The sequence below is a fragment of the Micromonospora sp. NPDC002296 genome, from assembly GCF_040296145.1.
Taxonomy (GTDB): domain Bacteria; phylum Actinomycetota; class Actinomycetes; order Mycobacteriales; family Micromonosporaceae; genus Micromonospora.
On the sequence record NZ_JBEOWQ010000011.1, the window covers coordinates 101,464 to 156,831 of the forward strand.

At 72.7% G+C, this 55,368-nt stretch carries 55 protein-coding genes and 1 pseudogene (1 of these 56 only partly in view); 33 read left to right on the forward strand and 23 right to left on the reverse strand.

What is annotated here, in order from left to right; all coding sequences use genetic code 11:
* A pseudogene (locus ABT023_RS12225) lies at nt 1–497 on the reverse strand (hypothetical protein); the annotation flags it as partial.
* Between the two features lie 584 nt (nt 498–1,081).
* On the opposite strand from ABT023_RS12225, the gene ABT023_RS12230 reads away from it, so the two are divergent.
* Nucleotides 1,082–2,854, forward strand: a complete 1,773-nt coding sequence (locus ABT023_RS12230; protein ID WP_350884505.1) for a glycoside hydrolase family 6 protein — start codon at nt 1,082–1,084, stop codon at nt 2,852–2,854.
* A gap of 229 nt (nt 2,855–3,083) precedes the next feature.
* Here the strand turns inward: ABT023_RS12230 and ABT023_RS12235 are convergent, their stop codons facing one another.
* Together ABT023_RS12235 and ABT023_RS12240 are read right to left on the reverse strand one after the other, a co-directional pair.
* Nucleotides 3,084–3,452, reverse strand: a complete 369-nt coding sequence (locus tag ABT023_RS12235) for a hypothetical protein (RefSeq protein ID WP_350884507.1) — start codon at nt 3,450–3,452, stop codon at nt 3,084–3,086.
* Between the two features lie 356 nt (nt 3,453–3,808).
* Nucleotides 3,809–4,954, reverse strand: a complete 1,146-nt coding sequence (locus ABT023_RS12240) for an FAD-dependent oxidoreductase (RefSeq protein ID WP_350884509.1) — start codon at nt 4,952–4,954, stop codon at nt 3,809–3,811.
* A gap of 170 nt (nt 4,955–5,124) precedes the next feature.
* On the opposite strand from ABT023_RS12240, the gene ABT023_RS12245 reads away from it, so the two are divergent.
* From ABT023_RS12245 to ABT023_RS12260, 4 genes are all read left to right on the forward strand, one after another.
* Nucleotides 5,125–5,763 (forward strand): TetR/AcrR family transcriptional regulator, encoded by a 639-nt coding sequence (locus ABT023_RS12245; RefSeq protein WP_350884511.1) that lies wholly within the window; start codon nt 5,125–5,127, stop codon nt 5,761–5,763.
* Nucleotides 5,764–5,897: 134 nt separating this feature from the next.
* Nucleotides 5,898–6,656, forward strand: coding sequence for a methyltransferase domain-containing protein (locus tag ABT023_RS12250; protein ID WP_350884513.1), 759 nt, complete (start codon nt 5,898–5,900; stop codon nt 6,654–6,656).
* A 70-nt stretch (nt 6,657–6,726) separates the two neighbouring features.
* Nucleotides 6,727–7,314, forward strand: coding sequence for a DinB family protein (locus ABT023_RS12255; RefSeq protein WP_350884515.1), 588 nt, complete (start codon nt 6,727–6,729; stop codon nt 7,312–7,314).
* A 133-nt stretch (nt 7,315–7,447) separates the two neighbouring features.
* Nucleotides 7,448–8,014 (forward strand): sugar O-acetyltransferase, encoded by a 567-nt coding sequence (locus ABT023_RS12260; protein ID WP_350884517.1) that lies wholly within the window; start codon nt 7,448–7,450, stop codon nt 8,012–8,014.
* 165 nt (nt 8,015–8,179) lie between these two features.
* Here the strand turns inward: ABT023_RS12260 and ABT023_RS12265 are convergent, their stop codons facing one another.
* A complete protein-coding gene (locus ABT023_RS12265) occupies nt 8,180–9,214 on the reverse strand; it encodes a hypothetical protein (protein WP_350884519.1) in 1,035 nt (344 codons plus the stop codon).
* A gap of 11 nt (nt 9,215–9,225) precedes the next feature.
* Entirely contained in the window at nt 9,226–9,885 is a 660-nt protein-coding gene (locus ABT023_RS12270; protein ID WP_350884521.1) for a hypothetical protein, read from the reverse strand.
* Between the two features lie 219 nt (nt 9,886–10,104).
* On the opposite strand from ABT023_RS12270, the gene ABT023_RS12275 reads away from it, so the two are divergent.
* The 9 genes from ABT023_RS12275 to ABT023_RS12315 all read left to right on the forward strand — a co-directional run bounded on the left by ABT023_RS12275 (nt 10,105) and on the right by ABT023_RS12315 (nt 20,846).
* Nucleotides 10,105–10,542, forward strand: a complete 438-nt coding sequence (locus ABT023_RS12275) for a Fur family transcriptional regulator (RefSeq protein WP_350884523.1) — start codon at nt 10,105–10,107, stop codon at nt 10,540–10,542.
* Entirely contained in the window at nt 10,539–12,029 is a 1,491-nt protein-coding gene (locus tag ABT023_RS12280) for a catalase (RefSeq protein ID WP_350884525.1), read from the forward strand. The genes ABT023_RS12275 and ABT023_RS12280 overlap by 4 nt, the downstream gene beginning before the upstream one ends.
* A gap of 298 nt (nt 12,030–12,327) precedes the next feature.
* Nucleotides 12,328–14,670 carry a sensor histidine kinase gene (locus ABT023_RS12285; RefSeq protein ID WP_350884527.1) on the forward strand — a complete coding sequence of 781 codons (2,343 nt, stop codon included), beginning with the start codon at nt 12,328–12,330 and terminating at the stop codon, nt 14,668–14,670.
* On the forward strand, nt 14,670–15,092 hold the full coding sequence (locus ABT023_RS12290; RefSeq protein ID WP_350884529.1) for a roadblock/LC7 domain-containing protein: 423 nt from the start codon (nt 14,670–14,672) through the stop codon (nt 15,090–15,092). The genes ABT023_RS12285 and ABT023_RS12290 overlap by 1 nt, the downstream gene beginning before the upstream one ends.
* Nucleotides 15,082–15,468 (forward strand): DUF742 domain-containing protein, encoded by a 387-nt coding sequence (locus tag ABT023_RS12295; RefSeq protein ID WP_350884531.1) that lies wholly within the window; start codon nt 15,082–15,084, stop codon nt 15,466–15,468. The genes ABT023_RS12290 and ABT023_RS12295 overlap by 11 nt, the downstream gene beginning before the upstream one ends.
* Nucleotides 15,449–16,051: a GTP-binding protein gene (locus tag ABT023_RS12300; RefSeq protein WP_350884533.1), complete on the forward strand. Its 603-nt coding sequence runs from the start codon at nt 15,449–15,451 to the stop codon at nt 16,049–16,051. Before ABT023_RS12295 ends, ABT023_RS12300 begins: the two co-directional genes overlap by 20 nt.
* A 124-nt stretch (nt 16,052–16,175) precedes the next feature.
* Complete coding sequence (locus tag ABT023_RS12305) at nt 16,176–17,213, forward strand: lactonase family protein (protein ID WP_350884535.1); 1,038 nt, start codon at nt 16,176–16,178, stop codon at nt 17,211–17,213.
* A 187-nt stretch (nt 17,214–17,400) separates the two neighbouring features.
* Complete coding sequence (locus tag ABT023_RS12310) at nt 17,401–19,143, forward strand: substrate-binding domain-containing protein (RefSeq protein WP_350884537.1); 1,743 nt, start codon at nt 17,401–17,403, stop codon at nt 19,141–19,143.
* 218 nt (nt 19,144–19,361) lie between these two features.
* Complete coding sequence (locus ABT023_RS12315; protein ID WP_350884539.1) at nt 19,362–20,846, forward strand: sugar transferase; 1,485 nt, start codon at nt 19,362–19,364, stop codon at nt 20,844–20,846.
* 124 nt (nt 20,847–20,970) lie between these two features.
* On the opposite strand, the gene ABT023_RS12320 is transcribed toward ABT023_RS12315, so the two are convergent.
* The gene (locus ABT023_RS12320; protein WP_350884541.1) at nt 20,971–22,101 is read right to left on the reverse strand and encodes a PP2C family protein-serine/threonine phosphatase; all 1,131 of its coding nucleotides are present in this window, start codon (nt 22,099–22,101) and stop codon (nt 20,971–20,973) included.
* A 98-nt stretch (nt 22,102–22,199) separates the two neighbouring features.
* Here ABT023_RS12320 and ABT023_RS12325 point away from each other — a divergent pair, with 98 nt between their 5' ends.
* Complete coding sequence (locus ABT023_RS12325; RefSeq protein WP_350884543.1) at nt 22,200–22,829, forward strand: MarR family winged helix-turn-helix transcriptional regulator; 630 nt, start codon at nt 22,200–22,202, stop codon at nt 22,827–22,829.
* A 92-nt stretch (nt 22,830–22,921) separates the two neighbouring features.
* Here the strand turns inward: ABT023_RS12325 and ABT023_RS12330 are convergent, their stop codons facing one another.
* Nucleotides 22,922–24,178: an ROK family protein gene (locus ABT023_RS12330; protein WP_350884545.1), complete on the reverse strand. Its 1,257-nt coding sequence runs from the start codon at nt 24,176–24,178 to the stop codon at nt 22,922–22,924.
* Between the two features lie 49 nt (nt 24,179–24,227).
* Here ABT023_RS12330 and xylA point away from each other — a divergent pair, with 49 nt between their 5' ends.
* From xylA to ABT023_RS12350, 4 genes are all read left to right on the forward strand, one after another.
* Nucleotides 24,228–25,415: a xylose isomerase gene (gene xylA / locus ABT023_RS12335; RefSeq protein ID WP_350884547.1), complete on the forward strand. Its 1,188-nt coding sequence runs from the start codon at nt 24,228–24,230 to the stop codon at nt 25,413–25,415.
* A gap of 10 nt (nt 25,416–25,425) precedes the next feature.
* Nucleotides 25,426–26,889 carry a xylulokinase gene (gene xylB, locus ABT023_RS12340; RefSeq protein ID WP_350884549.1) on the forward strand — a complete coding sequence of 488 codons (1,464 nt, stop codon included), beginning with the start codon at nt 25,426–25,428 and terminating at the stop codon, nt 26,887–26,889.
* Between the two features lie 41 nt (nt 26,890–26,930).
* Nucleotides 26,931–28,031: a DUF5925 domain-containing protein gene (locus ABT023_RS12345; RefSeq protein ID WP_350884551.1), complete on the forward strand. Its 1,101-nt coding sequence runs from the start codon at nt 26,931–26,933 to the stop codon at nt 28,029–28,031.
* A 78-nt stretch (nt 28,032–28,109) separates the two neighbouring features.
* Nucleotides 28,110–29,534, forward strand: coding sequence for an MFS transporter (locus ABT023_RS12350; protein ID WP_350884553.1), 1,425 nt, complete (start codon nt 28,110–28,112; stop codon nt 29,532–29,534).
* Nucleotides 29,535–29,574: 40 nt separating this feature from the next.
* Here ABT023_RS12350 and ABT023_RS12355 read toward each other — a convergent pair whose 3' ends face one another.
* The 5 genes from ABT023_RS12355 to ABT023_RS12375 all read right to left on the reverse strand — a co-directional run bounded on the left by ABT023_RS12355 (nt 29,575) and on the right by ABT023_RS12375 (nt 35,900).
* Nucleotides 29,575–31,251, reverse strand: a complete 1,677-nt coding sequence (locus tag ABT023_RS12355; RefSeq protein ID WP_350884647.1) for a glycoside hydrolase family 13 protein — start codon at nt 31,249–31,251, stop codon at nt 29,575–29,577.
* An 80-nt stretch (nt 31,252–31,331) separates the two neighbouring features.
* Nucleotides 31,332–32,405, reverse strand: a complete 1,074-nt coding sequence (locus ABT023_RS12360; RefSeq protein WP_350884555.1) for a LacI family DNA-binding transcriptional regulator — start codon at nt 32,403–32,405, stop codon at nt 31,332–31,334.
* Between the two features lie 61 nt (nt 32,406–32,466).
* The gene (locus tag ABT023_RS12365; protein ID WP_350884557.1) at nt 32,467–33,432 is read right to left on the reverse strand and encodes a carbohydrate ABC transporter permease; all 966 of its coding nucleotides are present in this window, start codon (nt 33,430–33,432) and stop codon (nt 32,467–32,469) included.
* 1 nt (nt 33,433) lies between these two features.
* Entirely contained in the window at nt 33,434–34,483 is a 1,050-nt protein-coding gene (locus ABT023_RS12370; protein ID WP_350884559.1) for a carbohydrate ABC transporter permease, read from the reverse strand.
* 70 nt (nt 34,484–34,553) lie between these two features.
* Nucleotides 34,554–35,900, reverse strand: a complete 1,347-nt coding sequence (locus ABT023_RS12375) for an ABC transporter substrate-binding protein (protein WP_350884561.1) — start codon at nt 35,898–35,900, stop codon at nt 34,554–34,556.
* Nucleotides 35,901–36,181: 281 nt separating this feature from the next.
* Between ABT023_RS12375 and ABT023_RS12380 the strand changes: the two genes are divergently transcribed.
* On the forward strand, nt 36,182–36,955 hold the full coding sequence (locus ABT023_RS12380; RefSeq protein ID WP_350884563.1) for a peptidoglycan DD-metalloendopeptidase family protein: 774 nt from the start codon (nt 36,182–36,184) through the stop codon (nt 36,953–36,955).
* 54 nt (nt 36,956–37,009) lie between these two features.
* On the opposite strand, the gene ABT023_RS12385 is transcribed toward ABT023_RS12380, so the two are convergent.
* The 5 genes from ABT023_RS12385 to ABT023_RS12405 all read right to left on the reverse strand — a co-directional run bounded on the left by ABT023_RS12385 (nt 37,010) and on the right by ABT023_RS12405 (nt 39,683).
* Nucleotides 37,010–37,501, reverse strand: a complete 492-nt coding sequence (locus ABT023_RS12385) for a TspO/MBR family protein (protein ID WP_350884565.1) — start codon at nt 37,499–37,501, stop codon at nt 37,010–37,012.
* Between the two features lie 164 nt (nt 37,502–37,665).
* Entirely contained in the window at nt 37,666–37,809 is a 144-nt protein-coding gene (locus tag ABT023_RS12390) for a GPGG-motif small membrane protein (RefSeq protein WP_350884567.1), read from the reverse strand.
* Nucleotides 37,800–38,573: a metallophosphoesterase family protein gene (locus ABT023_RS12395; protein WP_350884569.1), complete on the reverse strand. Its 774-nt coding sequence runs from the start codon at nt 38,571–38,573 to the stop codon at nt 37,800–37,802. The genes ABT023_RS12390 and ABT023_RS12395 overlap by 10 nt, the downstream gene beginning before the upstream one ends.
* 13 nt (nt 38,574–38,586) lie before the next feature.
* Nucleotides 38,587–38,883: a hypothetical protein gene (locus tag ABT023_RS12400; RefSeq protein WP_350884571.1), complete on the reverse strand. Its 297-nt coding sequence runs from the start codon at nt 38,881–38,883 to the stop codon at nt 38,587–38,589.
* Nucleotides 38,880–39,683, reverse strand: coding sequence for a nucleotidyltransferase family protein (locus tag ABT023_RS12405; protein WP_350884573.1), 804 nt, complete (start codon nt 39,681–39,683; stop codon nt 38,880–38,882). Before ABT023_RS12405 ends, ABT023_RS12400 begins: the two co-directional genes overlap by 4 nt.
* On the opposite strand from ABT023_RS12405, the gene ABT023_RS12410 reads away from it, so the two are divergent.
* The 4 genes from ABT023_RS12410 to ABT023_RS12425 all read left to right on the forward strand — a co-directional run bounded on the left by ABT023_RS12410 (nt 39,619) and on the right by ABT023_RS12425 (nt 43,936).
* Nucleotides 39,619–40,392 (forward strand): dTMP kinase, encoded by a 774-nt coding sequence (locus tag ABT023_RS12410; RefSeq protein WP_350884575.1) that lies wholly within the window; start codon nt 39,619–39,621, stop codon nt 40,390–40,392. The genes ABT023_RS12405 and ABT023_RS12410 overlap by 65 nt on opposite strands.
* Before the next feature lie 231 nt (nt 40,393–40,623).
* Nucleotides 40,624–41,538, forward strand: coding sequence for a MurR/RpiR family transcriptional regulator (locus tag ABT023_RS12415; protein WP_350884577.1), 915 nt, complete (start codon nt 40,624–40,626; stop codon nt 41,536–41,538).
* Nucleotides 41,535–42,488, forward strand: coding sequence for an N-acetylmuramic acid 6-phosphate etherase (locus ABT023_RS12420; protein WP_350884579.1), 954 nt, complete (start codon nt 41,535–41,537; stop codon nt 42,486–42,488). The genes ABT023_RS12415 and ABT023_RS12420 overlap by 4 nt, the downstream gene beginning before the upstream one ends.
* A 458-nt stretch (nt 42,489–42,946) precedes the next feature.
* Nucleotides 42,947–43,936, forward strand: coding sequence for a sigma-70 family RNA polymerase sigma factor (locus ABT023_RS12425; protein WP_350884649.1), 990 nt, complete (start codon nt 42,947–42,949; stop codon nt 43,934–43,936).
* A 73-nt stretch (nt 43,937–44,009) separates the two neighbouring features.
* Here ABT023_RS12425 and ABT023_RS12430 read toward each other — a convergent pair whose 3' ends face one another.
* On the reverse strand, nt 44,010–45,005 hold the full coding sequence (locus ABT023_RS12430; protein WP_350884581.1) for a C40 family peptidase: 996 nt from the start codon (nt 45,003–45,005) through the stop codon (nt 44,010–44,012).
* A gap of 537 nt (nt 45,006–45,542) precedes the next feature.
* Between ABT023_RS12430 and ABT023_RS12435 the strand changes: the two genes are divergently transcribed.
* Nucleotides 45,543–46,028 (forward strand): DUF6232 family protein, encoded by a 486-nt coding sequence (locus tag ABT023_RS12435; RefSeq protein ID WP_350884583.1) that lies wholly within the window; start codon nt 45,543–45,545, stop codon nt 46,026–46,028.
* A 16-nt stretch (nt 46,029–46,044) separates the two neighbouring features.
* Here ABT023_RS12435 and ABT023_RS12440 read toward each other — a convergent pair whose 3' ends face one another.
* Both ABT023_RS12440 and ABT023_RS12445 read right to left on the reverse strand, forming a co-directional pair.
* On the reverse strand, nt 46,045–46,371 hold the full coding sequence (locus ABT023_RS12440) for a DUF3817 domain-containing protein (protein ID WP_350884585.1): 327 nt from the start codon (nt 46,369–46,371) through the stop codon (nt 46,045–46,047).
* Nucleotides 46,372–46,421: 50 nt separating this feature from the next.
* Nucleotides 46,422–46,883 carry a hypothetical protein gene (locus tag ABT023_RS12445; RefSeq protein ID WP_350884587.1) on the reverse strand — a complete coding sequence of 154 codons (462 nt, stop codon included), beginning with the start codon at nt 46,881–46,883 and terminating at the stop codon, nt 46,422–46,424.
* 120 nt (nt 46,884–47,003) lie between these two features.
* Here ABT023_RS12445 and ABT023_RS12450 point away from each other — a divergent pair, with 120 nt between their 5' ends.
* From ABT023_RS12450 to ABT023_RS12460, 3 genes are all read left to right on the forward strand, one after another.
* Nucleotides 47,004–47,330: a DUF6158 family protein gene (locus tag ABT023_RS12450; protein ID WP_350884589.1), complete on the forward strand. Its 327-nt coding sequence runs from the start codon at nt 47,004–47,006 to the stop codon at nt 47,328–47,330.
* Nucleotides 47,330–47,665: a hypothetical protein gene (locus ABT023_RS12455; protein ID WP_350884591.1), complete on the forward strand. Its 336-nt coding sequence runs from the start codon at nt 47,330–47,332 to the stop codon at nt 47,663–47,665. The genes ABT023_RS12450 and ABT023_RS12455 overlap by 1 nt, the downstream gene beginning before the upstream one ends.
* A 65-nt stretch (nt 47,666–47,730) precedes the next feature.
* Nucleotides 47,731–48,288, forward strand: a complete 558-nt coding sequence (locus ABT023_RS12460) for a DUF1360 domain-containing protein (protein WP_350884593.1) — start codon at nt 47,731–47,733, stop codon at nt 48,286–48,288.
* Nucleotides 48,289–48,342: 54 nt separating this feature from the next.
* On the opposite strand, the gene ABT023_RS12465 is transcribed toward ABT023_RS12460, so the two are convergent.
* The 3 genes from ABT023_RS12465 to ABT023_RS12475 all read right to left on the reverse strand — a co-directional run bounded on the left by ABT023_RS12465 (nt 48,343) and on the right by ABT023_RS12475 (nt 50,230).
* Nucleotides 48,343–48,543 (reverse strand): hypothetical protein, encoded by a 201-nt coding sequence (locus ABT023_RS12465; protein WP_350884594.1) that lies wholly within the window; start codon nt 48,541–48,543, stop codon nt 48,343–48,345.
* Nucleotides 48,544–48,645: 102 nt separating this feature from the next.
* Nucleotides 48,646–48,888 carry a hypothetical protein gene (locus tag ABT023_RS12470; RefSeq protein ID WP_502890658.1) on the reverse strand — a complete coding sequence of 81 codons (243 nt, stop codon included), beginning with the start codon at nt 48,886–48,888 and terminating at the stop codon, nt 48,646–48,648.
* 247 nt (nt 48,889–49,135) lie between these two features.
* Nucleotides 49,136–50,230, reverse strand: a complete 1,095-nt coding sequence (locus ABT023_RS12475) for a 3-deoxy-7-phosphoheptulonate synthase (RefSeq protein ID WP_350884596.1) — start codon at nt 50,228–50,230, stop codon at nt 49,136–49,138.
* Between the two features lie 269 nt (nt 50,231–50,499).
* On the opposite strand from ABT023_RS12475, the gene ABT023_RS12480 reads away from it, so the two are divergent.
* The 5 genes from ABT023_RS12480 to ABT023_RS12500 all read left to right on the forward strand — a co-directional run.
* A complete protein-coding gene (locus ABT023_RS12480; protein WP_350884598.1) occupies nt 50,500–50,715 on the forward strand; it encodes a hypothetical protein in 216 nt (71 codons plus the stop codon).
* 176 nt (nt 50,716–50,891) lie between these two features.
* Nucleotides 50,892–52,184 carry a M16 family metallopeptidase gene (locus tag ABT023_RS12485; protein WP_350884599.1) on the forward strand — a complete coding sequence of 431 codons (1,293 nt, stop codon included), beginning with the start codon at nt 50,892–50,894 and terminating at the stop codon, nt 52,182–52,184.
* Between the two features lie 85 nt (nt 52,185–52,269).
* Nucleotides 52,270–53,616, forward strand: coding sequence for a M16 family metallopeptidase (locus ABT023_RS12490; protein WP_350884601.1), 1,347 nt, complete (start codon nt 52,270–52,272; stop codon nt 53,614–53,616).
* Between the two features lie 288 nt (nt 53,617–53,904).
* Nucleotides 53,905–54,930, forward strand: coding sequence for an aspartate-semialdehyde dehydrogenase (locus ABT023_RS12495; protein WP_350884603.1), 1,026 nt, complete (start codon nt 53,905–53,907; stop codon nt 54,928–54,930).
* A 97-nt stretch (nt 54,931–55,027) separates the two neighbouring features.
* A protein-coding gene (locus tag ABT023_RS12500; protein ID WP_350884605.1) for a PPOX class F420-dependent oxidoreductase crosses the window boundary here: on the forward strand, nt 55,028–55,368 show its 5' portion. The gene runs 100 nt beyond the window's last position; 341 of the gene's 441 nt are visible here — the first part of the coding sequence; the start codon lies at nt 55,028–55,030; its stop codon lies beyond the right edge, outside the window.

A 55,368-nucleotide genomic window follows, 5' to 3' on the forward strand; every position in this document is an offset into this window, starting at 1 on the left:
TGCTCGTCGCCGGGCTTGCCGTGCTCTCCGTTGTCCTTGCCGTTGTCCTTGCCCTGCTCGTCGCCGGGCTTGCCGTGCTCTCCGTTGTCCTTGCCGTTGTCCTTGCCCTGCTCGTCGCCGGGCTTGCCGTGCTCTCCGTTGTCCTTGCCGTCGTCCTTGCCCTGCTCCCCGCCGGGCCTGCCGTGCTCCCCGTTGTCCTTGCCGTGGTCCTCGCCCGGCTTGCCCCCGTGCTGGCCGCGGTCGTCGTCGGCCGAGTGCAGCTTGACCTTGCCGGTGACCTTGGACCAGACGAAGGCGTTCCGCTGCGGCTCCGAGCAGATCTCCAGGAGCTCGACCTTGTCGCCCGCCTTGACGACGTGCGGCTTGACGTAGACCTTGCCGTCGCGGGACTCGCCGTCGTGGCCATCCGCGAACGCGATTCCTGGCGTGAACACCAGCAGGGAGGCCCCCCCGAGGGCGGCACCCGCAACGACCTTCCCGAGCATCTTGTTTGCCATGACCTGCGTCACTCCATCCCTGTTCGTCCTGAGCCCGACGTCAGCCGAGCTACTCAAGACGTTAGACCGGTTCGCGAGCTATAAGAGGAAAGATTCATCTTTTGCAGTTTCCTGGCATTCGGGCGGAAGGTCCGTCAAGCGCACCTCGGCGGCCCCCGTCGGGCGTTGCCGACCGGGGGGAGGGTTGCGGCCCGGCTGTGCGCGCCGCACCCTTTCGGGGGACGGGGGTTTCCTCGCCCCGGGCCGTCTCCGGCGGTGTCATCACGCCGTACTGCTCCGGACGTCCTGTTCGGCCCGGCGAACAAGCATCGAACCATTGCCATGGAAGCGCTCCCATGTAAGAATTTCGTCAGCGGTACGGGGAGCCACACCGCACAAGGCAGACGTCGAGGGCACCGGCACCACCGGACGCCGTCCGCCGCCCGACCGGCCGTTTCTCGTGCCGGTCGCGCACCACCACCAAACCGCCCGTCCGGGTCGGGCACCCCGAAAATCCCCCCGTGGCGCCGCCGATCGTCCGTGCAGGACGTCGGGCGCCGTTCCGCCGGGCCGCGAGTCCGGTCACGCCCAAGGAGATCTGTGCCATGAGTATGAGGAAGAGACTGTCCGGCCACCGCCGGGCGCTCGCACTGTCCGGTGCGGGTGTCCTGGTCGCCGCCGGCCTGGTGACCCTCCCGGTCACCGCGGCCCAGGCCGCGACCCAGTGCAGCGTCGACTACACCACCAACGACTGGGCCGGCGGATTCACCGCCAACGTCACCATCAAGAACCTGGGTGACGCGGTCAGCTCCTGGAACCTCGGGTTCACCTTCCCGAACAGCAGCCAGCGGGTGCAGCAGGGCTGGTCGGCCAAGTGGAGCCAGGCCGGGCAGAACGTGACCGCCGCGAACGAGTCGTACAACGGCTCGATCGCCAGTGGTGGCAGCGTGAGCATCGGTTTCAACGGCGCGTGGAGCGGCAGCAACCCGAAGCCCACCTCGTTCACCCTGAACGGCGTGGTCTGCAACGGCAGCACTCCCCCCACCACGCCGCCCCCCACCACGCCGCCCCCCACCACGCCTCCGCCGACCACGCCTCCGCCGACGACGCCCCCGCCGGGGGAGAAGGTGGACAACCCCTACCTGAACGCCAAGGGGTACGTGAACCCGGAGTGGAAGGCCAAGGCCGAGTCGGTGGCCGGCGGCAACCGGGTGTCCAACAACCCGACCGCCGTCTGGATCGACCGGATCGCCGCGATCAACGGCACCCCGGACAGCAGCTCCAACGGTGCGATGGGCGTTCGTGCCCACCTGGACGAGGCGCTGAGGCAGGGTGCCAAGTACATCCAGTTCGTGGTCTACAACCTGCCCGGCCGGGACTGCGCCGCGCTCGCCTCCAACGGTGAGCTGGGCCCGAACGACCTGCCCCGCTACAAGGCCGAGTACATCGACCCGATCGCCGCGATCCAGGGCGACGCGAAGTACGCCAGCCTGCGGATCATCAACATCATCGAGATCGACTCGCTGCCGAACCTGGTGACCAACACCTCCGGCAACCCGGGCGGCACGGCCATGTGCGACACCGTCAAGGCCAACGGCGCCTACGTCAACGGCGTCGGGTACGCCCTGGCGAAGCTGGGCGCGCTCGGCAACGTCTACAACTACATCGACGCCGCGCACCACGGCTGGATCGGCTGGGACAGCAACTTCGGCCCGACCGCCGACCAGCTCAAGGCCGCCGCCGTCGCCTCGGGCAGCACCGTGAACAACGTGCACGGCTTCATCGTCAACACGGCCAACTACTCGGCGCTGCGTGAGCCGTACGTCAAGATCACCGACAACGTGAACGGCACGTCCGTCCGCCAGTCGAAGTGGATCGACTGGAACTTCTACACCGACGAGCTTTCGTTCGCCCAGGCGTTCCGCACCAAGCTGGTCTCGGTCGGCTTCAACAGCAACATCGGCATGCTGATCGACACCTCCCGCAACGGCTGGGGCGGCACCGCCCGGCCGACCGGCCCGGGCGCACTGACCAGCGTCGACACCTACGTCAACGGTGGCCGGGTCGACCGGCGGATCCACGCCGGCAACTGGTGCAACCAGTCCGGCGCGGGCCTCGGCGAGCGTCCCACGGCCGCTCCGGAGCCGGGCATCGACGCCTACGTCTGGGTGAAGCCCCCGGGTGAGTCGGACGGCTCCAGCAAGGCGATCCCGAACAACGAGGGCAAGGGCTTCGACCGGATGTGCGACCCGACCTACACCGGTAACGCCCGCAACGGCAACAGCATGAGCGGCGCCCTGCCGGACGCCCCGATCTCGGGCGCCTGGTTCTCGGCGCAGTTCGCCCAGCTCATGCAGAACGCCTACCCGGCGCTCTGACGCTCCACCAGGCACGCCTGCCCGCCGCTGGCGAGGAGTGAGGCACTCTCAGCGGCAGGTTCCCCGGCCCCTGGTCCGACCGTTCACCGGTCGGGCCAGGGGCCCCCGCCCGTACCGGCTCCCGTGATCGTCTGCGCCTGACCGGCACGACACGCCGGGGCGCGTGCCGGTACGCAGCAGACGATCACGGCAACTCAGGGCCAGCCGGCGGTCATCCGGTCACGGAGGCTCAGGGCACGGTCTTCTCCACCGCCGCCTGGCCCTGCTCGGCCAGGTCGCGGCGGGCCCGCTCGACGTTCTTCGGCGTCAGGTCCTGGCCCCGGGCCCGCACCAGGTCCTCCGGCTCCCACTGCTGCTCCGCGCCGGTGCGGATGTTGTCCCCGCCGGCCCCCGTGCCCGCGCCGTGCGGGTCGCCGAGCAGGTCCTCGGTCGAGCCGGCGCCCTCCGGGACGTCCCCCGGCCCGCCGAAAGACGGGGTGTCCCGGTCGGCCCCGCCACCGGTCGCCAACTGCCGCACTGTGCTCTCGTCGTCCACCGCCGCGGCCACCTCGGGGCTCTCCTCCAGCGGTCGCCCGGCGTTCCGGTCGCGCTTCGTCATCCTGCTGCCCTCCTGTCCCCAGGTGTTGCCTGATCCCCCCGGCGTACCCCGCAGGGTCCCGGACATGCCGACGGCGCGGACCGGGGCCGGCGCGGGGGAAGGGTCCGCCATCCCCGTCCGTGGTCCCGGGTCGGCTCGGTCGGCATGGCGGGCGAGTGGATCGGATCGGGTGCCGTCCGAGATCATCCGGCCTGCTGAGGGCCGCCCGGGTCGCGTGGGGCCGGCGGGGCTGCCGGGCCTCGCCGCCGGAGATCCTCGGCTGCGCGCAGGCGGCGAAGGTGACCATGCTCCGGTTGAGAACCGATGCTCTCGCAGGAACCGCGCGTCGGGACGCCGGTCAGCGGCCGAGTAGGTGGTCAGGGCTGGCCGTCGTCGTCGCCGAACTCGGGCGGGAGGTCGCCGGAAAGCAGGTCCTCGGCGTGGCCTTCGAGCATCTTGGCGGTCTCGACGGAGCGCGGAAGCATGATGCTCTCGTAGCCGCAAACGGCTTCGTCGACGGTGGCGGAGCCGGCGAGCGCGAGCGCGAGTTCGCCGGCGTCGAGCATGGCGAGGTTGACGCCGACGCCGAGCGGCGGCATGAGGTGGGCGGCGTCGCCGAGCAGTGTCACGGTGGGGTTGTGCTCCCACGTGTGCGGGACCGGGAGCGCGAAGATCGGCCGGTCGACGTAGGCACCGTCGTTGTCGGTGATCATATGCTTCATCCGCGGTCCCCAGGCGGCGAACTCGTCGAGCAGGTGAGCGCGGATCGCGGCGGTGTCGTCGCGTTGGAGGCCCGCACGGGTGATCCAGTCGACCGGGACCTTGCGCATGATGTAGACACGAATGTGGTTGCCGCTGTTGCGCTGGCCCCACAGGGCGCGTTCGCCGTCGGCAGCTGAGGCGCTACCCTGGCCGACCAGCGCGGAGAGCTCCGGGTGCTGGTTCTCCACGTCATGGAACCAGGCTTCGGCGAAGCTGACGCCGACGTACTGGGGAACGGCCGGTGAGACGGCCGGGCGAACTCGGGAGAACGCGCCGTCGGCACCGATGACCAGGTCCGTCTCGACGGTCGTGCCGTCGGCGAAGTGCAGGGTACGGGGGCCGTCGGCGGGTCCACTGAGGCCGGTCAGTCCGTGGCCCCACCGTACGGTGTCGGGCGTCAGGGAATCGAGCAGCAGGTCGCGCAGTTGGCCACGGTCGATCTCGGGCTTGAAGAGCTCACCATCGTCGGGAACGAGGTGTGCCCGCAGTTCGCCGTCGATGTGCAGGATGCGGTTCTCCTGGCCTTCGGGGCGGCAGAGCCGGAAGAAGTCGTCGAGCAGGCCGGCCTCGCGAAGAGCGATCTGACCGTTGTCGGCGTGCAGGTCGAGGGTGCCGCCCTGATTACGCGCGTCGCGGTCGGGATCTCGGTCGTAGACGGTGACCGCGATGCCTTGCCGCTGCAGGATGCGAGCGCAGGTGAGCCCGCCGGGCCCCGCGCCGATGATGCTGATCCTGGCTTGCCGGGGAGTTGGTGCGGTCATGATCTGTCCTTCTGTGGGTTGGACGTCGTCACTCGACGGGGACGGCCGGAGAAATCTGACAAGGCGCCGGGATCGGCTCGGGTGTCTTGCCAGCCCAGAAAACCAGATCGAATGCAAAAGTGCAATGAGTCAACTTAGTGCTCGATGCCACTATCGATTACACTCAGCTCATGACTCAGACTCCCGTCGGCCGTCGCGAACGCAAGAAGGCGGCCACTCGGCAGGCGATCGCCGACGAGGCTCTGCGCCTCTTCCTGGAGCGGGGCTACGACGAGGTCAGCGTTCGTGACATCGCCGATGCGGCCGATGTGTCGACCACGACGCTGTTCAAGCACTTCACGGGCAAGGAGGCTCTGGTCTTCGACCAGGACCAGGAGAACGAGGCGCAACTGATCGCCGCGGTGAGGCGGCGAGCCGACGGACAGGGCATCGTTGACGCCCTACGTGAGTACGCTCTTGGCGCGTACCTGCCGACCGCGCTTCATCCGCAAGCGGCGGAGTTCAACGACCTGGTGGAGTCCACCCCGGCGCTGCGCGACTACGCGGAACGCATGTGGACCCGGCACACCGACAGCCTCAGCGCGGCTGTCGCCGATGAGCTCGGCGTTGAGCAGGATGACATCGCGTGCGTCGCCTTGGCCCGGTTCGTGCTCCAGATCCCGAGCCTCATCCGCGGTCAATCGGATCGCCGTGCCGCTGTCGAGCGGGTCTTCGATGTCATCGCCCACGGTTGGAGGTCACCGGAGTCGCCCCCGCCCGGCAGGGAGGGCAGTGGGTCGGCGCCGGCCAGATCGACGACGTCCGCTTGAAGCGACTGAGTTCCCACGCGGGGGCGTTCGCGGCGCGCCGACGCCGCTTCAACTTCCGGTACGACGCCGCATATCGGTCCGATGTATCGTCTCGATACATCGGACAGTTGGTCCCGACTCGCGAGGGAGTGGCGATGAGGCTGGTCGACTACGACAGGGAGCAGTACCAGAACTACACGCGCGGACGCGCGCTCACCGAGCAGCAGTTGGGGGCATGGACGAACGCCTTCGCAGCCGGGTTACCCGAGCGGCGTCCGCTGGTGGGGCTGGACGTCGGGTCAGGGACCGGCAGGTTCACCCCTGCGCTGGCGCGAGCGTTCGGGCCGGTGACCGGGATCGAGCCGTCGGCCCGCATGCGCGAGGTGGCGCAGGCGCAGTCCCAACATCCCGGCGTGCAATACCTGGCAGGCTCCGCCGAGGACATGCCGGTGCCGTCCGGCAGCGCCGACTACGCGCTCATGTTCTTGTCCTGGCACCATGTTCAGGACAAGCCCCGAGCGGCCCGGGAACTGGCCAGGGTGCTCAGGCCGGCCGGGCGGCTGCTACTGCGCGGAAACTTCAGCGACCATCATCCCGAGCCGTGGTGGCTGGACCACTTCCCTCGCGGTCTTGAGGTGGACACCGCGCTGTTCCAGCCGCTGCACGAGGTCATCGCGATGTTCACGGCGGCCGGTTGGCGCGTTGCCGGATTCGGCATGGTCACCCCGGCGTCCGATGGCACCCGCGCCGAGGTGCTCGAACGGCTGCGCCTGCGTACTCTCTCGTTCTTCGCCCGGCTCAGCCCCGACGAGGCGGAGGCCGGCCTCCGCAGCATCGAGGAGGCCGTGTCCGCCGATCCCGGCGCGCCGTCGCCCGCGCTGTCCGAACCGCTGCTCACACTCGAACGGCGCTAGCGCGGCCGGGCGTTGATCTCGTAGACGACACCCCGCATGACGGCTCCGCACATGCGGAAGACTGGCGGGCATGGCTGACTCGGACGATGCGAAGGCTGTGCTGCACCACTACCTCCAGGCGACTCGCGAAGACCTGGTCTGGAAGCTCGACGGCCTGAGCGAACGCGAAGCCAGGCTGCCCCGCACCGCGACCGGCAACAACCTGCTGGGAATCCTCAAGCACTGCCTCAATGTCGAAGCCGGCTACTTCGGGCCCACCTTCGGGCGCGAGTTCCCGACGCCTGAGGAACTGGTCCCCATGCAGGCGTACGACGAGGATCCGCAGGCGGACTGGTACGCGCGGGAGGACGAGACGAAGGATGGGCTGATCGACCTGTACCGCCGCGTCGGGGTGTTCGCGGATCAGACGATCGAACGGCTACCGCTCGACGCGCCGGGGCGGGTGTCATGGTGGCGGCCAGGACAGACCGTGACGCTGCAAAAGATCATCGTCCACGTGACCTGCGACCTCGCTCGTCACGCCGGGCACGCCGACATCATGCGTGAGCAGCACGACACCGCGATCGGCCTGCGGCGGGAGAGCACCAACATCCCCGACGACCATGACTGGCCGGCGTACGTCACCAAGCTGACGAAGCTGGCTGACCGCTTCGGATAACCGCCCGTTCCCGTCCGCACAGTTGGTGAGTTCAGCATCCGCTCATTCGATGAGAACTCCACGATCACGAAGCGCGCTCACTGCCGGGGAGGGGGGTCACCGGGTCCCTGAGTCGCCGTGCCAGCATCGCCCTGTGCGCAACGAGCAACGCCTACGAACACGGACGCCCGAGTCACGAGCCTTCGCGGAACGCGTACAGCTCGTCATGAACCTGACCTCGCGACTCAACGGGCTGCCGTTCGGCGACCTCGACGCGCGCAGGACGGTGCTCACCGAGATTTTCGGCCGACCGGTCCCCGACTCTCTGTCCATCCTGCCCCCGTTCCATTGCGACTACGGGCTTGGCGCATCGTTCGGCGAGCGCGTGTTCATCAACCAGGGATGCTTCTTCCTCGACTACGGGGGCATCACCATCGGTGACCGCGTCCTGATCGGACCCCGAGTGACCCTGAGCACGGCTGGACACCCCGTCGAGCTCGACGAGCGGTACGACTTCATCACGCACGCGCCCATCGTCATCGAGGATGACGTGTGGATCGGCGCCGCAGCCACGGTCACCCCCGGAGTCACGATCGGTCACGGCTCGGTCGTCGGCGCAGGCGCCGTTGTAGCGAAGGACGTGCCGCCGCTGAGTGTGGTGACGGCAACAAGCGTTGTCGAGCGGAAGCGTCTGAAGCCGGCATCTGCTGCAACCGCCTGAGGCCTGCGGGCTCCACCCGCGCACGGCGGCAGATCCGTGCGTCCAGGCTCCGCCCGCCCACCGCCAGATCCTGCGCCACCTGCCGCACATCAGGTTCTCCGGACGCGCCGCACGCCCCGGCCGTCGTGGCCGGGGCGTGCGGCGGGGTGACGTCGGAAGTGCGGGTCAGCGGCCGAGCACCCGGTCCAGGAAGTCGCGGTACCGGCGTACCGCGATCCGCAGCTGCTCGGTGTCGTCGCCGGTCTGCTGCCAGTCGCCCAGCTTGTTCTTCTGCTCGGCGAGCGCGGCGGCGAGCGCCTGGATGGCCTCGTCCACCAGCGACTGGGCCTGCCCGGCGGCGGCCTTCGGGTCGTCGACGAAGCGGAGCTGGACGTCGCGCCAGCGGTCCCGGAAGGCCTGGGCGGCGTCCGGCTCGAAGAGGGCGGTGGCGTCCTCGTGCACCGCGCCGGTGCTCGGCCGGGCCGTGGCCGCGCCGAGAGCTGCGTCCGGGGCGGTGGCGTCCGGGTCGATCATGCCCGGCTCGGGCCGGCCGTACCCGGCGGCGCCGGCGACCACCGCGTCCTCGCGGCTGCGGTCCGCCCCGTGGTGCTCGTCGGCCCGGTCGGCCTCGACGTCGCCCGCGTGCCGGTCGGCCGGGTGCCGCGCGTCGGCGGGCCCGTCGGCCGCCGCCCAACGGTTCCGGTCGTGCAGCCGGTCCCCGGCGGTCGGGTCGGCGCGCTCGGCGTCGAACGCGTCGGTACGCCCCGGTGCGCCGTCGCCCGGCTGGGCGGTGTCCTCGCCACGCGGGTCCCGCTCGTCTTCCGGACGGCCGCTGGCCATGGCCGAGGCGGCCACCGCGTCGCCCACCGTGGTCGCCCCGAACGCGGTGGGCAGGGGTGCCGGCTCGTGGAACTCGGGTGCCCGGTCGGGGTCGGCGTCCCGCACGTCGTACGGGCGGGTGTCGTCCAGGTCGTCGGTGTCCCGGCGGCGCTCGTCCTGCCGGTCCGTCCCGTGCTCGCCGTCCCGTTTCCCGGCCACGGCCGGGTCGTCGAAGGTGCCCCGGTCGTCGAGTACGTCCTCGGGCAGGTCGACCCGGCCGTCGGCGTCGCGGTCCCGGTGGTGGCCGGCCTCGGCGGGCCGGTCGCCCGGGGGCGGGACCGCCACGGGCGCGGACCGGACGGCCTCCGGGTGGTCGCTGCTGGCCTGCTGCTCCTGGCGCATCGTGGCTCTCCTCAACGGCTCGTGGCGTCGTGCGGACGGTCGGCGGGCGTGGCATCGGCCCGCTGCTCGGGCGTGGCGACGGGCTGGTGCCCGCGCACGTGTTCCGGCTGGCCCTGCTGCGGCGCCCGGCTGCCCACCGGGTCCTCGCCGAGCAGGTCGGCGAAGAGCGCCCGGTAGTGGACGACGGCCTGCCGCAGTTCCTCGGTGCCCGCCTCGCCGCGCTCGTTGCGCAACCGGATCTCGTGCGCGTCCCGGTAGTGCGACAGCGTCCGGGCGTGCTCGACCGACAGGTGGGCGGCCTGGTCGTCGAACTCGCCGGTCGGGTAGCCGCGCTCGGCGACGAGCCGGCCGACCAGTTCGTCGGCGTCGCTCACCGTCTCGGCGGGGGAGTCGATGAAGCGGACCTGGAGCTCCTCCCACGCGGCGGCGTACCGGGCCCGGGACTCGGGGGTGAGCGGGGTGAGGGTCAGCTCGGCGTGCCGGCGTTCCCGGTCCCGCAGCTCCCGCTCGGCGGCCGACCGGCTGTCCTGCTCCGCGACCACCCGGTCGTACTCGGGCCCGAACCGGGATCGCAGCGCGCGGCGGCGGGCGACCTGCCGGAGCACGACGGCCAGCGCCGCGACGACCACCAGCACGACGAGAACTATGACGATTACCTGCGTGGGCGACATGGCTCCTCCTTCGTCCCTCCGGTATTCCCTCTGGCCACTGATCGCCAATCCCGATCCGGGGGAATTTCCTGGGTGATCACGGGTATCGGGACGCGGCACGGGCGGTTCCGGGCGCGCTGCGCCTCGGCGTCCGGTTCCCAGGCGGCGGAATGACCCGGCCCACAGGACCGACCCCGGCAAAAACTTGACTGGTTCCAGAAAGCGCGCCAGGGTGGGGTGATGCCGGTCGAGTCAGACGCCGAACGCCTCCGGGCGGCCGGGCTGCGCGTCACGCAGCCCCGCCTCGCGGTGCTCGCGACGGTGCGCGGTCGGCCCCACCTGGACGCCGACACGATCACCCGCCTCGCCCGGGGCCGCCTCGGGCGGCTCTCCGGTCAGGCGGTCTACGACGTCCTGCACGCCCTGACCGGGGCGGGCCTGCTGCGCCGGTTCGTCCCGGCCGGCGGCCCCGCGCGGTACGAGGTGCGCGGGCCGGACCACGACCACCTGATCTGCCGGGAGTGCGGCGTGATCAGCGACACCGGCCGGAGCCCCGCACCGGGGCCCTGCCTCGACCCCTCGACGGCGGCCACCTTCGCGGTGGAGTTCGCCGAGGTCACGTACTGGGGGCGCTGCCCCGACTGCCAGCAGCGACACCTATCCGGAGGAGACCGATGAGCGACCCGCAGGCCAGCAAGCCGATCCTGACGACCCGCCAGGGCCACCCCGTGCACAACAACCAGCAGCAGCGGACGGTCGGCTCGCGCGGCCCGGCGACCCTGGAGAACTACCACTTCCTGGAGAAGATCAGCCACTTCGACCGGGAGCGCATCCCGGAGCGGGTGGTGCACGCCCGCGGCTTCGTCGCGCACGGCGAGTTCGAGGCGTACGGGACCGTCGGCGACGAGCCGGCGTCGAAGTACACCCGCGCCAAGCTGTTCCAGACCAGGGGCAAGAAGACCCCGCTCACCATCCGGTTCTCCACGGTCATCGGCGGCCGGGACTCCTCCGAGGCGGCCCGCGACCCGCGCGGCTTCGCGGTGAAGTTCCGCACCGAGGACGGCAACTGGGACATGGTGGGCAACAACCTCCAGGTCTTCTTCATCCGGGACGCGATCAAGTTCCCCGACGTGATCCACTCGCTGAAGCCGGACCCGGTGACCTTCCGCCAGGAGCCGAACCGGATCTTCGACTTCATGTCGAACACGCCCGAGTCGATGCACATGCTGACCTGGCTCTTCTCGCCGTACGGCATCCCGAAGAACTACCGGACCATGCGCGGCTCCGGGGTCAACACGTACCGCCTCGTCAACGCCGAGGGGGACGGCGTGCTGGTCAAGTTCCACTGGATGACCCAGCAGGGCGAGCACAACCTGACCGAGGCGCAGGCCGCCGAGATCCAGGCCGGCGAGCTGGGCCACGCCTCGAAGGACCTCTACGAGGCCATCGAGCGAGGCGAGTACCCGCAGTGGGAGCTCAACGTCCAGGTCATGAGCGACGACGAGCACCCCGAGCTGGACTTCGACCCGCTGGACGACACCAAGATCTGGCCGGAGGAGGACTTCCCGTACCTCCCGGTCGGGATGATGACCCTCAACCGCAACATCACCGACCACCACAACGAGAACGAGCAGATCGCCTTCGGCACCGGCGTACTGGTCGACGGGATCGACTTCTCCGACGACAAGATGCTGATCGGCCGGACGTTCTCCTACTCGGACACCCAGCGCTACCGGGTCGGCCCGAACTACCTCCAGCTGCCGGTCAACCGGCCGCGCGAGGACGTTCAGGTCAGCACCAACCAGGGTGGTGGCCAGATGTCGTACGGGGTGGACAACCGGGGCGGCAACCCGCACATCAACTTCGAGCCGTCCTCGGTGGCGGGTCTCGACGAGGCCGACGAGTCCTACCGGGAGTACCGTCCGTTCGTCTCGGGCCAGATCATGCGGGCCCCGATCGAGCGGCAGAACAACTACTCCCAGGCCGGCCGACGCTACCGCGAGATGGCCGACTGGGAGCGCGACGACCTGGTCCTCAACCTCACCAACCTGCTGGCCCAGTGCGACAAGCACATCCAGGAGAAGATGGTGTGGCACTTCAGCCAGTGCGACGAGAACTACGGCCGGCGGATCGCCGAAGGGCTCGGCATCTCCGTCAACGCCTGACCCGCGCGGGCTGAGCCCGGCAGGTCGGACCGGCCGGGCGGGCACCGACAACCGCACTACCCACCGGCCGCGCAGCGCCGGACCGAGCGCCCCGCCCGTTTTCGGGCGGGGCGCTCGCGTGTGCACCGACCACAGCGGAGCGTGCCTGGGTCGAAGCGTGGGGCGATAGGCCGGTATCGCAACGGCCGACGATTACGTATCCTGCCCAAGGCGCCGTGCCGGTGCCTCGGCGCCGCGGCGGGCGAAGCCCGCGTCGGCGTCGGCGCCACCCGCTGCCACACCTTCCGGGCGAGGTCTGATGAACACCCGCGACTGGCCGATCCGCTCGAAGCTGACGGCGCTGGTCATCGCGCCGGTGAGCGCGCTGGTGGTGCTCTGGATCTTCGCGACCACCCTCACCTTCGGTCCGGCCCGGGACCTGCTCTCCGCCAGTACCCTCCTGTCCGACCTCGGCCGGCCGGGCGAGACGGTCGTCGCCGAGCTGCAACGGGAGCGCCGGCTCAGCGTGGTGCAGCTCGCCGGCGACGCCGCGCTGCCGGCGCTGGCCGAACAGCGGCGGCGCACCGACGTCGCGGTCGCCGAGCTGCGCGGCCGGGCCTCCGGGGAACGCCTGCGCGACGCCGCCGACGACCTGCTGGACGCCCGCGTCGACCGCCTGCTCGGCGCGCTGGACGGGCTGCCCACCGGCCGGGGCTTCATCGACCGCCGGGAGGTCGACAGGGCCGGCGCGATCGGGCTCTACAGCGGCATGGTCGGCGCGGCGTTCCAGGCGTTCTCGGCGCTGGCCACGCTCCCCGACGACGACCTGAACCGGCAGGCCCTGGCGCTGACCGCACTCGGCCGTTCCCGGGAGCTGCTCGGGCAGGCCGACGCGCTGCTCGCCGGGGTGCTGGTCAGCGGGCGCTTCGCCGGGGGCGAGCACGCCCAGCTCGTGCAGACCATCGGCAACCAGCGCTTCCTGATCGAGTCGGCGGTGGCCGACCTGCCGGCCGACGACCGGGCCGCATACCAGCGGCTGGCCGAGAGCGACGCCTTCGCCCGGCTGCGGGCCCTCCAGGACGCCCTGGTCCGGGCCGACCCCGTCCGGGTGCCCGCAGTGGACCTCCGGGCCTGGCAGACCAGCCAGGACGCCGTCCAGCAGAGCCTGCGCGACTTCGAGCTGACCCAGGCCGACGGATTGGCCGAGCGGACGATTCCGGTGGCGGTCGGCATCCTCGCCCGCCTCGGGGGGGCCGGCGTGCTCGGGCTCGCCGCCGTGGTGGTGTCGGTGCTGGTGTCCCTGCGGGTGGGCCGGTCGCTGGCGCAGCGGCTCTCCGGGGTGCACACCGCCGCGCTGGAGATGGCCGAACACCGGCTGCCGGACGTGGTGGCCCGACTGCGCCGCGGCGAGGACGTGGACGTGGCCCGGGAGACACCCGCGCTGGAGTACGGCCGCGACGAGATCGGCCAGGTCGGCCACGCCTTCAACGAGGTGGGCCGCACAGCCGTGCGCGCTGCCGTCGACGAGGTCAGCCTGCGCCGAGGGCTCAACGACGTCTTCCTCAACATCGCCCGGCGCAGCCAGGGACTGGTGCACCGGCAGCTCGCCCTGCTGGACCGGATGGAGCGCCGCGTCGAGGACCCGGACGAGCTGGCCGAGCTGTTCCGGGTGGACCACCTGGCCACCCGGCTCCGCCGGCACGCCGAGGACCTGGTCATCCTGGCCGGTGCCGCGCCCGGCCGGGGCTGGCGCAACCCGGTCGCGATGGTCGACCTGGTCCGGGGAGCCATCTCCGAGGTCGAGTCGTACGACCGGGTCGACATCGTCGACGTGCAGCCCGCCGCCGCGGTGGGTCGCGCGGTGGGCGACGTCACCCACCTGCTCGCCGAGTTGGTGGAGAACGCCACCGCGTTCTCCCCGCCGGGCACCCACGTGTCGGTGCGCGGGCAGAGCCTGCCCAACGGGTACGCCCTGGAGATCACCGACCAGGGCCTGGGCATGTCCGTCCCGGCGATGGAGGAGGCCAACCGGCGGCTGGCGAAGCCACCGGAGTTCGATCCGGCCGACAGCGCCCGGCTCGGGTTGTTCGTGGTGGCCCGGCTCGCCGCCCGGCACGGGATCCGGGTGCGGCTCCGCCGGGCCGCCCAGGGCGGGGTCACCTCCGTGGTGCTGATCCCGCCGGACCTGGTGACCACCGAGCCGCCGCCCGATCCGCCGCCCGCCGCGCCGGACGGCTCGGTCGACGACCGGCGGATGGCCAAGGTGACCCGGCTCAAGACCCTGCCCCGGACGCGTCCGACCCGGATCACCCGCGAACGAACGGACTCGCAGACCGCCGTGGTGCCGCTGGTCCCCAGCCGTGCCGTGCCGGTCGACCCGTCCGGTGAGGGCGACGGCCTGCCCCGCCGGGTGCGCCGGCGGGGCCCTGCCGCCCGTCCCCGGCCGGCCGCCCTGGACGCGCCGGCCCCACGCGCCCCGGAGGAGGCCCGCCGGCTGATGTCCGCCCTCCAGGCCGGCACCGCCCGGGGCCGCCGGGACGGTGCCGCCGCCGAGGGCTCCGGGCCGCCCGTCCCCACCACCTCCGCCGCCGACGCGTCACCGGATCCGGACACCCCGGCGGTGCCTGCGCAACCCCCGACCGCAACTGAGAGGGATGCCTAGTGGTGCACACGACGAAGCCGAACGTCGATCTCGACTGGTTGCTCGACGACCTGGTGGAACGGGTGCCGGCCAGCCGCCAGGCGGTGGTGCTGTCGGCGGACGGGCTGCTGCTCGGCGCCTCGGCCGACTCCGACCGCAGCGACGCCGAACACCTATGCGCCCTGGCCTCCGGCTTCTCCAGCCTGGCCAAGGGCGCCAGCCGGCACCTCGACGCCGGGGGAGTCCGGCAGACCGTGGTGGAGATGGAGTCGGCATATCTCTTCGTCACCGCCGCCGGCCAGGGCGCGTGTCTGGCGGTGGTCGCCGAGGCCGACGCGGACATCGGCCTGGTGGCGTACGAGATGGCGATGCTGGTGATCCGGGTGGGCGAGAACCTCACCGCGCCGGCCCGGGCCGGGTCGGGTGCCGCCGATGCGGGCTGAGTCTCCCGGGCCGCAGCACGAGTGGCTGGACGCCGACGCCGGTCCGGTCGTCCGCCCGTACACCCTGACCGGCGGCCGGGTCCGGCCGCCGGCCGGTCTCGACCTGGTGGCCTTCGTGCTCACCGCCCGGACCGTCGACCCCGCCACCCACTCACGACTGCACCCGGAGCACCGTCGACTGGTCGAGCTGGCCCGCCGGCCGGTGCCGGTCGCCGAGCTCGCCGCCGAGCTGGACCTCGCGGTCGTCGTGGTCCGGGTGCTGGTCGGCGACCTGCTCGCCCGCGGCCTGGTCTCCGTGCACGCGCCGGCCGGCACCGCGTTCCTACCCGACGACAACATCCTCAAGGCGGTGGTCAATGGACTCCGTGCGCTATGACCGTGACGGAACAAGGGTGCGGATCCCGCTGGCCCTGAAGATCCTCATCGCCGGTGGCTTCGGCGCCGGCAAGACGACGCTGGTGAGCGCGTTGAGCGAGGTCCGGCCGTTGCAGACCGAGGAGGTCCTCACCGGGGCCGGGGTCGGCGTCGACGACATCTCCGGCGTGGAGGGCAAGTCGACCACCACGGTGGCGATGGACTTCGGCCGGATCACCATCAACGAGGACCTCCAGGTCTACCTGTTCGGCACGCCCGGGCAGGACCGGTTCTGGTTCCTCTGGGACGAGTTGGCCTTCGGGGCCCTCGGCGCGGTGGTGCTCGCCGACACCCGCCGGCTGGCCGACTGCTTCCCCTCGATCGACTACTTCGAGCAGCGGAACATCCCGTTCGTGGTCGGGGTGAACTGCTTCGACGACGGCCGCCGGTTCAGCCTGGACTCCGTACGGCAGGCCCTGGACCTGGACCCGGGGGTGCCGCTGGTGTTCTGCGACGCCCGGGACCGGCAGTCCGGCAAGGAGGTGTTGATCTCGCTGGTCGAGCACGTCGCCCGGCAGCGCGGCGAGCCGGTGCCGGTGGCCTGACCCGGCCCGCGGCGGCCCGCGGCGCGACGGCGATCTGATCGATTCGCGGAAATCAGGGCTGACGCGGTGGGTGGCGGGGAAAGCTCTGGTGGGATCGACACGACAACGGCGGAAGGCGGATCGGGTGACCGGGCAGCAGACGATCGTCCATCTCGGTGGTTACACGGCGGCCAGCGGCGGCCGGGGCGACGGGATCGTCGCCGCCCGGCGGGACCCGGGAACCGGCGCGCTGACCCCGCTCGGCACCGTCGCGGTCACCCCGTCGCCGTCCTTTCTCGTCCGGCATCCCGTCCTGCCGGTGCTCTACGCCGTGAACGAGCTGGCCGAGGGGGAGGTCAGTGCGTTCCGCACCGGCCCGGACGGCGAACTGACCCCGCTGGGTGTGCGGGGCACCGGCGGCGCGGAGCCCTGTCACCTGGCGGTCACCCCGGACGGCGGACACCTGGTCGTCGCCAACTACGGCGGCGGCAGCGTCGCCGTCCTCCCGCTCGACCCGCAGGGCGTTCCGGGCGAGCGCAGCGACCTGGTGGTGCACTCCGGGCACGGGCCGGACCCGCAGCGCCAGGAGAAGGCGCACTGCCACATGGTGTCCCCCGCACCGGACGCCGGGCCGCTGCTCGCCGTCGACCTCGGCACCGACTCCGTCTACCGGTACGACCTCGACGCCACCTCCGGCCGGTTGGTGCCCCGGGGCCCCCGGGTGCACATGGCGGCCGGCACGGGCCCCCGGCACCTGGCCCGGCACCCGGACGGCCGGCGCTGCTGGCTGGCGGGGGAGCTGGACGGCACGGTGACCGCGTACGAGCTGGCCCCCGACGGGGCGCTGCACCAGCGCGGCCGGGTGGACGCCAGCACCCGCGCCGGCCATGTCCAGCCCTCCGAGATCACGGTCGGCGCGGACGGTCGCTTCCTCTACGTCGGCAACCGGGGCGTCGGCACGGTGTCGGTCTTCGCGCTGGCCGGGGAGCTGCCCGAACTGGCCGCCGAGGTGGAGACCGGCGGGGAGTGGCCCCGGCACCTCGCGCTGGCCGGTGGGCACCTCTACGTCGCCGACGAGCGCGCCGACATGGTCCGGGTGTTCCGGGTGGACCCGGCGACGGGGGTGCCGACGCCCGTCGGCGAGCCCGTGCCGGTGCCCAGCCCGACCTGCGTCCTGCCCTGACCGAGCGGCGACCGGCAACGCGCTCCGCCCCTGCTCAGGGGCGGTCCTGTCACACCGGGAACCGGGCTGGCGACTCAGGGTCACGAAACGGCCGGGAGCTGTGTCTGCTGGGGAACTTTCGTCCGAACGGCCGTGGCAGCGCCCGCAGCGGTTACGCAAGATGGTCACCGTGCCAGGCCGCCATCGCATGCGTTCAAGTCTCCGCGGAGCAGGTGCCGTCGCCTCCGCGACCGCGCTGGTCGTCGTCGTCGCGGGCTCCTGGTTCGGGTACCGCCAACTGGTGCAGCCGGCCTGCTCGGGGCAGGTCCGGCTCACCGTCGCGGCCTCCCCCGAGCTCGCGCCCGCGGTGCGGGCCGAGGCCGCCGGGTGGGTGGCCGACGGCGCGGCGGTCGATGGCACCTGCATCACGGTCGACGTCTCGGCCGTCGCCTCCGTGGACGTCGCCGCGGCCGTGGCCAGCAAGCACGGCGTACAGCTTCCCGGTGTGGGTCAGGTCAGCGGCACCGCGGTCACCCCGGACGTGTGGGTGCCGGACTCCTCGACCTGGCTGCTGCGGCTGAAGAGCGCCGGGGCCACCGCGTTCGCCCCGAGCAACGGCAGGTCCATCGCCCGCAGCCCCGTCGTGGTGGCGGTGCCCGAGCCCGTGGCCTCCTCCCGGCTCGGCTGGCCGGAGAAGAAGCTGACCTGGGCCGACCTGCTGCGGCAGGTGAGCAGCAGCAAGCCGCTGCGGACCGGGATCGTGGAGCCGACCCGGGACGCGGCCGGCCTGTCCGGGCTGCTGTCGCTGACCGCGACGGCCGGCGCCTCCGGCGGCGACGCGCAGGAGGCGACCACCGGCACGCTGCGGGCGCTGGCCACCGGCCGGTCCGCGTTGCGCGAGGACCTGCTCGCCCGGTTCCCGCGCTCGTCCGACCCGACGGCGATCGCCGGCGCCCTCGGTGCCGCGGCGCTGTCGGAGGAGGCCGTGATGGCGTACAACGAGGGGAAGCCGCCGATCCCGCTGGCGGCGCTCTACCTCGAACCGTCACCGGTGCCGCTGGACTACCCGTACGCGGTGCTGCCCGGTGTCGAGCCGGCGAAGCAGTCCGCCGCCCGGGTCCTGTTCGGGGCGCTCACCACGCCCGGCTTCCGTGACCGGCTGGCCGAGCGGTCGCTGCGCGCTCCGGACGGCGCCTGGGGCGAGGGCTTCAAGGCGCCGCGGGGCGCGCCGAGCCCGGGCGGTGGCGCGGGCGGCTCGCCCGCTCCGGCCGGCAACGGTGCCGTCGGCCTGGACCCGGCGGCGATGGAGCGCGCCGTCTCCGGCTGGTCGATCGCCACCCAGTCCGGCCGTATGCTGTGCGTGATCGACGTCTCCGGTTCGATGAAGCAGCCGGTGCCGAGCGCCGACAATGCCACCCGCGAGCAGGTCACGGTGGCGGCGGCCAGCCGGGGCCTGCACCTCTTCGACGACTCCTGGTCGATCGGGCTGTGGACCTTCTCCACGAAGCTGGCGGGCGCCCGGGACTACCGCGAGCTGGTGCCGATCAACCCACTGTCGGGCAACCGCGCCCGGCTGGAGCAGGGGCTGGCCACGATCCGGCCCTCGAACGGCGACACCGGCCTGTACGACACGTTGCTGGCCGCGTACCAGGAGGTCCAGGACGACTGGGAACCGGGCCGGGTCAACTCGGTGGTGTTGTTCACCGACGGCAAGAACGAGGACGACGACGGCATTTCCCAGCAGAAGCTGCTCTCCGAGCTGAAGCGGATCGCCGACCCCGAGCGGCCGGTCCAGGTCGTCATCATCGGCATCGGTGCCGACGTCAGCAAGGCCGAGTTGGAGTCGATCACCAAGGTCACCGGCGGGGGGAACTTCGTCACCGAGGACCCGACCAGGATCGGTGACATCTTCCTGAAGGCGATCGCGCTCCGCCCGAACGCTCCACGCTGAGTAACCAATCAGTGCAGATTGGACCGTCGCGCCGCTGGACCCGGTGCGACGGAACGTCTTCCTGTGAAAGCTTCTCCGAAGCAAATGACGGCAATACGTCCGAGGCGATCGGTGGCCATGGTTTTGAGGCAAGATGTCGGGGTGCTCCGGCGTCGCTGGCCCTGTGAAGAGGACCGCCCGTCGACCGGGGTCGGCCTCAGCAGAAGTGGGGAGGGCCGGTGACGTCGACGACGCTTTTGACCCCCACCAGGACACCGTCGCGTCCTGGTGACCACCGGGCCGGGCCGGTGGCCCGCGTCGACGAGCGGGCGTACGTCCGCATGCTGGTGGTGCTGGACACCGCCGTGCTGGCCGTCGCCGTGCTGGTCGGCTACGTCACCCGATTCGGTGACGAGGAGCCGGTGGGCTCGAAGATCCCGTACGTCGTGGTCGCGCCCGCGCTCGTGCTCACCTGGCTGGTCTCGCTCAAGGTGCTGCGCTGCTACGACGACCGGGTGCTGGGCTACGGCGCCGACGAGTACCGCCGGGTGAGCACGGCCAGCCTGCGGCTCGCCGGGGGCACCGCGATCGCCGGCTACATCGCCGACGTCGGCGTGTCCCGGGGCTTCCTGGCGATCTCGTTCGCGGTGGGCATGCTGGGCCTGGAGGCGGCCCGGTTCGCCGCCCGCAAGCGGCTGCACCGGGCCCGCTCCCAGGGCCGGGGCTGGTCGCGCAAGGTGCTGGTGGTCGGCGACACCGCGCACGTGCTGGAGCTGGTGCACCAACTGCGCCGGGAGCCGTACGCCGGCTACCAGGTGGTCGGCGCCTGCATCCCGGACGCGCTGCTGGCCCCGGTGCCGCAGCGGCTCGGCGACGTCCCGGTGGTCGGCTCTTTCCGGGGCATCCCGCAGGCGGCCACCGCGATCGGCGCCGACACCGTGGCGGTCACCGCCTCCGGCGAGCTGACCGCGACCCGGCTGCGGCGGCTCGGCTGGCAGTTGGAGGGGACCGGGGTGGACCTGGTCGTCGCGCCCGCGCTGACCGACGTGGCCGGTCCCCGCATCCACACCCGGCCGGTCGCCGGCCTGCCCCTGATCCACGTCGAGGCCCCCGAGTTCCGGGGGGCCCGCAAGCTGGTCAAGGGCTTCGTCGACAGGTCCGCCGCCACCGTGGCGCTGGCGCTGCTCCTGCCGCTGGTGGCGGTGATCGCGCTGGCCATCAAGCTCGACAGCCGGGGGCCGGTGCTGTTCCGGCAGACCCGGGTCGGCCAGGGCGGCCAGGAGTTCGGGGTGTTCAAGTTCCGCACCATGGTGGTCAACGCCGACGCCCTGCTCGCCGAGCTGGCCGCCCGCAACGAGACCGATGGTCTGATGTTCAAGATGCGCGACGACCCCCGGGTGACCCGGGTCGGCCGGGTGCTGCGCAAGTGGTCGCTGGACGAGCTGCCCCAGTTGATGAACGTGCTGCTCGGCCAGATGAGCCTGGTCGGCCCGCGTCCGCCGCTGCCCTCCGAGGTGGCCCGCTACGACGGCGACGTGGCCCGGCGGCTGCTGGTCAAGCCCGGCATGACCGGCCTCTGGCAGGTCAGCGGCCGGTCCGACCTGAGCTGGGAGGACGGCATCCGGCTCGACCTCTACTACGTGGAGAACTGGTCGCTGGCCGCCGACCTGACCATCATGTGGAAGACCTTCGGCGCGGTGATGCGCAGCCGGGGGGCCTATTGACCACCCGGCGGCGGGGCGGCGCCGGCAGCGACCCCGCCCCGGCTGAGGCCCCGGAAACGGCTGAGGCCCCGGAAACGGCTGAGGCCCCGGAAACGGCTGAGACACCGGAAACGGCTGGCCCCGGTCACGGCTGAGGGCCGGTCCAGTCCAGGCAGACCACCACCGCGTCGTCGACGAGGTCGCCGGCGACGAACGCCCGCAGGTCGCCGAGCAGCGACCGGACCGCCTCCAGCGGCTCCATCGGGCCGGTCCGGCGCAGGAACCGGTCCAGCGCCGTCCCGCCGTACCGGACCTCCTGGCCGGTCGCCTCGATGACGCCGTCGCTGAGGACGAAGAGCCGGTCCCCGCGGTGCAGCGTGAACTGCTGCTCCCGGTAGTCGGTCCCGTCGAACATGCCCAGCGGGAACTGCGCCTCCAGGGGCAGCTCGACCACCTCGCCGTCGCGCAGTAGCACCAGCCGGGGCGAGCCGGCGTCGACCACCGTCATCAACCCGGCGGCGAGGTCCAGCTCCAGCAGCAGCGCCGAGACGTGCTGCTCGCCCCGGTGCAGGGCGTACACCGCCTGGTCGGCCAGCGCCGCCTGGTCGGCCAGGCAGAGCCCGCCCCGTCGGGCGTTGCGCAGGGCGTGGGTGGCCAGCGCGGTCAGCACGGACGCGGTGACCCCCTCACCCATCCCGTTGATCGTCGACAGCCACAGCCGCTGCCCGTCGTCGGACCAGTCGAAGCTGTCGCCGCGCACCGCGTACGCCGGTTCGAGCTGTCCGGCCAGGCTGAACGAGGGGCGGATCCGGCTCCGGCCGGGCAGCAGCTCCCACTGCATCTCGGCGGCCAGCGTGAGCCGGCGGCTGCGGCGGGTGATCCGGTACACGTCGGTGCCGTCGTTCACCGCCAGCAGTTCGTGGCCGAGGGCGGTGGCGATCCCGACCAGCTCGTCGCGGGCGGCCCGACCCTCGGGGAGCGGGGTGACCCGCAGGACGCCGCGCCGTTCCCCCCGCATGCTCACCGGGAGGTAGCCGGTCCGGTCGGCCACGATCGGCTCCTGGTGGTCGAAGCACCGCCAGGCCGGATGTCCCGGCCCGGTCACCGGCTCGCCTCCTGTGAGCGGAAGCAGCGCCGAGAGCCGGTAGTCGACCTGGAGCAGTTCGACGTCCGTGATCCCGTACGACCGTTCGAGTTCCGTGGCTAGTCGGTCGACCAGCAGGTCAGCCGGCGCTTCGGTCAGCGTCCGGCGGGCCCGGTCTTCCGCACCGATCATCGTCGCTCCTCTGTTCGGAGGGCCGGCGACCAGGGACGCCGGGTAGTCTCGTGCCCACCATGTCCGAAGAACACGGTCCACGCGGACCAGAAGCGAGTATGGCCGCCGCCCTCGATGCGGCCGCCGGCACCCTGCTCACGGTCTTCGAGGCGGCGCGCGAGCGGACCACCAGCCGGCTCTCGGGGGCGCAACTGCGCGCGGTGATGGTGGTCGAGCAGCACGACGGGATCAACCTGCGTCGGCTGGCGACGCTGCTCGACATGCTGCTCTCCTCGGCGAGCAGGCTCTGCGACCGGTTGGTGGCCGCGGGCATGCTGGAACGCGAGCCCGGCCGGTCCGACCGCCGGGAGATCTCCCTGCACCTCACCGCGGAGGCCGAATGGCTCCTCGCCGAGCTGCGGGCCGACCGCCGGCAGCGGCTTGCCGTGGTCCTGGCCGGGATGACCCCCGAGGGGCGGCGGGCGCTGCTCGCCGGCCTCCAGGAGTTCGACGAGGTGGCCCGGCACCGGCACCCGCCGGAGCCGCCGGTGGCGGAGCCGTCCGCCGAGACCCGGTCGGGGGAGCGGGCGACGGCGACCGGGCCGGGTGACTGGCCCTCGGGGGAGCCGGAGGCCGGCTGGTCGAGCGGGAACCGGCCCGGCGGAATACCGCGCGGCCGGTCGACCGGCGACGCCCCGAGCGGGTGGTCCGGCGAGGCCGCCGCGGGCGGCTGGTCGCGTACGGCCTGACCCTGGTCCGCATCCCGGGTAGCAGCAGTCGCGGGTCGGCGATCCGGATCAACCGCGGCGAGGGCGTCCGCCGTGCATCGACGAAGAGCAGGTCAGCCGGTGCGGTTCAGCCATCCGACCGGGTCGGCGACGATCCGCCGGACGACGGAGCCGGCCGCGCCGACCACGGCGGCCTCCGGGCCGAGCGCCGAGGAACGCACGGTCACCGGCGACCAGCCGGCGGTGAGCACCCGCCGGGACACCTCGGCCAGCACCGGTGGCCGCAGCCAGGGCGCGAGCAGGGCGTATCCGCCGCCGAGTACCACGGTGTCGAGGTCCAGCAGGTTCACCACGCCGGCCACCGCGACCCCGAGCGCCTGCCCCGCCTCGGCCAGGGCCGCCCGGGTCGCGGGGTGGTCGGCGGCCGCGAGTTCGGCCAGCCGGGTCGCGGCGGTGTCGGCCGGGAGGTCCGCCCGGTCCAGCCCGGCGGCGGCGAGGATGGCCTCCTGTCCGGCGTACCGTTCGAGGCAGCCCCGGCCGCCGCACCGGCAGGAACGGCCCTCCGGCTGGACGGACATGTGACCGATCTCGCCGCTCCAGCCGCGTACGCCCCGGAAGAGGGCGCCGTCGAGGACGATCCCGGCGCCGATGCCGACCTCGCCGGAGACGTGCAGGAAGCTGACCGGCCCGTCCGGGTCGGCGTGCAGCTCGCCCAGCGCGGCCAGGTTGGCCTCGTTCTCCACCACCAGCGCCGGGATGCCGGGGACCGGCTCGACCAGCGGCGGATGGCCGGAGAGCAGTTCGGGGACGGGCACGTCCCGCCAGCCGAGGTTCGGGGCTAGCCGGACCAGCCCGGCCGCGTCGACCAGCCCGGGCACCGCGAGGGCGACCCCGGCCAGGGTGAGCCCCTGCCGCTCGGCGTCGGCCCGGGCGGCGGCGGCCAGCCCGACGAGCCGGGCCAGCGCGTCGGCGGGGGAGACCGGGCGCAGGTCGGCCCGGTGCACGGTGTGGTGCCGGACCTCGCCGGCCAGGTCGACCACGCAGGCGGCCAGGTAGTCGACGTTGATCTCCAGGCCCAGCCCGGCCGGGCCGTCGCCGGCCAGCACCAGGCCCCGGGCCGGGCGTCCGGCGCCGGTGCGGGGGGCCGGCTCCGACTCGCCCACCAGCCGGCCGGCGACGAGGTCGTCGACAACGGCGGAGACGGTGGCCCGGGTCAGGCCGGTCGCGGCGGCCACGGCGGCCCGCGACGGTGGGCGGGGCGCGGCGGCGATCCGGCCGAGCACCACGGCGAGGTTCAGCTCGCGCAGGCTGCCCTGGCGGACCGCCGAGGCCGGAGCGGCGGGACGGGTCACCCCTTGACACTGCCACATGCCCGTCAAATAATTCAACCACTGAACAAATAGCTGCCGGAGGTCCGCCATGGCGTCCCGTCCCACCCCCGCCGACAAGTTCTCCTTCGGCCTCTGGACAGTGGGCTGGCAGGCCCGCGACCCGTTCGGCGACGCCACCCGCCCGGAGCTGGACGCCGTCGAGGCCGTGCACAGGCTCGCCGAGCTGGGCGCGTACGGGATCACCTTCCACGACGACGACCTGATCCCCTTCGGCGCGGACCCGGCCACCCGCGACGGCCGCATCACCCGGTTCCGCAAGGCGCTCGACGCGACCGGGCTGGTCGTCCCGATGGTCACCACCAACCTCTTCACCCATCCGGTGTTCAAGGACGGCGGATTCACCAGCAACGACCGCGACGTGCGGCGGTACGCGCTGCGCAAGGTGCTGCGCAACGTCGACCTCGCCGCCGAGCTGGGCGCGCGCACCTTCGTCATGTGGGGCGGCCGGGAGGGCGCCGAGTACGACCTGGCCAAGGACGTCCGTTCCGCGCTGGACCGCTACCGCGAGGCAGTCGACCTGCTCTGCCAGTACGTCGTCGACCAGGGATACGACCTGCGCTTCGCCATCGAGCCGAAGCCGAACGAGCCGCGCGGCGACATCCTGCTGCCGACCATCGGGCACGCGCTGGCGTTCATCTCGACCCTGGCCCGCCCGGACCTGGTCGGGCTCAACCCCGAGGTGGGCCACGAGCAGATGGCCGGGCTGAACTACGTCCACGGCATCGCCCAGGCGCTCTGGCAGGGCAAGCTGTTCCACCTCGACCTCAACGGCCAGCGCGGCATCAAGTACGACCAGGACCTGGTCTTCGGCCACGGCGACCTGCTCAACGCGTTCGCCCTGGTCGACCTGCTGGAGCACGGCGGCCCCGACGGCGGCCCGGCCTACGACGGCCCTCGGCACTTCGACTACAAGCCGTCGCGCACCGAGGACATGACCGGGGTGTGGGCCTCGGCGGCGGCGAACATGCGCACCTACCTGCTGCTCAAGGAGCGGGCCGCGGCGTTCCGGGCCGATCCGGAGGTGGCCGAGGCGCTGGCCGCCAGCCGGGTCGCCGACCTGGCCGCCCCGACCCTCGCCCCCGGCGAGGGCTACGCCGACCTGCTCGCCGACCGCTCCGCCTTCGAGGAGTACGACGTGGACGCCGCCGCCGCGCGGGGCTTCGGCTTCGTCCGGCTCAACCAGCTCGCCGTCGAGCACCTGCTCGGCGCCCGCTGAGGTCGCCGCCATGCCCCTGGTCGCCGGGTTCGACTCGTCCACCCAGTCCTGCAAGCTGGTGGTCCGCGACGCGGAGACCGGCGCGCCGGTCCGCTCCGGCCGCGCCCGGCACCCCGACGGCACCGAGGTCGACCCCCAGGCCTGGTGGGATGCCCTGGAGGCGGCGGTCGAGGCGGCCGGCGGGCTGGGCGACGTCGCCGCGGTCTCCGTCGCCGGGCAGCAGCACGGCATGGTGTGCCTCGACGAGGCGGGCCGGGTCGTCCGGCCGGCACTGCTGTGGAACGACACCCGGTCGGCCGGGGCCGCCGCCGAGCTGATCGAGGAGGCCGGCGGCGGCGAGGCCGGCCGGCGGTTCTGGGCCGACGCGGTGGGCTCGGTGCCGGTGGCCAGCTTCACCGCCACCAAGCTGCGCTGGCTGGCCCGGCACGAGCCGGCCGCCGCCGCCCGGGTGGCCGCCGTCTGCCTGCCGCACGACTGGCTGACCTGGCGGCTGGCGGGGGTGCCCGGCCTGGCCGCCCTGCGCACCGACCGCAGCGACGCCAGCGGCACCGGCTACTGGTCCCCGGCCACCGGGCAGTACCGCCTAGACCTGCTGGAGCGCGCCTTCGGCCGCCGGCCGGCGGTCCCCGTCGTGCTCGGCCCGGCCGAGGCCGCCGGCACCCTGGACCCGACGGCCCTGGCCGGCCCGTCGTCGTCGGCCGGCCCGTCGTCCGGCGGGGTGCCGCTCGGACCGGGGGCCGGGGACAACGCCGCCGCGGCGCTCGGCGTCGGTGCCCGGCCCGGTGACGTGGTCGTCTCCATCGGCACCTCCGGCACGGTGTTCAGCGTCGCCGACGCCCCGGCCGCCGACCCGAGCGGTGCGGTGGCCGGGTTCGCCGACGCCACCGGCCGGTACCTGCCGCTGGTCTGCACGCTCAACGCGGCCCGGGTGCTCGACGCCACCGCCGGTCTGCTCCGGGTGGGCCTGGACGAGCTGTCCGACCTGGCGCTGTCCGCGCCGCCCGGCGCGGGAGGGCTGGTCGTGGTCCCCTACCTGGAGGGCGAGCGGACCCCGGACCGGCCGTCCGCCACCGGCGCGGTGCACGGGCTGACCCTGACCACCTCGACCCCCGCCCACCTGGCTCGGGCGGCCGTCGAGGGGATGCTCTGCGCGCTCGCCGACGGCCTCGACGCGCTGGTGGCCCAGGGGGCCCGGGTCGAGCGGGTGATCCTGGTCGGCGGCGGTGCCCGGTCGGCGGCGGTTCGCCGCATCGCGCCGCAGGTCTTCGGCCGCCCGGTCGTCGTCCCACCGCCCGGGGAGTACGTCGCCGACGGCGCGGCCCGCCAGGCCGCCTGGCTCGCCCTGGGCGGCGACGCCCCGCCCGACTGGTCCCCGACGGGTGTCGAGGAGCACTCCGCCGACCCCGTCCCCGCCGTCCGCGAGCGCTACGTCGCCGCCCGTGACCGGGTGCTCGACCGCGTCGATCCGGCGTAATCGGCTGTACGCGGGCCGTCCCGGCTGGGGATCATCGACTGATGCTGCCCATCCCCGCCGGTGACGGCCCGCGCCACCTGCCCTCGGTCCTCCAGTACGACGACGCGGACACCCCGTGCGACGTGATCGACGCGCTGGCGCTGGTGGACTTCGTCACCGGCAGGCACCCCTGGTCACACACCGTGCGGCTGTCCCGGGTCCGTTCCGGGGCGACCCTCACCCCGCCCGACGGGCTGCTGCTGCGCACGGCCACCGAGAACCGGCAGCGGTCCCGGCTGCTGGCCGGCGACGGCTGGACCGCCCGGGTGGTCACCTGGAAGGGACGGGGCGCCGAGGTGACCGTCACCGCCGTCAGCGACGAGGTCGGCCGGGCGGCCCTCGACCGGATCGTGGAGGGGGCGGCCGAGCCGGAGGACCCGGACACCGGGCGGATCGGCTTCTGGCACCAGAACCCGCGCCGGGGCGCCCAGCGGGACCTGCGGTCCATCGCCGCCCCCGAGTGGCCGTTGATCCGCGGCAACTACACGGCGACCGCCCGGGCCGACCTGGACGCGCTGATGGCGGTCACCCCGGAGACCATCGCCGGCCGGCTGGTGCTGCTGCACGGCGCGCCCGGCACCGGGAAGACCACCGCCCTGCGGGCCCTGAGCCGGCAGTGGCGGCAGTGGTGCCAGGTCGACAGCGTGCTCGACCCCGACGTGCTCTTCTCCGACACGTCGTACCTGTCCGAGGTCGCCGTCGGCGAGGAGGAGGACGCGGAGGGCGGCGCCGCCCGGCGGTGGCGGCTGCTCATCCTGGAGGACTGCGACGAGCTGATCCGCAGCGAGGCGAAGCAGGCCACCGGGCAGGCGCTGTCCCGGCTGCTCAACCTCACCGACGGGCTGCTCGGGCAGGGGCGGGACGTGCTCATCGCGATCACCACGAACGAGGACCTGTCCCGGCTGCACCCGGCGGTGGTCCGGCCCGGCCGCTGCCTGGCCCGGATCGAGGTGGGACCGCTGTCGTACGGGGAGGCCACCGACTGGCTCGGCACCGCCGCCGGGGTGCCGTCCGTAGGGGCGACGCTGGCCGAGCTGTACGCGCTGCGCGCCGGTGCCCCCGCCACCCCCTCCGTCCACGCCGAGATCGGCGGTTACCTCTGACCGGACGGGATGACCCGCCGGGCCGCCGGTGGGGGGTCGGTCACCGGGCCCTGGTCCGCGCCTGGTTGGCTGCCCGACATGAGCTCGACCAGGAGCGGGCCCCGGGCGGCCCGGGGCGGCAGCCCGGTGCACCGGCTCTACAGCGTCGTGGTCTTCGTGCTGCTCGCCTCGCTGGACAACGTGGCGATCGGCCTCGTCCCGCCGCTGTACGGGCCCATCTCCGGGGCGCTCGGCGTGTCCCAGCGGCTGCTCGGCCTGGTCACCGCGGCCAGTTTCCTGGTCAGCGCCGTCGCGGCGGTCGGCTGGGCGTACGTCGGCGACCGGACCGACCGCAAGCCGCTGCTGATGGTCGGCACCCTGGTCTGGGCGGCCGGCACCGGCGGCAGCGCGCTGGCCCAGAACTACCCGACGTTCCTGGCCGCCCAGCTCGTCGCGGCGGTGGGCCTCGGCGCGGTCGGCTCGGTCGGCTTCTCGGTGGTCACCGACCTGATCTCGCCGCGCCGACGCGGGCTGGTGATGAGCTTCTGGGGGCTGTCCCAGGGGGTCGGCACCCTGGCCGGGACGCTCGCCGGCGGGCTGCTCGGCGCCACCGAGTGGCGGCGGCCGTTCTGGCTGCTCACCATCGTCGGGCTGGCTGCGACCTGCGCGTACCTGTTCACGTACGACATCCGGCGGGGGCAGAGCGAGCCGGAGCTGGCCGAGGCGCTCGCCACCGGCGCCGAGTACGACTACCGGATCACCCGGGCCGACCTGCCCCGGATCCTGGACCGTCGGACCAACCGGTGGCTGGTGCTCCAGGGCCTGACCGCCCAGGCGGCCTTCGGCTCGCTGGTCTGGCTGCCGGTGCTCTTCGCCGAGCGGGCCGAGGACCAGGGCTACTCGGCGGCCACGGCCGTCGTGGTGGGCAGCGTCTTCGCCACGCTGTTCCAGCTCGGCGGGGTGTTCTCCATCGTCGGCGGCCTGGTGGGCGACGCGCTCCAGCGGCGTACCCCCCGGGGCAGGGCGCTGGTCGCGGCGGTGGGCATCCTCGCGGCCCTGCCGTTCTACCTGGTCCTGTTCTTCGTGCCGATCCGCATCGACGTGCCCGACGGCGGCGGCACCGGCGCGATCGTCGGCGCGGTGCTGGCCAGCGTCGTCACCGAGCCGACGGTCGGGCTGAGCCTGCTCACCGCCGTGCTGGCGTTGGCGCTCACCTCGGCGAACTCGCCCAACTGGTTCGCCCTGATCGCCGACGTCAACCCGCCGGAGCACCGGGGCACCGTCTACAGCCTCGGCAACCTGGTCAACGGGGTCGGCCGGGCGGCCGGCAACGGACTGGTCGGGGTGGCCTTCCACGCCCTGCGGGCGGCCTTCCCGCCGCCGCTGAACTACGCCGTCGGGCTGGCCGCGTTCCAGCTCTTCTTCATCCCCACCGGGGTCATGTACTGGCTCGCCTCCCGCACCTCGCCCCGGGACATCGACGCCGTGCACGACCTGCTGCACGCCCGCGCCGACCGCCTGTGAGGCAGGGCCCCTCCCGGGAAGGGGCCCTGCCCGCGCGCTGTCAGGCGGTGCGGAACCAGACCGTCACGTCGGTCGGGACCGCGCCGTCGTCGGTCAGCGGGGCGCTGGCGTGCAGCACCTCGGCCCCGGCCGGCAGCGGCGCCGCCGCGTCGCCGAAGTTGGTCAGCACGGCCACCTCGCCGTTGCGGAAGGCCAGCACCTCGTCGCCGGAGGAGAGCCAGAACAGGGTGCCCCGGCCCAGCCCGTGCTCGCGGCGCAGCCGCAGCGCGGTCCGGTACAGCTCGTACGTCGAGCCGGGCACCCCGCGCTGCCGGTCCAGGGCGTACTCGGCCCACACCGGCGGCTGCGGCAGCCAGCTCGCATCGGTGGGCCCGAAGCCGTACGACGGGGCGTCGGCCTCCCACGGGATCGGCACCCGACAGCCGTCCCGGCCCCGCTCGGTGTGCCCGCTGCGCTCCCAGGTCGGGTCCTGCCGGGCCTCGTCGGGCAGCGTCATGTGCTCCGGCAGACCCAACTCCTCGCCCTGGAACAGGTACGCGGAGCCGGGCAGGGCCAGCATCAGCAGGCTGGCCGCCCGGGCCCGGCGCAGGCCGAGCGCGGCGTCCGGCTGCGGGTCGCCGATGCCGATGCCGTTCGGCTTGGGGGTGCCGACGGGCAGGCCGAGCCGGGAGGCGTGCCGGACGACGTCATGGTTGGACAGCACCCAGGTGGTGGGGGCGCCCACCTTGTCGGTGGCCTCCAGCGAGCGGGTGACCACGGCGTACTGGGCGGGGGCGGTCCAGGCGGCGAGCAGGTACTCGAAGTTGAACGCCTGGTGCATCTCGTCGGGCCGGACGTACCGGGCCAGCCGCTCGGCCGGCTCCACCCACGCCTCGGCGACCAGGATCCGCTCCCCGGGGTACTCGTCGAGCAGGCGTCGCCACTCCCGGTAGATCTCGTGCACGCCGTCCTGGTCCCACATGGGCGGGCGCGGCTTGTCGACCTCGTTGCCGGAGAGGATCTCCTGCGGCTCCTGCCAGTCCGCCAGGTCGGCCTGCTTGACCAGCCCGTGCGCCACGTCGACCCGGAAGCCGTCCACCCCGCGGTCCAGCCAGAACCGCAGCACGTCCAGGAACTCGGCGCGGACCTCCGGGTTGTCCCAGTCCAGGTCGGGCTGGCCGGGGTCGAACAGGTGCAGGTACCACTGGCCGGGGCGGCCGTCCGGCTCGGTGACCCGGGTCCACGCCGGGCCGCCGAACACGCTGCGCCAGTCGTTCGGCGGGCGGTCGCCGTCGGGGCCGAGGCCGTCGCGGAAGACGTACCGGGCGCGCTCCGGGCTGCCGGGCGCGGCGGGGAGGGCCGCGGAGAACCAGCGGTGCGCCGACGAGGTGTGGTTGGGCACCAGGTCCACGATCACCCGCAGACCGCGGGCGTGGGCCTCGGCGATCATCCGGTCGGCGTCGGCGAGCCGGCCGAACAGCGGGTCCACGTCCCGGTAGTCGGCCACGTCGTAGCCGGCGTCCGCCTGTGGCGAGGGATAGAACGGCGAGAGCCAGATCGCGTCCGCCCCCAGCTCGACCAGGTGGTCGAGGCGGGCGGTGATGCCCGGCAGGTCGCCGATCCCGTCGCCGTCGGAGTCGGCGAACGAGCGCGGGTAGATCTGGTAGATGACGGCCTCGGTCCACCAACCGGTGGCCGGGCCGGCGGACGGTTCCTGCTGGGTCGCGTTGGTGTTCAGGGCCTTCTCCCGTGTGTCGACGCCGTCGCCGGTCATGTTCCCGCCCGTCATGTTCCCGCTCGGCGGGCGGGTGAATCCGTTCAGTCTGGCCGGGGCGGCGCGGTCGAGTCCCGCACGACGAGCCGAGTGGGCAGGATCACCGGTCCGGACGCCGGGCCGGCCGGTCCCGTGCCGCCCGGGGCGGGGACGATCCGCCGGACCGGCTCGGGGAGGGCCCGCCCGCCGAGCGGGTCGAGCAGGATGCGCGCCGCGAGCCGGCCCTGCTCCGCCGCAGGCTGGGCGATCGTGCTCAGCCCGAGCACCCCGGACAACTCGTGGTCGTCGATGCCGATGACGCTGACGTCCTGCGGCACCCGTAGGCCCGCGTCGCGCAGCGCGCGTATCGCGCCCATCGCCATCTCGTCGCAGGCGGCGAAGATCGCCGTCGGCGGTTCGCCCCGGGCGAGCAGTTCGGTGGCGGCCAGGTTGCCGCCGTCGACGGTCAGTTTCGACTCGATGTCGAGGCTCGGGTCCAGGGGCACGCCGGCGGCGCGCAGCGCGTCCTGGTAGCCCCGGCGGCGGTCCAGGTGGGCGGTGAAGGCCAGCTCGTCGTCGGGGTCGCCGGAGATGTGGGCGATCCGGCGGTGTCCCAGGTCGAGCAGGTGGCGGGTGGCGGTCCGCGCCGCCGCCACGTCGTCTATGCGTACGCAGGGCCAGCCGGGCACGCCGCTGCCGGAGCTGATGGTCACCCCGGGCAGGTCCAGCGTGGTCAGCTCGGCCAGTTCGGCCGGGCGCAGCGGGGTGGCGACCAGCATGACCGCGTCCACCCGCTTGTTCAGGTTCGCGGCGCGCAGCACCCGCTGCCGGGTACGTTCCCGGCCGCCGAGGTTGTAGAGCAGGAGGTCGTAGCCGGACTCGTTCAGGGTCTCCTCGACCGCCTCGACCACGGTGCCGAAGAACCAGCGGGTGATCCGGGGGACCACCACCGCCACGGTGGCGGTCCGGCCGCTGGCCAGCCGCGACGCGCTCGGCGAGACCGCGTACTGGAGCTGCTCGGCGGCGGCGAGCACCCGGCGACGGGTGGCCGCGGAGACGGTCGGGAGGCCGCGAAGCGCGCGGGAGACGGTGGCCGTGGAGACCCCGGCCAGGCGGGCGACATCATCGATCTTCGTCATGTTTTCCCGCCCCGGGCCCCGACCGCCGCCGCCCGGTTCCGGGCGGCGGCGGTCGTCCGGTTCAGCCCTTGACGCTGCCGGCGAGCAGGCCGCGCACGAAGTACCGCTGGAGCGACAGGAACACGACCAGCGGTACGACCATCGAGACGAACGCACCGGCGGTCAGCCGTTGCCACTCGTTGCCCCGGGTGCCGGCCATCTCGGCCAGCCGGACGGTGAGCGGCGCGGTCTCGTTGCCGCCCCCGGCGAAGATCAGCGCGACCAGGAGGTCGTTCCAGACCCAGAGGAACTGGAAGATCCCGAAGGCCGCGATGGCCGGGGTGATCAGCGGCAGGACGATGGTGCGGAAGATCTTCGGGTGGGTGGCCCCGTCGACCCGGGCCGCCTCCATCAGGTCCTTGGGCAGCTGCGAGATGAAGTTGTGCAGCAGGAAGACGGCGAACGGCAGCGCGAAGCAGGTGTGCGCGAACCACACCTGTGCGAACTTCTGCTCGTCGACCAGGTCCCAGGCGGGCATGATGGTGACCCCGCCCAGGCTGACACCGGTGGAGAAGAACTTCAGCAGCGGCACGAGGGCCATCTGCAGCGGGACGATCTGCAACGCGAAGATCGCGATGTACATCCAGTCCCGGCCCTTGAAGTTGATCCACGCCAGGGCGTACGCGGCCAGGGACGCGAACGCGAGCGGGAACAACACCGACGGGATGGTGATAGCCAGCGAGTTGATGAAGTAGCTGGCGAGCTGCCCCGACGAGGACGAGCTGCCGAACAGCACATCCTGGTAGTTGTCCAGGGTGAACTGCGGGTCGGTGAAGAACGTCCACCAGCCGTTGGACTTGATCTGGTCCTCGGGCCGGACGGAGGAGACGAGCAGGCCGAAGGTCGGGATCGTCCAGAGCACCGCGATGACGATCGAGACCAGCGTCGCGGTGCGGCTGTTCAGCCGCTTGCGGACCCGTCCGGCGGTCGTGGTGGTCTTTCCGGTGGCCTGGGTCCCGGCGGGGAGCGTGGGCGTCGTGGTGGTCATCTCAGCCCTCCCGCTGTTGACGCAGGTTGCGGATCTGGTAGATCACGAGCGGGATAACCAGGACGAAGAGGAACACCGCCAGCGCCGAGCCCTGCCCGTTCTGGCCGTACCGGAACGCCTGGTTGTACATCTCGTTCGCGATGACGCTGGTGTCGTAGTTGCCGTTGGTCGCGGTCCGGACGATGTCGAAGACCTTGAGCGTGGCGATCGACAGCGTCACCACCACGACGATCAGCGCCGGCCGGATGTTCGGCATGGTGATCTGCCAGAACATCTGCCACGGGCTGACCCCGTCCAGCCGGGCGGCCTCGACGATGTCGCCCGGGATGGCCTTGATCGCGGCGGAGAGCACCACCATGGCGAAGCCGGCCTGGATCCAGACCATGATCACGATCAGCAGCAGGGTGTTCAGCGGAGAGTCCAGCAGCCACTGCTTCGGCTCGCCGCCGAGGCTCACCACGATCTGGTTGAGCAGACCGATCTGCTCCTGCCCGTCGCCGCGGAAGGCGTAGACGAACTTCCAGATGATCGCGGCGCCGACGAACGAGATCGCCATCGGCATGAAGATCAGCGACTTGGCCACCGACTCGAACCGGGCCTTGTCCACCATGACGGCGTAGAGCAGCCCGAACGCGGTGGCCACCAGCGGCACCAGCAGCACCCAGACGAGCGTGTTGATCAGCACCCGGACGATCGAGTCCTCGGAGAACATCCAGGTGTAGTTGCGCAGACCGACCCAGTTGTCGCTGCTGCCGTCCATGAAGGAGAGCAGCGTGGTGCGGATGGCCGGGACGACCAGGCCGATGAGGAGCAGCAGCACCGCGGGCAGCAGGAAGAAGAACGCGAACATGCCCTCGCGCTGCTTCGGGCGCCGGGGCAGCGGGGCCCCGCTCGCCGAGGCGGCCACCAATTGCGCCTCGCGGCGTCGGGCGAACCAGGACGGCACGGCGTCGAGGAGCAACAGCAGGCTCCCGAGGACCGCGACGAACGCGATCAGCCCGTACATCAGCATGAGGAGCTTCGGCTGCTCTTCGGCGAAGTCGAACTCCATCAACCCTCCTTCGGGGTTTCGACGCGGCCGGTGGGCCGGCCCGCTTCAACGGGCCGGCCCACCGCCGGGATCACTTCGGCCAGCTGCTTTCGATGCCCTTGAGCACCGTGGCAGTGTCCTTGCCGTTGATCCAGTCGACCATGCCCTTCCAGAAGGTCCCGGCGCCGACGGCGGCCGGCATCAGGTCCGAGCCGTCGAAGCGGAACACGGTCTTCTGGTCCTGGAGGATCTGCACGGAGAGCTTGTCGACCGGGTTCGGCACGTTGGCCAGGTCGAGCTTGTTGTTCGCCGACACCCAGTCACCGATCTTGGCGCGGCTGTTGGCGTACTCGCCGGAGGCCAGGTAGGTCTGCACAGCCTGGACCTCGGGGCGGTCGGCGAAGGCCGCGACGAACTCGCCGCCGCCGAGGACCGGCTTGCCCTTGGCGGGGTCGATCGCCGGGAAGTAGAACGCGAAGACGTCGCCGTCCTCGGCCACCTTGGTGCCCTTCGGCCACTGGTTGGCGTAGAAGGACGCCTGCCGGTGCAGGGCGCACTTGCCGGTGGCGACCGGCGTGCCCGCCTCCTGGAAGGAGGTGGTGGCGATGCTCTTCACGCCGCCGAAGCCGCCGTTGACGTACTTCTCGTTCTTGAGGATGGTGCCGGCCTTGTCGAGGGCCTCGGCGACCTTCGGGTCGTTGAACGGGATGCCGTGGGTGGTCCACTGGTCGTAGACCTCGGGGGTCTGCGTCCGCAGCATCATGTCTTCGATCCAGTCGGTGGCCGGCCAGCCGGTGGCGTCACCGGACTCGATGCCGGCGCACCACGGCTTGGTGCCGCTCGTCGCGATCTTGTCGCTGAGGGCCGTCAGCTCGTCCCACGTGGTGGGGACGGTCCAGCCCTTCTCCTTGAACGTCTTCGGCGAGTACCACACGAAGGACTTGACGTTCGAGCCGAGCGGTGCGCCGTAGAACTGGCTGTTCACGGTGCTGTACTTCAGCCAGTCGGCCGAGTAGTTCTGCTCGGCCATCGCCTTGGTCTCGGCGCCGGCCGGCTTGAGCTTGCCGGAGTCGACGAACCGCTTGAGCAGGCCGGGCTGCGGGATGAAGGCCAGGTCGGGCGCGTTGCCGCCGTCGACCCGGATACCGAGCTGGGCCTCGAACTCGCCGCTGCCCTCGTGGTCGATCTTGATGCCGGTGCAGTCCTCGAACTGCTTCCAGGACTGGTCGAGGCGGTCGGCCTCGATGTCCCGGATCGACGAGTAGATCGTGACCTTCTTGCCGTCCTGACCGCTGTACTTCTCATATGCCGCGCACTCCGCGGAGCCCGCGTTCTCGCTCTTCTTGTCGTCGCCGGTGCCGCAGGCAGTGACGCTGAGCGCCAGCCCCAGTGCGCCGGCGACCGCGAGAGCCTGGCGTGGTCTGGCAGATACCGCCATGCCGTTCTCCTTCCTTGCCGGCGCGGTCGTGCTCGACGCAGCGCCGGTCCGATGGGCGTCAACACATGCAAGCGCTTGCATTGGGGCGAGTCCAGCCCCAGCCGGACACGGACGAGTAACAATCCCGAAACCCGCTCACCCCTAGTGGGCACGCTCCCACGGATAGGGGTCATGGCCGCCCGGAGGCCGCCCGGGGCCGCTCCGGGGGGCCTTTCGGAGGGTGGAGATTTCTGTCACGCTGGGGGCAGTCAATCGAAGATTGTCAACATGGGAGGTGCTGGATGCGTAAGCGGTGGTTCAGCCTCACGGCGGTCGGCCTGCTGGTGGCGGCGACCCTGGTGCCGGCGGCCCCGGCCATGGCCGCCCCGACCTTCAAGGTGCCGTTCCCCTGCGGCCAGTCCTGGTCCGGCCAGACCCGGACCGACCACAGCCCGGCCTACGCGGTCGACTTCAACCGGGCGGACGACCTGGGCGATCCGGTGGTGGCCAGCGCCCCCGGCACCGTCGACCGGGTGACCGACCTCGGCGGCACCAGCTACGGCAAGTACGTCCGGATCGACCACGGTGGCGGCTACACCACCTACTACGCCCACCTCAACGGCTTCAACGTGTCGGTCGGGCAGAGCGTCGGCTACGGCAAGGTGATCGGCTGGGTGGGCAGCACGGGGGGCTCCACCGGGCCGCACCTGCACTACGAGCAGCGGCTCAACGGCAACGACGTCCAGGTCAGGTTCAACGGCACGGTGGCGCTGTACTGGGGCACGAAGACCTACTCCAGCAACAACAACTGCTCCTCGGGCGCCGGCTCCGGCACGGTGGACACCGCGGGCACCCCGTTGACGGTCCGCTCCGGCCCGGGCACCGGATACGGCTCGGTCGGAACCGTCGCCGACGGGACGAAGGTGACGATCCAGTGCCAGACCAGCGGCACCACGGTCACCGGCACGTACGGCACCAGCTCGATCTGGGACCGGATCGGCAGCGGCCGGTACATCGCCGACGCCTACGTCTACACGGGCTACGACGGCTACATCCCCAACGTCCCGCGCTGCTGAGGCGCGATAGGGGTTCCCCCTGTCGACGCCTCACGTCGACAGGGGGTTCTGCTCTCAGTTCAGCTGCCAGACGGACCAGTTCAGGGCGGCGGCGAAGGTGACCCAGGCCCAGTACGGCAGCAGCAGCGCCGCTGCCGGGCGGGAGATCTTCGCGAAGAGCGCCACGGTCACCCCGATCGCCAGCCACATCAGCACGATCTCGGCGAAGGCGAGGCCGTACCGGCCGGCGCCGAAGAACAGCGGGGTCCAGATCGCGTTCAGCACGAGCTGGGCGGTCCAGGCCCACAGCGCCGGGCCGAAGCCGACCCGCCGCCAGACCAGCCACCCCGCGATGGCGATCAGCGCGTACAGGAGGGTCCAGACCGGGCCGAACAGCCAGGACGGGGGTGCCCAGTCCGGCTGGTTCAGGCTCGCGTACTCCTCGGAGGTGCCCCGCACGCCGAGCCCGCCCACGGCGGCGGCCACCGTCACCGTCGCGCCGAACCCGAGCAGCGCCCACCACTTCCGCGCCCCGGTCGACCGCCGGACGCTGTCCGAAACTGTCATGTCGAGGAGGTGCCCGGCGATCCGGGCACCCAAACTCCGCCCGCGCCCACCCGGCCTACGGACGGCAGGACGCCGGGGCCGCCCTGACCGTTGCTCCTGTCTGGGAGGACGGAGCTTCGGTCACGACGACCCCGGCGGGTCGGTGATGGATACGAAATCAGGCGTCAACTGAAGATGCTGACACCACCCGGGCCGACCAACAGACCGACCACGATGAGGACGACGCCCCACAGGATCTGCCGGCGGAAGAGCGCCAGAATGCCGGCGACCACGAGAATGACTGCGAGAATCCAGAGAATCAGCTCCATGGCTGCTGAATACCCGAGTGACCGATCCGGGAAACCTCCCCGGCGTCCAGATGATCTCCCAGGTGGAAGATGCTGTACGCCTGCTTGATCACCGGGTGGGCGACGTTGCGGACCCGGACCCCGCCCGGGGTGGTGCCCCGCTCGCTGCCGGCGTGCGCGTGCCCGTGCAGGGCCAGCGCGGTCGGCGCCGAGTCGATGGCCTGCCCGAGCTGGTACGAGCCGAGGAACGGGTAGATCTCCAGCGGCTCACCCGCCAGGGTGTCCGGCACGGGGGAGTAGTGGGTGAGCGCGACCAGCAGGTCGCAGTCCAGCCCCCGCAGCGCGGTGCCCAGCGCCTCCGCGCTCTCGTTCGTGGTCCGGACGAACGACTTCATCTCCGGCTCGCCGAAGTCGCTGGCGCACCGGCCGGCGAAGCCACCGCCGAAGCCCTTCACCCCGGCCACGCCGAGTCGCCCGCCGGCGAACTCCAGCACGATCCCCTCGCCCTCCAGCACCCGGATGCCCACGTCCTCGAGCACCTTGACCACCTGCGGCACCTGGTCGCACTGGTGGTCGTGGTTGCCGAGCACCGTCACCACCGGCACCCCCAGCCCGCCGAACTCCTCGGCCACGCAGCGCGCCTCGGCCTCGGTGCCGTGCCGGGTCAGGTCGCCGGCGAGCAGCAGCACGTCGGCGCAGTCGGGCAGCTCGTCGAGGGCGGGCCGGAACCGGCCCACCACGTCCTGGTCCACGTGCACATCGCCCACGGCGGCGATCCGGATCACCTTCCGACCTCCCTCACGGCAACTGCTCGACTTCCGTGGGCGCCTGCGCGCGGATCACCCCGATGTCGCTGGTGACCGGCACGTCGGGAAAACGCTCGGCCACCCGGCGCAGGATCTCCTCCCGCCGGTGCGGGCTCTCCACCTCGCCGTAGAGCACCAGGCCCCGCTCCCGGCGGACCACGGTGATCCCCTGCTCGGCGACGTCCGGGTCCTCGGCGAGCAGCCGCTGGATCTCGGCCTCCACGTACTCGTCGGGCGAGCCGGCGGCGACGGCGGGCGTCCCGGCGGCATGGTCGCGGTAGGCGCTCACACGATCTCCTTCTCCTCGGTGGCGCCGGAGTGCGGCACCACGTCCAGCCGGTCGAGCAGCACCAGGAACGCCTCGGCGTACGGCGAGTGCTGCGTCTCCTTCCGTACCCGTTCCCAGTCGATCTGTTCCCGCAGCGACCGGGCCAGCGGCAGCGCCCGGGCGAAGTCGCAGTAGTGCTGGGAGAAGCTGAGCAGCTTGTGCACCATGAGCTGGCTCGCCGAGAGCACCGGCATGTGGATCGCGTCCACCGGCCGGACGATCGTGTCGGCGAAGGTCTCCTCGGTCACCGGGGTCTCGATCGGCCGGTGGATCAGGTCCACCATCCGGCCGTCGTCGTAGACCTTCACCAGCCAGTCCTCGGGCGGGCGCTCGGCGGTGAAGCCCGCCTCGACCAGGGCCTCCATGGCCCGGTCGACGTCCTGCCCCCGGATCAGGAAGTCGACGTCGTGGTCGCTGGAGTGCCCGCCGTGGGCGTACACCGCGAAGCTGCCGCCGAGGGCGAACGGGATCTCGGACTGTTTGAGCACGGCGGCGACCTTCTTCAGCGTGTGCACCAGGGTCTCGTCCCCGCGCTCGGCCATCTGGCTCTCCCGTCGGTCGTGAGGTGGACAGGCGGATTCGAATTGCGTACCCGGCACAGAGGTCGCCCACACCTGAGCCTGGCCCGACGGGGCGGCAATGGGATGCGGACGGACAAATCGCCGAGGTGGGCGCGGGTCCGATAGGCTGTGGAGAGTGGCCAGATCACTGCGGGAGCGGCGCGGCAAGGCCCGACTGCGCGCTGTAGCCCTGATCGGCATCGACGGCTCGGGCAAGACCACTCAGGCCCATCACCTCGCCGAGGCACTCACCGCCGCCGGGCGTCCGGCGACGTACCACCGCAACGCCGGCGGGCGCCGCTGGCTCGGGCGGCTCGCCCAACGGCTCGGCCGCCCGGACGCCGAGCGGCTGGTCGGCCGGCGCGGCCTGCTCGCCGTCGAGTCCCTGCTGCGCTGGCTCGCCATCGCGGCGGCGTTGCTGAGCTGCCTGGTCACCGGCCGTACGGCCGTGATGGACCGGTACTCCGCCTGCCAGTACGCCAGCATCCGGGCGCATGGCGGGCAGCGCTGGGAGCGGCTGGCCCGCGCCGGATACCGGATCTTCCCGCCGCCGCAGGTCACCTTCCTGCTCACCGTCGACCCGGCCGAGGCGTACCGGCGGATCGAGCGGCGCGGCACCGACCACGAGACCATCGACTGGCTGACCGCCGCCGACACCGCCTACCGGACGCTGCCCGAGTTCTCGACCTTCGTGGTGGTCGATGCCGGTCGCCCGCAGGAGGAGGTCTCCCGGCAGATCCGGGCCCACCTGGCCGCCTGGCTGCCGGCCGAGCGGCCCGCGCCGGCCGGGGAGCCCGTGCCGGTCGGGGAGCCTCCGCAGGCCGGGCAACCGGTACCGTCCGGTCCGGGCCGGGTGGACGCGGCAGACCGGGGCGCGGGCCGGCGACTGGCGCCTCAGGGCCGCCCGTAGGCCGGACCGCTCGCGCCGGGCCGAGGCCTCGACAGCTCGCGCCGCCCCGGCCGGGTCGCCGGCGGAACGGCGGGCCGTCGGCCGCCGCCCGGCCTCGGGCAGGGCCGGGGAAGCGCCGGAAACTGCGGAAATGGCGGCGTTCGGCGCAACACTGATGAACGCCCGGAGTACTTTTTCCCGATACGCGGGGAGATGGTTGACGCTCACGCTTCATGAAAGTAAGTTTCATCCGTGGCGAAGAGTCCGAAGATTTCTGTGAGTCACGAGCCGGGTGGACTGATCGTCCACATCAGCGGCCTGCTCCCCTCGCTGTCGCCCGCCGAGCAGCGGGTGGCACGGCTGGTGGTCGCCGACCCGGCGGACGCCGCCCGGCGCACCATCACCGACCTCGCCACCACCGCCGAGACATCAGAGGCGACCGTGATCCGGTTCTGCCGCTCGGTCGGCATGAACGGCTACCCGCAGCTGCGCATCCGGCTCGCCGCCGAGGCGGCCCGCCGGATCGAGCCCCCGGACGCCCGGGTGGTCGGCGGCGACATCCCGCCCGGCGCCGACCTGGCCCAGATCATCGCCACCATCGCGTTCAACGACGCGCGGGCCGTCGAGGAGACGGCCGAGCAGCTCGACCCGGCCGTCTGCGAGCAGGTCGTCGAGGCGATCGTGGGCGCCAGCCGGATCGAGGTGTACGGTGCGGGCGCCAGCGGCTTCGTCGCCTCCGACTTCCAGCAGAAGCTGCACCGCATCGGTCGGACTGCGTTCTACTTCCCCGACGTGCACACCGCGCTCACCTCGGCGGCCCTGCTCGGCAAGGGCGACGTCGCGTTGGGCATCTCGCACACCGGCACCACCGCAGACGTGATCGAGGTGCTGGAGCAGGCCCGGTCCCGGGGCGCGGCCACGGCCGCGCTGACCAACTTCCCCCGCTCGCCGATCACCGAGGTCGCCGACTTCGTGCTCACCACGGCGGCCCGGGAGACCACCTACCGCTCCGGCGCGATGGCCAGCCGGCTGGCCCAGCTCACCGTGGTCGACTGCCTCTTCGTCGGCGTGGCCGCCCGCAACCGGGCGCGGGCCCGCAAGGCGCTGGAGGTCACCGCCGAGGCGGTACAGACCCACCGGGTCGGCTCCACCCGGAGGCGGGGATGACCGCCGGCCGGGTCCAGCCCGACGGGGTGGCCGCGGTCCCGGCCCGTCCGGTGGTCCGGGTGGGCGCGCCGACCGAGCGGCGCAACCCGCTCAGCGTCGACCTCGACCTGATGTCCACCCGGGACGTGCTCGCCGTGATCAATGAGGCGGACCGCCGGGTGCCGGCCGCCGTCGCGGCGGTCCTCGACGAGATCGCCGCCACCGTCGACCTCGCGGTCGCCGCGCTGCGCGGCGGGCACCGGGTGCACTACTTCGGCGCCGGCACCTCCGGCCGGCTCGGGGTGCTCGACGCCGCCGAGCTGGCTCCCACCTTCAATTCGCCCCGGCACTGGTTCTGCTCCCACATCGCCGGCGGCTCCGACGCGATGTGGCGGGCCGTCGAGGACGCCGAGGACGACCACGGGGGCGGAGCTGCCGCGGCGGCGGACTGCGTCGGCGCCGGCGACCTGGTCGTCGGCCTGGCCGCCAGCGGGCGCACCCCGTACGTTCTCGGGGCGCTCGCCGCGTCCAGGACGCAGGGGGCCTCGACCGTGCTGCTCTGCGCCAACCCGGAGGCGAATGCCGCCTCGGCGGTCGACGTCTTCATCGGCGTGGACACCGGCCCCGAGGTGGTGACCGGGTCGACCCGGATGAAGGCGGGCACCGCGCAGAAGTTGGTCCTCAACACCTTCTCCACCGCCGTGATGGTGCGGCTGGGTCGGGTCTACTCGAATCTGATGATCGACATGGTGGCCACCAACGCCAAGCTGCGGGGCCGGATGATCTCGATCCTGGTGGAGGCCACCGGCTGCGCCGAGGAGGTCTGCCGGCTGGCCCTGCACGAGGCCGACGGCGACCTGAAGACCGCCCTGGTGTCGCTGGTCTCCGGGGCTGAGGTGTCCGCCGCCCGGGCCGCCCTGGCCCGCTCCGCCCACGAGGTCCGCGGCGCTATCGCCCTGCTCGCCTCCTGAGGTCCCGTCACCGGCCGCTGCGTGGGGGCCGCGCCCGGTGACGTTGGTCACGACGCCGGCCGGAGTGGGACTTCGCGCACGCCCCGGATTGTTCAACCGGGGCGAGGGTATTCCGTGTCCGTGAATGAACCGACCGGTCCGTCGGCGCGGGTCAGGCCGTGACCAGGATCGCAGCGCGGCGGTGATGCGGATCGCTGTGCGCCCGGGGCCGGCAATGGTGCCATGCCCAGGGGTGGCAGCGTACGCCGATCCGCCGAGCCGGCCGTGGCGTCGAATGCGAGCCGCCCGACGGGGTGCTGACAGCAAACATGGATCGGGCTCTCAGCTACTACTCAGGCATTCGTGACACTTTCGACTCACGACACGGAATCCCGGACCCGTCTCAACTGTTGTGCAGGTGTCAGGACAGCACCGGTGGGCACAGCGGAAGTTACGGGGGAGGGCTGATGGACGTGGGGATGGCAAGGAACCGGGCAACCGGCGCGAGCGAGGGGACCGTGGACAACGTGGACAAGAACATCGGCAAGCGAACCGACGAGGTGGCCGAGGAGCGCGACCTTGTCGGAGTCTACCTTCACGAAATCTCCCGGACGCCGCTGCTGGACGCCGCCATGGAGGTCGACCTCTCCAAGGCGATCGAGGCCGGCCTCTACGCCGAGCACCTGCTCGACACCGACCGCGTTCCCGCCGCCGTCGCCCGGGACGAGCTGGAGCGGGTGGTCGCGGACGGCGAGCGGGCGAAGGACCTCTTCATCCGCGCCAACCTGCGGCTGGTCGTCTCCATCGCCCGGCGCTACGTGCGCTCGGGCATGCCCATGCTCGACCTGATCCAGGAGGGCAACACCGGCCTGGTCCGGGCGGTCGAGAAGTTCGACTACGAGCGGGGCTACAAGTTCTCCACCTACGCGACCTGGTGGATCCGCCAGGCGATCAGCCGGGCGATCGCCCAGCAGGAGCGCACCGTGCGACTGCCGGTGCACCTGGTCGAGGACGTCAACCGGATGCGGAACGTGACCCGGCAGCTCACCCGCGAGTTGGGCGGCGACCCGGAGCCGGAGCAGATCGCGGCGTCTCTCGGCGTCACAGTCGAGCGGGTCAACGAGCTGGTCCGCTGGTCGCAGGACACCGTGTCGCTGGACACCCCGATCGGCGACGACGGCGACACCAAGCTCGGCGACCTGGTCGCCGACACCGACGCCCCGTCGCCGGAGGACATCGTCCTCACCGGGCTGGAGCGGCAGCGCATCGAGGGTCTGCTCAACCACCTCGACGACCGGTCGGCCGGCATCATGCGGGCCCGCTACGGCCTGGAGGACGGGCGGGAGCACTCGTTGACCGAAGTCGCCTCGCGGTTCTCCCTCTCCCGGGAGCGGATCCGGCAGTTGGAGATCCAGGCCCTGGGCCGGCTGCGCGAGCTCGCCAGGGCGGAGGGCCTGCAGGCCGCCTGACCTGGTATCGATACGGCGAACGGCCGGCGTCCGACAGGGGGACGCCGGCCGTTCGCCGCTCGTGTCGGGGCCGTCAGCGGACCCGGCCGTACCCGTAGGGCTTCATCAGGTCGACGCTCCGCTTCTCCACGTTGCGCCCGAAGGTCGGCGCGTGGATCACCTGGCCCCCGCCGACGTAGATGGACACGTGCCCGAGGCTGTTGTAGAAGACAAGGTCGCCCGGGCGCAGCTCGCTGCGGCTGATGTGGCTGACCACGCCCCACTGCATCTTCGTGTTGTGCGGCAGCGACTTGCCGGCCGCCCGCCAGGCGGCGGAGGTGAGGCCGGAACAGTCGTACCCGTTCGGGCCGTCGGCGGCCCAGACGTAGGGCTTGCCGAGGGCGCCGTACGCGTACCGGACCGCGGTGCCAGCCCGGCCGGAGACGGCGGGCGCCTGCTCGGCGGAACCCCCGCTCGACTTGGACTTCGGCTTCGGCCTCGGCGCCGGCGGCTCGGTGGCCCGCCCGTACGCCTGGCGGCGCATCTCGTAGAGCTCGGCCAGATCCTTCTCGATCTTCTTCTTGCCGGCGGCGAGCTGCTTGGCCTGCGCAGCCTGCTTTGCCAGCGTCGCGTCGAGCCGGGCCTTCTGGTCGAGCAGCCGGCGCTGGCTCTCGGTGAAGCCCGAGATCCGCTGCTGGCGCTGCCGGGTGAGCTGGTCGAGGGTGTCCAGCCGGTCCAGCAGGTTGCTCGGGCCGCCCGCGCTCAGCAGCGCGTTGGCGGTGTCCATCCGGCCCGTCTTGTACGCGGTGACGGCGATCTCGCCGACGTCCGCCCGGCTCTGCGCGGTCTGCGCCTCCAGCGGCCCGATGCGGGCCGTCAGCTTCGCCGCGGCGGCCTTGTTCGCTTTGATGTCCTCGGTGAGCTTGTTGTAGGACTCGACGACCCGTTCCAGCTCGGTCGAGGACTTCTCGATTCGCTGGGTCAGTTCGGCGGGCGACGGCTCGGCCTGAGCCGCCGACGCCGGGGCGATCAGCACGGCCGCGAGGCCGACTGCCGCCAGTGCGCGCAGCGAATTCCTGAGGGACGACAAGAGCGGAAGGCTCCTCTCCCATCAGTCGCCGGGCGTCGCGGACGCCGCGGCGACGCCGGCCCGGGGCTGTCCGGGTGGACGGCCGTCGACCGGTCCGACCCGCACAACCTAACCCGGGACGGAAGTTACCCGCAGGTGAAGCAGGGGCGAAAGTGGCAAAACGGGCCGGATGTGTCGTGAGATACAGTCACGTTCGGTAGTTGAAGGGGAAGCGCTCCGGCGCGACCGGTTGGGCCGGATGTGCGGAACGGGCGTTCCACGGCTTTCGTCGTTCTGGGCGGATGCCGCCGGACGCGACGATCAATAGCCGGACAAGCCGGAATTGGTGGCCTCTTGCCGGCGCAGAGGGGACCGCAGGCTCGGGCCCGAGTCCGGAAATCCGGGGTCTGGGCTGGACAGACGGCCAGACAATGGGGCGGAGCCGGGAATCCCGTCAGGCGTCGACCGACGCCGCGGGGACCGCTCCCGGCCCCTCAGCCGTGGGAGACAGCCGTGATCCGAGATGGCTCCGCTACCCGCCCGCGCCGGTCACCGAGGGTGACCCCCGCGCCCCCTACCCTGCTCTACGCCCAGCCCGGGATCGTCGTCACGACGGACCGGTTCACCGTCGGCCGCAGCAGCTTCGCGATCACCGACCTGACCCACCTGCACACCGCCAGGGGCCCACACGACCGGCTCGCCGTCCGGGCGGTGGCGGTGACCGCCGTCATGATCGCCGGGGTGGGGCTGCTGCTCGGCTTCACCGGCGGCCTGCAACGGCTGACCGCCGGGGCGTACCTGACACTCGGGGCGGTGGCCCTGCTGCCCGTGCTGCTCGCGGCGGTCTGCGCCCGCTGGCGCCCGCCGCCGTACGAGCTGTGGAGCTGGCACCGGGGCGTCCGGGTGCTGCTGTTCAGCAGCGACGACCAGCGGCAGTTCGGGCAGGTCAGCCGCGCCGTGCACCGGGCCCGCGAGGGCGTGCGGTACGGCGGCTGGGGCACCGCGCCGGCCTCCGCGGAGGAGTTCTGGCGCCCGGATCGCTGACCCGGCCGGGTCAGCCTCAGCCGGCGACCGGCTCCGGGGTGCGGGCGCGCTCGGGAGCCAGCCAGTGACTCACCCGCCGTTCGGCGTAGAAGGACACGAAGGGCACCGTGCCGGCGAGCATCACCAGCAGCATCCGCTTCAGCGGCCAGTCCGCCCGGCGGGACAGGTCGAACGTCGCCGCCAGGTAGAGCATGTACAGCCAGCCGTGGGCGGTCCCGACGACCGCGACCACCGTCTTCTCGTCGAACCCGTACTTCAGCGGCATGCCGATCAGGACCAGCACTGCCAGCGCCACGCCCACGATCCAGGCGATCACGCGGTACCGGGTAAGGGCTCCGCCCACCTTCGTCCGTCCTTCCGAACCGGCCTCGGCCGGGTAGTCGCGAACCGGCGTCAGCCGGGATAGTCACCGGGCCGGGCGCCCGGATTGGCGTTCAGCCATGCCAGGTAGCGGTTGTACGCGGCCAGGTCGGCGTCCTCAGGGCCGCCGGCCGGCACCGCCGACGCCCGGGCGACCCGCACGGGTCGGCGTACCCCCGTCGGGGCGCCGGACGACGACAGGGCCGCGCCGGCCATGACGTCGCCGCCGGACTGCTCCTCGCCCGCCTCACCCGCCTCGTCGCCGCCCGCCGGCGGCCCGTCGGCGGCGGAGCGCAGGGTGTGCCGCAGCTCACGCCACCAGACGAAGAAGACGAACGCGGCGAAGACGGGCCATTCGATGGCGTAACCCCAGCTGATGGAGTTGCCGTCGGAGGCCCGGTTGATCTGCCACCAGCCCAGCCCGAGAAAGCTGACGACCAGCACGACCATGGCCACGTGGCGGGCGATCCACGCCGGTGTCCAGAGCCGTTTCATGGGGTCGAGGGTACCGGGAGTCGGGGCGCTCTCCGACGCGGCGTCGTAGTTCGGGGGTTTGGTGGTGGCCGGTGTGGGCATCCGTCTAGACGCCAGCCCAGACGAGACGAGGGGGCGACGATGACCGAATCAGTGCGGCAGACCGGCGGCCCGAGGGAAGCCAGCCCGGAGCAGCGGATGCCCGAGTGGGACGGCGACCACGTCCACGACATGTCCACCGACGACGGGCCCGTTGACGGCGAGCTGGGGATCGACCCCACCGAGCTCGCCGACGAGGACCTGATCCGCGAGATACACAGCCTGCACCGCACCCGTCTGGACACGCTGCGGCACGCGGCGGACTCGGCGCTCGCGAACCACCTGCGTCGCACGGCGGAACTGGAGACCGAGTACCTGGCCCGGCACCCGGGGCGCGAGGTCGACCCGGCCCGGCTGCGGGACGAGTGATGGCGGAGCACGCGGAGCGCGGGATGTCCGCGCCACCAGAGGTGGTGTTCAACACGGCGACCGACCCGGACCGGGCCGCCGCCTGGCTGCCCCAGCCGCTGCGGTCCGACGGCCGCAGCCGCCCCGACGTCAGCCCCGGGCAGATGCGGGCCCGGTGGGCCAGCGCCTCCGCCCCCGGCTGGTCGGCCGAGATCCGGGTGGAGCCCGCGGACGCCGGGGGCGCCCGGGTCCAGCTCGACCTGACCGGGGCATCCGGCCGGGCGGAGCCGGGACTTGCCGAGGAAACCCTGGTCAACCTCGCCCGCGAGGTGGCCGACAACCTGACCGCCGGTTGAGCCGGCAGCCGGACCCGCTGCCGGCGCGCCGCGCGCCAGCACGCGCAGAGAACGAGGAGACGCGGTTGAGCGACAGCAGCCTGAAGCAGAAGGTGGCGCGGCTGCGCCAGGCGTACGCGCCGCACGAGCACCGCCCGCTCGGTGGCTACCTGGTGGCGATGGGCACCTACGCCGGGGTGACCGCGACGCTCGCCGGACTGGTCCGGGCGACCGGCCGGCCGGTGCCGGAGCGGCCCAGCCCGTCGGACGTGGTGCTGCTCTCCATCGCCACCCACAAGCTCAGCCGGCTGCTGTCCAAGGACGCGATCACCAGCCCGCTGCGCGCCCCGTTCACCCGGTACGACCGCCCGAGCGGCTCCGGCGAGGTGATGGAGCAGGTCCGGGACTCGGGCAGCCCCACCCGGCACGCTATCGGGGAGCTGTTGAGCTGCCCGTTCTGCCTGGCGGTCTGGGTGGCCACCGGGCTCACCGGCGGCCTGGTGCTGGCCCCCCGGCTGACCCGGCTGGTGGCCACCGCGCTGACCGCGGTGGCGGCCTCCGACTTCCTCCAGATGGGCTACGCCATCGCCCAGCAGGCCGCCGACGGAGGTCGCGACAAGGCCGACGGACGCGACAAGGACTGACACGGGTACGGGGAGGGGCCGCCGGCCGCCTCCCCGTACCCGTCCGGCGTTGCGTCAGCGCTGCATGCCGGACCAGCCGTGCGGGGACTGCGTCTCGCGCTCCTCGTCGTCCTCGTCGCCGGTGATGATGTCCGGGTCGACGGCGGTGATGTCGTGCTCGTCGGCGAAGTCCGGCTCGGGCGTGGTGTCCAGGCCCTCCGGCGGCTGGCCGAGCGCCGGGACGCGCTCCTCCCGCTGCTCCTCGCGATCGGTCATCTCGCTGTCCTCTCCGTGGTCGGGGCGGGGTCGGTGCCGCGGTCAGCCCGGGTGACGGCGTCGGCCGCCGTGGGCCTGCTCGTGCCGGCCGCACCCGAGGCGTCAGGCGACCGACCCGCCCAGCAGATCGGCAGCCTCGTCCACCGCGTACTCGCCCTGGGGGAGCGCGGCGATCCGGGTGAGCAGCGCCGCGGGAAGCTCGGCGGCGACCGCCCGGCGGTAGATGTCCGCCTGGCTGATCCGCTCCTGGCCGTGGTAGATCTCGTCGAGCAGCTCGTCGAGCAGCCGGGTGTCCGGCTCCTCGACCGCCCCGGCGTCCCCGGTCGGGTCGGTGTCGGCGGGCAGATCGGTGTCGGTGGCCAGCTCGGCGTCGTCCACAGCTGCGTCCGTCACTGGTGGGTCGTCGGTCACGACGGTCAGCTACCCGAGCCGGAAACGGTCAAACCCACCCCACCCCACCCCACCCAGCCCCGGGACCGAATCCCACCCCCACCCACCTCCACGCGCGGTGATCAAGAGCTTTGCGTCAGGTCCGGTGGCGACTGCTGGCGCAAAGCTCTTGATCACCGGGGCGGGGTGGGTGGGGTGGAGGTCAGGCCGGGGGGGCGAGGGGGGCCGTCGTGGTGCGGCGGGTGTGGACGGCGGCGGCCAGGGTGTCGAGGACCTCCTGCGTGGTGTCCCAGCCGAGGCAGGCGTCGGTGACGGAGCGGCCGTACTCCAGCTCGCGGGTGGGGTCGAGGTCCTGCCGGCCGGGGAGCAGGAAGCTCTCCAGCATGATGCCGACGATGCCGCGCTGGCCGGCGGCGAGCTGGTCCGCGATGTCGGCCGCGACCAGCGGCTGGCGGCGGTGGTCCTTGCCGCTGTTGGCGTGACTCGCGTCGACCACCACCCGCTCCGGCAGGCCGGCCGCCCGGAGCAGCTCCAGCGCCCCGGCCACCGAGGCGGCGTCGTAGTTCGGGCCGTCGTTGCCGCCGCGCAGCACCAGGTGGCCGTCGACGTTGCCCCGGGTGTGCATGATCGCCGGGGTGCCGGAGACGTCGATCCCGGGGAAGACGTGCGGGACGCCGGCCGCCCGGATGGCGTCCACGGCGGTGCCGACGCTGCCGTCGGGGCGGTTCTTCATGCCGATCGGCATGGACAGGCCGGAGGCGAGCTGCCGGTGCACCTGGCTCTCCACGGTGCGGGCGCCGATCGCACCCCAGGCCACCGTGTCGGCGATGTACTGCGGGGTGATCGGGTCGAGGAACTCGCAGCCCACCGGCAGGCCCAGCCGCAGCACGTCCAGCAGCAGCGCGCGGGCGGTGCGCAGGCCGGTGTTCACGTCGCCCGAGCCGTCCAGCCCGGGGTCGTTGATCAGGCCCTTCCAGCCGACCGTCGAGCGCGGCTTCTCGAAGTACACCCGCATCACGATCAGCAGGTCGTCGGCGAGCCGGTCGGCGACGGTCCGCAGCTTGGCCGCGTAGTCCAGCGCGGCGGCCGGGTCGTGCACCGAGCACGGGCCGACCACCACCAGCAGCCGGTCGTCGGCGCGGTCGAGCACCCGGCTGACCGCGCGCCTGCCGTCGAGCACGGCCTCGGTGAGCGGCGCGTCCAGGGGCAGGTGGTGGTGCAGCAGGGCCGGGGTGGTCAACGGCACGATGCGATCGATCCGTTGGTCGATGACGCGATGGTTGTCCGGGGTGGTCACGGTGGGATTCCTTCTGCCGACCGTGCCCCGGGGCCGGCGCCCAGGGTCGAGCCGGCTGCTCGTACGCAAAAGGGCAGGAACCAATGTCCCTGCCCAGCCGGCTCGAAGAGGAGTGACGTCAGATCATGGTGAAGTCACCGGCTCCTCCAGCCGGCCGCCTAAACCATCGATAGCACCACGTCACGGCGACCACGATACCCGACGCGGCGGGATCACTACGAGGTGCGCGCCCCGTTCCGCCGAGCCGCGTACGGGGTACAGAGGCCCGCATGACGAATGCTCACAGTGACCAGGACCGGATCGAGTCCCGGGCCCACCTGCTGCCCGAGGAGGCCGCCGCCGGCAGCGACGACCCGCGGGCCCAGGCCGCCGCCATCCTCACGGAGTCGGACCTGCGGGAGGAGGACCGGGACGCCGCCCCCGACACGGTGCCGGAGCAGCGCGCCTCGGAGGAAACGGTGCCCCCGGTCGAGCCCCCGGACTGAGCGGGCGCGCCGGGCGCGCGACCGGCGCCCGGCGCTCCCGGCGGGAGGCGGTCCGGGCGTACCCCGGATCGTCACCGCGCCCGGCCGCACCCGACGGGCTGCGGCAGGCGGGCCCGCCGCCGCGCCGACCACGCGCGCGTCACCTTTCCGTCCCCCCGATCGGATAGCGTCGGGCCATGCCCGACAGCGGTTACCCCTGGCCGATCGAAACGACCCGACTGGACAACGGCCTGCGCGTGGTGGTGAGCGAGGACCGCGCCGCCCCCGCGGTCGCCGTGAACCTCTGGTACGACGTGGGCTCCCGGCACGAGCCGGACGGGCAGACCGGGTTCGCCCACCTCTTCGAGCACCTGATGTTCGAGGGCTCGGTGAACGTGGCGAAGACCGAGCACATGAAGCTCGTCCAGGGCGCCGGCGGCTCCCTGAACGCCACCACCAACCCGGACCGGACGAACTACTTCGAGACCGTCCCGGCCGAGCACCTGGAGCTGGCGCTCTGGCTGGAGGCCGACCGGATGGGCGGCCTGGTGCCGGCGCTGACCCAGGAGACGCTGGACAACCAGCGGGAGGTGGTCAAGAACGAGCGCCGCCAGCGCTACGAGAACGTGCCGTACGGCGACGCGTGGCTGCGGCTGCTGCCGCTGCTCTACCCGCCGGGACACCCGTACCACCACGCGACGATCGGGTCGATGGCCGACCTGAACGCCGCCGGGCTGGCCACCTTCCAGGACTTCCACCGCACCTACTACGCACCGAACAACGCGGTGCTGACCGTGGTCGGTGACGCCACCGCGGCCGAGGTGTTCGCGCTGGCCGACAAGTACTTCGGCGCACTCCCGGCCCGGGAGTCGATCCCGGCCGCGCCGGACGGCCGGCACGTGCCGGGCGGCGGCGGGCCGGTGGCGGAGACCGTCACGGCCGCGGTGCCCGCCCCCCGCGTCTACGTCGCGCACCGCACCCACGCCTTCGGCACCCCCGGGTACGACGTGCTCACCGTCCTCGCCACCGTGCTGGGCAGCGGCCGGGGCAGCCGGCTCTACCAGCGCCTCGCCGACGGCGAGCGGATCGCCCAGCCCGACCTGGTCGGCTCCTACGGGGTGGATCTCGCGCACGCCCCCGCCCCGCTGATCGCCACCGCCACCGCCCGTCCCGGGGTGAGCGGCGAGCGGCTGGCCGCCGGGGTGGCCGAGGTGGTCGACGAGTTGGCCACCGTGCCGGTCACCGCCGCCGAGCTGGACCGGGCCAAGGCGCTGCTGAGCACCGGGTGGTGGCGGCAGATGTCCACGGTCGACGGACGCGCCGACGCTCTCGGCCGGTACGCCACCCAGTTCGGCGATCCGGCCGTCGCCGCCGAGCGGCTGCCCGCCTGGCTCGCGGTGACCGCCGAGCAGATCGCCGAGCTCGCCGCCGAGATGCTGCGTGCCGAGGACCGGGTGACCCTGACATATCTGCCCGAGGAGAGCGCGTGAGGCCGACGACCGCGCGGCGCCGCCCGGTGGGCCGCCGCGATCCGCTGTCCGCCGGCCCCGCAGTCGTGAACGGAAGGAAACCCCGATGAGCCTGATCGCCGACCGTCCCGGGCCGGGGCTGGCCCGGCCCTACCGGTTCCCGCAGGTGGTACGCCGCTCGGTGGCCGGCGGCCAGGTCGTCGCCGCGCACCTGCCCGGGCAGAACCTGGCCGTGGCGCTGCTGCTGCTCGACGCCGGCGCCGGGCGGGAGCCGGCCGGCCGGGAGGGGCTCGGGGCGGTGCTGGCCAAGGCCCTGGAGGAGGGCACCGCGCAGCGGGACGCCACCTCGTACGCGCTGGCCGTGGAGGGGCTCGGCACCGAGCTGGTGACCGGGCTGGACTGGGACTCGTTCCAGGTCAGCGTCCAGGTGCCGGTGGACCGGCTGGCCGCCGCCGTGGAGCTGCTCGCCGAGGCCGTCCGGACGCCCCGGCTGGACCCGGACGACGTGCGGCGGGTCCGCGACGACGAGGCCACCGCCCTGCGGATGGACTGGGCGAACCCGGGCCCCCGGGCCGAGGCGGCGTTGCGGGCCGACCTGTTCGGCGCGGAGAACCGGTGGGGCCGCCCGATGTACGGGGACCCGGACTCGGTGGCCGGCCTGGACCCCGAGGACATCACCGTCTTCCACTCCGAGTGGTTCCTCCGTCCCGGCACCCTGATCGTCGTCGGCGACCTGGATCGCCTCGACCTGGACGCGCTCGGCGCGGCGGCGTTCGCCGGCACCGGCGGCGGCCCGGTCTCCCAGGGCGGTCCGATCGACGTGTCGCTGCGCGCCGGGCGGCGGATCATCCTGGTCGACCGGCCCGGGTCGGTGCAGTCCACGCTTCGGCTGGGCCACCCGGCGCCGCACCGGGCGCACCCCGACCACGTGCCGTCGTTGCTGGCCGGCACGGTGCTCGGCGGGGCGTTCACCTCCCGGCTCAACCACCTGATCCGCGAGGTGCGCGGCTACACGTACGGCATCCGGGGCGAGTTCGCCTCGTCCCGCCGGTTCGGCCGGTTCGCGGTCAGCTCGGGCGTGCAGACGGCGGTGACCGCGCCCGCGCTGGTGGAGGCGGTCGGCGAGATCAGCCGTACCCAGGTCGGCGGGGTCACCGAGGACGAGCTCGCGGTGGCCCGGTCCTGGCGGGCCGGGCAGCTCTCGGTCGAGCTGCAGAGCCCTCGGGCGATCGCGTCGGCGCTGACCACCCTGGTCGTGCACGACCTGCCGGACGACTACCACGCCCGGCTGCGTGAGTCGCTGCTCGCCGCCGACGTCGACGAGGTCTCGGCCGCCGCCGCGGGCCACCTGCACCCGGAGTCGCTCACCCTGGTGGTGGAGGGCGACGCCGCGCTGATCCGCGACGACCTCGTCGCCACCAACCTCGGCGAGATCGTCGACGCCCCCCGCTGACCCGCCCGACGGCGGCCCGCCGACCGGCCCGCGCGGAGAAGGGAGATGTGATCTCCGTCGCGCGGGCCGTGGCGGCTGCCGGGCCGGTGGCACGGGGCGTGCGGCTGCCGGGCGCGGATGTTGCGGCCCGGCGGCCGGGTCGCCTGTGATTTTCCGGGCGACGCTCCGCGCCGGGGTCGTCGTTGCGGTTCCGGCGCTGGTCCAGGTGGGTCGGGTCACTGCCGGGACGGGTCCGTGCGGTGGGAAAGCGTTCCCGGCCGGGGCGTCGACCTGGGTAGCCTCGCGGGCATGAGGATCGGCATTGTGGGGGCCACCGGCCAGGTCGGTGGCGTGATGCGGCAGGTGTTGGCGGAGCGCGAGTTCCCGGCGGAGCAGGTGCGGTTGTTCGCCTCCGCCCGCTCGGCGGGGCGCGCCCTGCCGTGGCGGGACGGCGAGGTCACCGTCGAGGACGCGGCGACCGCCGACTACTCCGGGCTGGACATCGTGCTCTTCTCCGCCGGAAAGGGCACGGCGAAGGAGCTGGCCCCCCGGGTCGCCGAGTCCGGCGCGGTCGTGATCGACAACTCGTCGGCGTTCCGGACGGACCCGGACGTGCCGCTGGTGGTCGCCGAGGTCAACCCGCACGCCGCCGCGAACCGCCCGAAGGGCATCATCGCCAACCCGAACTGCACCACGATGGCCGCGATGCCGGTGCTGCGCCCGCTGCACGCCGAGGCGGAGCTGGTCGGCCTGGTCGTCTCGACGTACCAGGCGGTCTCCGGCGCCGGCCTGGCCGGCGTGGCCGAGCTGGACGAGCAGGTCCGCAAGGTGGCCGAGCAGGCCGCGGGGCTGGCCTTCGACGGCACGGCCGTGGAGTTCCCGGCCCCCCGGGTCTTCGCCCGGCCCATCGCGTTCAACGTGCTCCCGCTCGCCGGCTCGATCGTCGACGACGGCTCCGAGGAGACCGACGAGGAGCAGAAGCTGCGCGACGAGAGCCGCAAGATCCTGGAGATCCCCGGGCTGCGGGTCTCCGGCACCTGCGTCCGGGTCCCGGTCTTCACCGGCCACTCGCTCCAGATCAACGCCCGGTTCGCCCGGCCGATCACCCCGCAGCGGGCCCGCGAACTGCTCGACGGCGCCCCCGGGGTGGCCCTGTCCGACGTGCCGACCCCGTTGCAGGCCGCCGGCCAGGACCCGACGTACGTGGGTCGGATCCGCGCCGACGAGACTGCGGAGCACGGCCTCGCCCTGTTCTGCTCGAACGACAACCTGCGCAAGGGCGCCGCGCTGAACGCGGTGCAGCTCGCCGAGCTGGTCGCCGCCGAGGGCCGCTGACCCCGCTCCCGCCGGCCGGGCCGTCGCGTCGGCCGGCCGGCGGGCCGCGCGTCGGGTTGGATGGACCCAGGTACGACGACCCGACCTGGAGGCTGCCGTGGCGGACGAGAAGACCCGGAGCGCCCTCACCGAGCTCATCGCGGGCCGGTGGATGGGCGTGCTGGCGACCATCAAGCGGGACGGGCGCCCGCAGTTGTCGAACGTGGTCTACTCCTTCGACCGGGCGGCCGGGCTGATCCGGGTCTCGGTCACCGACGGGCGGGCCAAGACCGCCAACCTGCGCCGGGACCCCCGGGCCAGCTTCCACGTCAGCAGCGACGACGGCTGGGCGTACGCGGTGGCCGAGGCGCGGGCCGAGCTGACCCCGGTGGCGCGGCGGCCGGACGACGCGACGGTGGAGGAACTGGTCGGGCTCTACCGGGCCGTGCAGGGCGAGCA

Excerpts from the sequence above, each read along its gene's own strand:
- ABT023_RS12230 (WP_350884505.1), top strand. The coding sequence starts at position 1,082 with ATGAGTATGAGGAAGAGACTGTCCGGCCACCGCCGGGCGCTCGCACTG.
- ABT023_RS12235 (WP_350884507.1), bottom strand. The coding sequence starts at position 3,452 with ATGACGAAGCGCGACCGGAACGCCGGGCGACCGCTGGAGGAGAGCCCC.
- ABT023_RS12240 (WP_350884509.1), bottom strand. The coding sequence starts at position 4,954 with ATGACCGCACCAACTCCCCGGCAAGCCAGGATCAGCATCATCGGCGCG.
- ABT023_RS12245 (WP_350884511.1), top strand. The coding sequence starts at position 5,125 with ATGACTCAGACTCCCGTCGGCCGTCGCGAACGCAAGAAGGCGGCCACT.
- ABT023_RS12250 (WP_350884513.1), top strand. The coding sequence starts at position 5,898 with ATGAGGCTGGTCGACTACGACAGGGAGCAGTACCAGAACTACACGCGC.
- ABT023_RS12255 (WP_350884515.1), top strand. The coding sequence starts at position 6,727 with ATGGCTGACTCGGACGATGCGAAGGCTGTGCTGCACCACTACCTCCAG.
- ABT023_RS12265 (WP_350884519.1), bottom strand. The coding sequence starts at position 9,214 with ATGCGCCAGGAGCAGCAGGCCAGCAGCGACCACCCGGAGGCCGTCCGG.
- ABT023_RS12270 (WP_350884521.1), bottom strand. The coding sequence starts at position 9,885 with ATGTCGCCCACGCAGGTAATCGTCATAGTTCTCGTCGTGCTGGTGGTC.
- ABT023_RS12275 (WP_350884523.1), top strand. The coding sequence starts at position 10,105 with ATGCCGGTCGAGTCAGACGCCGAACGCCTCCGGGCGGCCGGGCTGCGC.
- ABT023_RS12280 (WP_350884525.1), top strand. The coding sequence starts at position 10,539 with ATGAGCGACCCGCAGGCCAGCAAGCCGATCCTGACGACCCGCCAGGGC.
- ABT023_RS12285 (WP_350884527.1), top strand. The coding sequence starts at position 12,328 with ATGAACACCCGCGACTGGCCGATCCGCTCGAAGCTGACGGCGCTGGTC.
- ABT023_RS12295 (WP_350884531.1), top strand. The coding sequence starts at position 15,082 with ATGCGGGCTGAGTCTCCCGGGCCGCAGCACGAGTGGCTGGACGCCGAC.
- ABT023_RS12300 (WP_350884533.1), top strand. The coding sequence starts at position 15,449 with ATGGACTCCGTGCGCTATGACCGTGACGGAACAAGGGTGCGGATCCCG.
- ABT023_RS12310 (WP_350884537.1), top strand. The coding sequence starts at position 17,401 with ATGCGTTCAAGTCTCCGCGGAGCAGGTGCCGTCGCCTCCGCGACCGCG.
- ABT023_RS12320 (WP_350884541.1), bottom strand. The coding sequence starts at position 22,101 with ATGATCGGTGCGGAAGACCGGGCCCGCCGGACGCTGACCGAAGCGCCG.
- ABT023_RS12325 (WP_350884543.1), top strand. The coding sequence starts at position 22,200 with ATGGCCGCCGCCCTCGATGCGGCCGCCGGCACCCTGCTCACGGTCTTC.
- ABT023_RS12330 (WP_350884545.1), bottom strand. The coding sequence starts at position 24,178 with ATGTGGCAGTGTCAAGGGGTGACCCGTCCCGCCGCTCCGGCCTCGGCG.
- xylA (WP_350884547.1), top strand. The coding sequence starts at position 24,228 with ATGGCGTCCCGTCCCACCCCCGCCGACAAGTTCTCCTTCGGCCTCTGG.
- xylB (WP_350884549.1), top strand. The coding sequence starts at position 25,426 with ATGCCCCTGGTCGCCGGGTTCGACTCGTCCACCCAGTCCTGCAAGCTG.
- ABT023_RS12345 (WP_350884551.1), top strand. The coding sequence starts at position 26,931 with ATGCTGCCCATCCCCGCCGGTGACGGCCCGCGCCACCTGCCCTCGGTC.
- ABT023_RS12350 (WP_350884553.1), top strand. The coding sequence starts at position 28,110 with ATGAGCTCGACCAGGAGCGGGCCCCGGGCGGCCCGGGGCGGCAGCCCG.
- ABT023_RS12360 (WP_350884555.1), bottom strand. The coding sequence starts at position 32,405 with ATGACGAAGATCGATGATGTCGCCCGCCTGGCCGGGGTCTCCACGGCC.
- ABT023_RS12365 (WP_350884557.1), bottom strand. The coding sequence starts at position 33,432 with ATGACCACCACGACGCCCACGCTCCCCGCCGGGACCCAGGCCACCGGA.
- ABT023_RS12370 (WP_350884559.1), bottom strand. The coding sequence starts at position 34,483 with ATGGAGTTCGACTTCGCCGAAGAGCAGCCGAAGCTCCTCATGCTGATG.
- ABT023_RS12375 (WP_350884561.1), bottom strand. The coding sequence starts at position 35,900 with ATGGCGGTATCTGCCAGACCACGCCAGGCTCTCGCGGTCGCCGGCGCA.
- ABT023_RS12380 (WP_350884563.1), top strand. The coding sequence starts at position 36,182 with ATGCGTAAGCGGTGGTTCAGCCTCACGGCGGTCGGCCTGCTGGTGGCG.
- ABT023_RS12385 (WP_350884565.1), bottom strand. The coding sequence starts at position 37,501 with ATGACAGTTTCGGACAGCGTCCGGCGGTCGACCGGGGCGCGGAAGTGG.
- ABT023_RS12390 (WP_350884567.1), bottom strand. The coding sequence starts at position 37,809 with ATGGAGCTGATTCTCTGGATTCTCGCAGTCATTCTCGTGGTCGCCGGC.
- ABT023_RS12405 (WP_350884573.1), bottom strand. The coding sequence starts at position 39,683 with ATGCCGATCAGGGCTACAGCGCGCAGTCGGGCCTTGCCGCGCCGCTCC.
- ABT023_RS12420 (WP_350884579.1), top strand. The coding sequence starts at position 41,535 with ATGACCGCCGGCCGGGTCCAGCCCGACGGGGTGGCCGCGGTCCCGGCC.
- ABT023_RS12425 (WP_350884649.1), top strand. The coding sequence starts at position 42,947 with ATGGCAAGGAACCGGGCAACCGGCGCGAGCGAGGGGACCGTGGACAAC.
- ABT023_RS12445 (WP_350884587.1), bottom strand. The coding sequence starts at position 46,883 with ATGAAACGGCTCTGGACACCGGCGTGGATCGCCCGCCACGTGGCCATG.
- ABT023_RS12450 (WP_350884589.1), top strand. The coding sequence starts at position 47,004 with ATGACCGAATCAGTGCGGCAGACCGGCGGCCCGAGGGAAGCCAGCCCG.
- ABT023_RS12455 (WP_350884591.1), top strand. The coding sequence starts at position 47,330 with ATGGCGGAGCACGCGGAGCGCGGGATGTCCGCGCCACCAGAGGTGGTG.
- ABT023_RS12465 (WP_350884594.1), bottom strand. The coding sequence starts at position 48,543 with ATGACCGATCGCGAGGAGCAGCGGGAGGAGCGCGTCCCGGCGCTCGGC.
- ABT023_RS12480 (WP_350884598.1), top strand. The coding sequence starts at position 50,500 with ATGACGAATGCTCACAGTGACCAGGACCGGATCGAGTCCCGGGCCCAC.
- ABT023_RS12485 (WP_350884599.1), top strand. The coding sequence starts at position 50,892 with ATGCCCGACAGCGGTTACCCCTGGCCGATCGAAACGACCCGACTGGAC.
- ABT023_RS12490 (WP_350884601.1), top strand. The coding sequence starts at position 52,270 with ATGAGCCTGATCGCCGACCGTCCCGGGCCGGGGCTGGCCCGGCCCTAC.
- ABT023_RS12495 (WP_350884603.1), top strand. The coding sequence starts at position 53,905 with ATGAGGATCGGCATTGTGGGGGCCACCGGCCAGGTCGGTGGCGTGATG.